General features: G+C 38.3%; 44 protein-coding genes (1 of these 44 running past the window's edge). 27 read left to right on the plus strand and 17 right to left on the minus strand.

What is annotated here, in order from left to right; all coding sequences use genetic code 11:
- The first annotated feature begins 100 nt into the window (after positions 1-100).
- The 4 genes from ACTB00_RS10545 to ACTB00_RS10560 all read left to right on the plus strand — a co-directional run bounded on the left by ACTB00_RS10545 (position 101) and on the right by ACTB00_RS10560 (position 8,786).
- Entirely contained in the window at positions 101-3,397 is a 3,297-nt protein-coding gene (locus ACTB00_RS10545) for a SusC/RagA family TonB-linked outer membrane protein (RefSeq protein WP_463299885.1), read from the plus strand.
- Positions 3,398-3,416: 19 nt separating this feature from the next.
- Positions 3,417-4,967 (plus strand): RagB/SusD family nutrient uptake outer membrane protein, encoded by a 1,551-nt coding sequence (locus ACTB00_RS10550; protein ID WP_463299886.1) that lies wholly within the window; start codon positions 3,417-3,419, stop codon positions 4,965-4,967.
- A 143-nt stretch (positions 4,968-5,110) separates the two neighbouring features.
- Positions 5,111-6,625 carry a trehalase family glycosidase gene (locus tag ACTB00_RS10555; RefSeq protein ID WP_463299887.1) on the plus strand — a complete coding sequence of 505 codons (1,515 nt, stop codon included), beginning with the start codon at positions 5,111-5,113 and terminating at the stop codon, positions 6,623-6,625.
- A 25-nt stretch (positions 6,626-6,650) separates the two neighbouring features.
- Complete coding sequence (locus tag ACTB00_RS10560; RefSeq protein WP_463299888.1) at positions 6,651-8,786, plus strand: glycoside hydrolase family 97 protein; 2,136 nt, start codon at positions 6,651-6,653, stop codon at positions 8,784-8,786.
- A gap of 68 nt (positions 8,787-8,854) precedes the next feature.
- On the opposite strand, the gene ACTB00_RS10565 is transcribed toward ACTB00_RS10560, so the two are convergent.
- Positions 8,855-9,244 (minus strand): hypothetical protein, encoded by a 390-nt coding sequence (locus ACTB00_RS10565; protein ID WP_463299889.1) that lies wholly within the window; start codon positions 9,242-9,244, stop codon positions 8,855-8,857.
- Between the two features lie 567 nt (positions 9,245-9,811).
- Here ACTB00_RS10565 and ACTB00_RS10570 point away from each other — a divergent pair.
- On the plus strand, positions 9,812-10,726 hold the full coding sequence (locus ACTB00_RS10570) for a sensor histidine kinase (RefSeq protein WP_463299890.1): 915 nt from the start codon (positions 9,812-9,814) through the stop codon (positions 10,724-10,726).
- 143 nt (positions 10,727-10,869) lie between these two features.
- Positions 10,870-11,598, plus strand: coding sequence for a LytR/AlgR family response regulator transcription factor (locus tag ACTB00_RS10575; RefSeq protein ID WP_463299891.1), 729 nt, complete (start codon positions 10,870-10,872; stop codon positions 11,596-11,598).
- Between the two features lie 106 nt (positions 11,599-11,704).
- Here ACTB00_RS10575 and ACTB00_RS10580 read toward each other — a convergent pair whose 3' ends face one another.
- Both ACTB00_RS10580 and ACTB00_RS10585 read right to left on the minus strand, forming a co-directional pair.
- Positions 11,705-12,958, minus strand: a complete 1,254-nt coding sequence (locus ACTB00_RS10580; protein ID WP_463299892.1) for a hypothetical protein — start codon at positions 12,956-12,958, stop codon at positions 11,705-11,707.
- Positions 12,959-12,965: 7 nt separating this feature from the next.
- Positions 12,966-14,291 carry a DUF4270 family protein gene (locus ACTB00_RS10585; RefSeq protein WP_463299893.1) on the minus strand — a complete coding sequence of 442 codons (1,326 nt, stop codon included), beginning with the start codon at positions 14,289-14,291 and terminating at the stop codon, positions 12,966-12,968.
- Between the two features lie 353 nt (positions 14,292-14,644).
- Here ACTB00_RS10585 and ACTB00_RS10590 point away from each other — a divergent pair, with 353 nt between their 5' ends.
- The 3 genes from ACTB00_RS10590 (at position 14,645) to ACTB00_RS10600 (ending at position 17,020) form a co-directional block, all read left to right on the plus strand.
- Complete coding sequence (locus ACTB00_RS10590) at positions 14,645-15,688, plus strand: Kelch repeat-containing protein (protein ID WP_463299894.1); 1,044 nt, start codon at positions 14,645-14,647, stop codon at positions 15,686-15,688.
- A complete protein-coding gene (locus ACTB00_RS10595; protein ID WP_463299895.1) occupies positions 15,681-16,004 on the plus strand; it encodes a DUF4907 domain-containing protein in 324 nt (107 codons plus the stop codon). The genes ACTB00_RS10590 and ACTB00_RS10595 overlap by 8 nt, the downstream gene beginning before the upstream one ends.
- A 62-nt stretch (positions 16,005-16,066) precedes the next feature.
- Entirely contained in the window at positions 16,067-17,020 is a 954-nt protein-coding gene (locus ACTB00_RS10600) for a D-2-hydroxyacid dehydrogenase (RefSeq protein WP_463299896.1), read from the plus strand.
- A 23-nt stretch (positions 17,021-17,043) separates the two neighbouring features.
- On the opposite strand, the gene ACTB00_RS10605 is transcribed toward ACTB00_RS10600, so the two are convergent.
- Positions 17,044-17,232, minus strand: coding sequence for a hypothetical protein (locus ACTB00_RS10605; RefSeq protein ID WP_463299897.1), 189 nt, complete (start codon positions 17,230-17,232; stop codon positions 17,044-17,046).
- 249 nt (positions 17,233-17,481) lie between these two features.
- On the opposite strand from ACTB00_RS10605, the gene ACTB00_RS10610 reads away from it, so the two are divergent.
- The 3 genes from ACTB00_RS10610 to ACTB00_RS10620 all read left to right on the plus strand — a co-directional run bounded on the left by ACTB00_RS10610 (position 17,482) and on the right by ACTB00_RS10620 (position 19,365).
- Entirely contained in the window at positions 17,482-18,066 is a 585-nt protein-coding gene (locus ACTB00_RS10610; RefSeq protein ID WP_463299898.1) for a thioredoxin family protein, read from the plus strand.
- Between the two features lie 132 nt (positions 18,067-18,198).
- Positions 18,199-18,792, plus strand: a complete 594-nt coding sequence (locus ACTB00_RS10615) for a porin family protein (protein ID WP_463299899.1) — start codon at positions 18,199-18,201, stop codon at positions 18,790-18,792.
- A gap of 9 nt (positions 18,793-18,801) precedes the next feature.
- Entirely contained in the window at positions 18,802-19,365 is a 564-nt protein-coding gene (locus tag ACTB00_RS10620; protein ID WP_463299900.1) for a hypothetical protein, read from the plus strand.
- Here ACTB00_RS10620 and ACTB00_RS10625 read toward each other — a convergent pair.
- On the minus strand, positions 19,355-20,152 hold the full coding sequence (locus ACTB00_RS10625; RefSeq protein ID WP_463299901.1) for a PI-PLC domain-containing protein: 798 nt from the start codon (positions 20,150-20,152) through the stop codon (positions 19,355-19,357). The two genes, ACTB00_RS10620 and ACTB00_RS10625, sit on opposite strands and share 11 nt — an antisense overlap.
- A gap of 316 nt (positions 20,153-20,468) precedes the next feature.
- Between ACTB00_RS10625 and ACTB00_RS10630 the strand changes: the two genes are divergently transcribed.
- Both ACTB00_RS10630 and ACTB00_RS10635 read left to right on the plus strand, forming a co-directional pair.
- Entirely contained in the window at positions 20,469-21,626 is a 1,158-nt protein-coding gene (locus ACTB00_RS10630) for a pyridoxal phosphate-dependent aminotransferase (protein WP_463299902.1), read from the plus strand.
- Between the two features lie 220 nt (positions 21,627-21,846).
- The gene (locus ACTB00_RS10635; RefSeq protein WP_463299903.1) at positions 21,847-22,317 is read left to right on the plus strand and encodes a hypothetical protein; all 471 of its coding nucleotides are present in this window, start codon (positions 21,847-21,849) and stop codon (positions 22,315-22,317) included.
- A 62-nt stretch (positions 22,318-22,379) separates the two neighbouring features.
- Here the strand turns inward: ACTB00_RS10635 and ACTB00_RS10640 are convergent, their stop codons facing one another.
- Positions 22,380-22,562: a hypothetical protein gene (locus tag ACTB00_RS10640; protein ID WP_463299904.1), complete on the minus strand. Its 183-nt coding sequence runs from the start codon at positions 22,560-22,562 to the stop codon at positions 22,380-22,382.
- A gap of 276 nt (positions 22,563-22,838) precedes the next feature.
- On the opposite strand from ACTB00_RS10640, the gene secA reads away from it, so the two are divergent.
- Positions 22,839-26,162: a preprotein translocase subunit SecA gene (gene secA, locus ACTB00_RS10645; RefSeq protein ID WP_463299905.1), complete on the plus strand. Its 3,324-nt coding sequence runs from the start codon at positions 22,839-22,841 to the stop codon at positions 26,160-26,162.
- 13 nt (positions 26,163-26,175) lie between these two features.
- Positions 26,176-26,985, plus strand: a complete 810-nt coding sequence (gene lgt / locus ACTB00_RS10650) for a prolipoprotein diacylglyceryl transferase (protein WP_463299906.1) — start codon at positions 26,176-26,178, stop codon at positions 26,983-26,985.
- On the opposite strand, the gene ACTB00_RS10655 is transcribed toward lgt, so the two are convergent.
- The 3 genes from ACTB00_RS10655 to ACTB00_RS10665 all read right to left on the minus strand — a co-directional run bounded on the left by ACTB00_RS10655 (position 26,986) and on the right by ACTB00_RS10665 (position 31,286).
- Positions 26,986-28,032 carry a DUF6340 family protein gene (locus tag ACTB00_RS10655; RefSeq protein WP_463299907.1) on the minus strand — a complete coding sequence of 349 codons (1,047 nt, stop codon included), beginning with the start codon at positions 28,030-28,032 and terminating at the stop codon, positions 26,986-26,988.
- A gap of 15 nt (positions 28,033-28,047) precedes the next feature.
- The gene (locus ACTB00_RS10660; protein ID WP_463299908.1) at positions 28,048-30,120 is read right to left on the minus strand and encodes a hypothetical protein; all 2,073 of its coding nucleotides are present in this window, start codon (positions 30,118-30,120) and stop codon (positions 28,048-28,050) included.
- A gap of 179 nt (positions 30,121-30,299) precedes the next feature.
- Positions 30,300-31,286, minus strand: coding sequence for a helix-turn-helix domain-containing protein (locus ACTB00_RS10665; RefSeq protein ID WP_463299909.1), 987 nt, complete (start codon positions 31,284-31,286; stop codon positions 30,300-30,302).
- Positions 31,287-31,500: 214 nt separating this feature from the next.
- Here ACTB00_RS10665 and ACTB00_RS10670 point away from each other — a divergent pair, with 214 nt between their 5' ends.
- Both ACTB00_RS10670 and ACTB00_RS10675 read left to right on the plus strand, forming a co-directional pair.
- Positions 31,501-32,211 (plus strand): hypothetical protein, encoded by a 711-nt coding sequence (locus ACTB00_RS10670; RefSeq protein WP_463299910.1) that lies wholly within the window; start codon positions 31,501-31,503, stop codon positions 32,209-32,211.
- Positions 32,212-32,360: 149 nt separating this feature from the next.
- A complete protein-coding gene (locus tag ACTB00_RS10675; RefSeq protein ID WP_463299911.1) occupies positions 32,361-35,249 on the plus strand; it encodes a TolB family protein in 2,889 nt (962 codons plus the stop codon).
- Here the strand turns inward: ACTB00_RS10675 and ACTB00_RS10680 are convergent.
- Positions 35,241-36,101: a metallophosphoesterase gene (locus ACTB00_RS10680; protein WP_463299912.1), complete on the minus strand. Its 861-nt coding sequence runs from the start codon at positions 36,099-36,101 to the stop codon at positions 35,241-35,243. The genes ACTB00_RS10675 and ACTB00_RS10680 overlap by 9 nt on opposite strands.
- Before the next feature lie 1,133 nt (positions 36,102-37,234).
- Between ACTB00_RS10680 and ACTB00_RS10685 the strand changes: the two genes are divergently transcribed.
- The 8 genes from ACTB00_RS10685 to ACTB00_RS10720 all read left to right on the plus strand — a co-directional run bounded on the left by ACTB00_RS10685 (position 37,235) and on the right by ACTB00_RS10720 (position 45,440).
- Positions 37,235-37,690 (plus strand): helix-turn-helix domain-containing protein, encoded by a 456-nt coding sequence (locus ACTB00_RS10685; protein ID WP_463299913.1) that lies wholly within the window; start codon positions 37,235-37,237, stop codon positions 37,688-37,690.
- A gap of 133 nt (positions 37,691-37,823) precedes the next feature.
- Positions 37,824-38,597, plus strand: a complete 774-nt coding sequence (locus ACTB00_RS10690; protein ID WP_463299914.1) for a dihydroorotate dehydrogenase electron transfer subunit — start codon at positions 37,824-37,826, stop codon at positions 38,595-38,597.
- On the plus strand, positions 38,591-39,502 hold the full coding sequence (locus ACTB00_RS10695) for a dihydroorotate dehydrogenase (RefSeq protein ID WP_463299915.1): 912 nt from the start codon (positions 38,591-38,593) through the stop codon (positions 39,500-39,502). Before ACTB00_RS10690 ends, ACTB00_RS10695 begins: the two co-directional genes overlap by 7 nt.
- A 26-nt stretch (positions 39,503-39,528) precedes the next feature.
- Positions 39,529-40,833: a serine hydrolase domain-containing protein gene (locus ACTB00_RS10700; RefSeq protein WP_463299916.1), complete on the plus strand. Its 1,305-nt coding sequence runs from the start codon at positions 39,529-39,531 to the stop codon at positions 40,831-40,833.
- 103 nt (positions 40,834-40,936) lie between these two features.
- Positions 40,937-41,389, plus strand: coding sequence for a hypothetical protein (locus ACTB00_RS10705; RefSeq protein WP_463299917.1), 453 nt, complete (start codon positions 40,937-40,939; stop codon positions 41,387-41,389).
- Between the two features lie 179 nt (positions 41,390-41,568).
- Positions 41,569-42,867 (plus strand): dihydrolipoamide acetyltransferase family protein, encoded by a 1,299-nt coding sequence (locus ACTB00_RS10710; RefSeq protein WP_463299918.1) that lies wholly within the window; start codon positions 41,569-41,571, stop codon positions 42,865-42,867.
- 7 nt (positions 42,868-42,874) lie between these two features.
- Positions 42,875-44,920 (plus strand): alpha-ketoacid dehydrogenase subunit alpha/beta, encoded by a 2,046-nt coding sequence (locus tag ACTB00_RS10715; RefSeq protein ID WP_463299919.1) that lies wholly within the window; start codon positions 42,875-42,877, stop codon positions 44,918-44,920.
- A 10-nt stretch (positions 44,921-44,930) separates the two neighbouring features.
- Positions 44,931-45,440, plus strand: coding sequence for a flavodoxin (locus ACTB00_RS10720; protein WP_463299920.1), 510 nt, complete (start codon positions 44,931-44,933; stop codon positions 45,438-45,440).
- Positions 45,441-46,076: 636 nt separating this feature from the next.
- Here ACTB00_RS10720 and ACTB00_RS10725 read toward each other — a convergent pair.
- Both ACTB00_RS10725 and gyrA read right to left on the minus strand, forming a co-directional pair.
- The gene (locus ACTB00_RS10725; RefSeq protein ID WP_463299921.1) at positions 46,077-47,279 is read right to left on the minus strand and encodes a tetratricopeptide repeat protein; all 1,203 of its coding nucleotides are present in this window, start codon (positions 47,277-47,279) and stop codon (positions 46,077-46,079) included.
- Between the two features lie 91 nt (positions 47,280-47,370).
- Complete coding sequence (gyrA, locus tag ACTB00_RS10730; protein ID WP_463299922.1) at positions 47,371-49,884, minus strand: DNA gyrase subunit A; 2,514 nt, start codon at positions 49,882-49,884, stop codon at positions 47,371-47,373.
- Between the two features lie 282 nt (positions 49,885-50,166).
- Here gyrA and ACTB00_RS10735 point away from each other — a divergent pair, with 282 nt between their 5' ends.
- Positions 50,167-52,692 (plus strand): ATP-dependent Clp protease ATP-binding subunit, encoded by a 2,526-nt coding sequence (locus ACTB00_RS10735; protein ID WP_463299923.1) that lies wholly within the window; start codon positions 50,167-50,169, stop codon positions 52,690-52,692.
- Between the two features lie 58 nt (positions 52,693-52,750).
- Here ACTB00_RS10735 and ACTB00_RS10740 read toward each other — a convergent pair whose 3' ends face one another.
- The 5 genes from ACTB00_RS10740 to ACTB00_RS10760 all read right to left on the minus strand — a co-directional run.
- The gene (locus ACTB00_RS10740; RefSeq protein ID WP_463299924.1) at positions 52,751-53,806 is read right to left on the minus strand and encodes a mechanosensitive ion channel family protein; all 1,056 of its coding nucleotides are present in this window, start codon (positions 53,804-53,806) and stop codon (positions 52,751-52,753) included.
- Between the two features lie 69 nt (positions 53,807-53,875).
- Positions 53,876-55,780, minus strand: a complete 1,905-nt coding sequence (locus tag ACTB00_RS10745) for a SpoIIE family protein phosphatase (protein WP_463299925.1) — start codon at positions 55,778-55,780, stop codon at positions 53,876-53,878.
- Positions 55,781-55,843: 63 nt separating this feature from the next.
- Complete coding sequence (locus ACTB00_RS10750) at positions 55,844-56,701, minus strand: PfkB family carbohydrate kinase (protein WP_463299926.1); 858 nt, start codon at positions 56,699-56,701, stop codon at positions 55,844-55,846.
- Positions 56,702-56,769: 68 nt separating this feature from the next.
- The gene (gene fabG, locus ACTB00_RS10755) at positions 56,770-57,516 is read right to left on the minus strand and encodes a 3-oxoacyl-[acyl-carrier-protein] reductase (protein WP_321286338.1); all 747 of its coding nucleotides are present in this window, start codon (positions 57,514-57,516) and stop codon (positions 56,770-56,772) included.
- A gap of 134 nt (positions 57,517-57,650) precedes the next feature.
- On the minus strand, positions 57,651-57,671 hold the 3' end of the coding sequence (locus ACTB00_RS10760; protein ID WP_463299927.1) for a glycosyltransferase family 4 protein. 1,119 nt of this gene lie beyond the right edge of the window; only the last 21 of its 1,140 coding nucleotides appear in the window; its start codon lies beyond the right edge, outside the window — the gene reads right to left on this strand; its stop codon occupies positions 57,651-57,653.

The raw sequence follows: 57,671 nt of genomic DNA on the forward strand, positions 1-57,671 counted from the left end.
AAAAAATAAAAACCCGGGTAGATGTTCCCGCATCACCCCGGGCAATAATAAAACGAATAGCTAACGCTACTCATAGTATTAATTTAAGCACCGTAAATTTATGAAAAAATTAATGAATTGTCTTGCCATTCCCAGAAATGGCCTGATTAAAACATGGCGAATTATGCGACTAACATTTTTAATTGTACTACTCGGCTTACTTCAAGTTTCTGGTAAAAGCTACTCGCAGCAAACTAAGCTTAGTATGAATTTCGAAAACATGACTTTAGAAGATGCTTTTCGCAAAATTGAAGATCAAACGAACTACATCTTTTTTTACAATGCCGATCAAATTGACTTAGACCAACTTGTTAATTTGAATGTTGAAAATGAAGACATTGAAGATTTATTAGAAGAACTGCTGAAGGAGGATGAAATATCCTATAAAGTAACCGACCGGCGAATCGTACTTTATCAACAAAGCGTAGTCGGACAGCAATCGCATCCCGTAAAAGGGAAAGTGGTTGACGATACCGGATTCCCCTTACCAGGAGTAAGTGTTGTTGTAAAGGAGACAACAAACGGAACAATTACCAATTTTGATGGAGAATATCAGTTGGATGCAGTTCCTGCCGATGCTGTTTTGTCTTTTTCTTTTATTGGCATGAAAACTCAGGAAGTTTTGGTTGGAGATCAGAAAGTGATTAACGTAACGCTGGCTGAGGAAACCATCGGGCTGGAAGAAGTTGTGGCGATCGGTTATGGTATTCAAAAGAAAAGTGACCTCACCGGTGCCAGTAGTCGTTTAACGTCTGACGACATGGATAAAAGTGTGGCCACTTCTCCCGTTGAAATGATGCAGGGACGCGTTTCTGGGGTGAACATTACTCAAAACAGCGGTGAGCCCGGAACTGGAATGTCGGTTCGTATTCGTGGTTCCAATTCCATTCGTTCCGGACAGGAGCCCTTATATGTAGTTGATGGTGTTCCTTTGGATAACACGGATATTACACCTGAAGGAGGAAGCGCTGCCGGTTATGGCGGTGGGTCAAACAAAAACCCCTTGAGCTTCCTGAACCCTGAGGATATTGAAACAATCGATATTTTGAAAGACGCTTCTTCAACTGCGATTTATGGTTCGCGTGGAGCCAATGGAGTCGTGTTAATTACGACCAAAAAAGGGAAAAAAGGGGAAGGAACACTTTCATACGATGGTTATGTTGGAGTCTCTCAAATTCGTGAAAAACTCGATTTGCTTTCGGCCAGTGAATTTCGCTCGTATACTAAATCTGATGGATCAAAATTATTGGACTTGGGTGCGAGTACTGATTGGCAGGATGAGATTTACCAAGCCGGTATTACTCAAAGTCACAATTTATCCTTCGGTGGTGGAAGCGATAAGTTTACTTACCAGACATCATTAGGTTATCTGAATCAAGAGGGAATCATCAAATCAACGGCGATGGAGAAAATTAATGGAAGCATTAAAGTTACCCATAAAGCTTTTGATGATCGTTTGAACCTGACAGGAGTGCTTATTGCATCACATGTTGAAGATACCCGTGCACCAATTACTGAAGCCGAAGGTTCAGGTTTCGAAGGTGACCTGATTCTGTCTGCCTTACAACTAAATCCTACTTTCCCGGTTAAGAATGAAGATGGCACCTATTATCAGCATTCAACCGAAAAAAGAAATCCGGTAGCGATGTTAAACTTAGTCGATGATATTACTCAAACCGACCGAATATTAGCAAATATCTCTGCCGATTTTAAAATCACGGACAACCTTACCTATAAAATCAATGTTGGGCTCGACAGAACAGTGGCTGAGAGACGTGTTAATCAAAATCAGGATCTCAGCTATTTGTCGAACAAAGGAGAGGCAGATATTAATGGTGTTTCAGCAACTAACCGTCTGATTGAAAACTACATTACCTACCTAAGAGATATTGGCGAAGACCATTCCTTTAATTTTCTTCTAGGACATGCTTATCAGGGATTTAAAGGGACAACGACTGAGATGAATGTTAAAGGATTTGAAGTTGACGATCTTAAATACACCGACAATTTAGGTTATGGTAATTTCTCACAAGCAGAAGTTGGATCTTCAGCCTATGAGCGCGAATTACAATCCTTCTTTGGTCGTATTAACTATTCTTATAAAGGCAAATACTTGCTGACCTTTACCGGACGTGCCGATGGATCTTCAAAATTTGGAGAAAACAATAAGTATGGTTTCTTTCCATCGGCTGCTTTTGCATGGCGAGTAATTGAAGAGGATTTCATGGCAAGTGCCGGTGCTATCAGTAATCTTAAATTCCGTGTTGGTTGGGGGTTGACAGGTAATCAAGAAATTCCGGATAAGATTTCATTGCTATCAGTGGGAACAGAAGCTAACGCAAACTGGTTTGTAGACGGATCATTTTTACCAGGTATAACTTTTACGCGTACGCCAAATCCAGATATTCAGTGGGAAACAACCCAGCAAACAAACATCGGAATCGACTATGGATTTTTTAATAACAGGCTTAGCGGAGCCATCGACTTCTTTAATAAAAAGACGGTGGACGTTCTGCTGGAAGTTCCGGCAAAAGCGCCGGCACCAACACAAACTCAGTGGTTGAATGTCCCCGATATGAAAATTATTAATAACGGTGTTGAACTTGCTTTAAATGGTGTTTTGGTTAGCAAAAAGGATTTAAGCTGGGATATGGGGATCAACTTCGCTTATATTAAAAATGAAGTGCAGGATCTTCCTGTGAAATTCATAGAAACAGGTAGTGCTGCAGGTCAGGGGCTTACAGGTACCCGAGTTCAGGTAATTACCAACGGAGAGCCTGTTGGTACGTTCTACGGAATGGTTTTCGAAGGATTTGACAGTGATGGTTATAGCACTTATAAAACGGACGCTGAAGGATCTAAAGTAAAAGAATATTTAGGATCAGCGCTGCCTGATTTTACCTATAGTTTAAGTAGCAAGTTGACATACAAGAATTTTGACGTAAGTATGTTCTGGTATGGATCAGAAGGCAATGAGATATATAATAACACGGCCAACGCTATTTATACCAAAGGACCATTTACCAAAGGAAACAATGTAACGCAGGCTGTAGCTGAATCAAATGAAAATCCAGGTAATTCAAATGCATTTTCATCTCGTTTTATCGAAGATGCATCATTCCTCAGACTTTCAAACCTGACTCTAGGTTATACGCTAAAAACGACAACAATTGAATGGTTAGACAGAGCTCGAGTATATGTAACCGGTAATAATTTATTACTATTTACCAAATATACCGGATACGACCCAGAAGTGAATTCAGATGCTAATGTGGACGGAATTCCATCTCTTGGAATTGACTATACTTCATATCCAAAACCAACAACAGTTACATTTGGTGTTAACCTGCAATTTTAATCCTAAAAAAATAGAAAAAATGAAACGATATAAATTCATCATATTTAGTACCATCCTGGCACTTTTCAGTACCGTAGCTTGTACTGATCTGGAAGAGAATGTACTTGACGAGCAACTGGGAGGCAATCTTGTCAACAATCCGTCAAATGCGCAAGCACTGATCAATCCACCATATGCAAGTTTGAGAAGAACCATTGAGTGGAGTAACTACTGGGGACTGCAAGAAATAACCACTGACGAGGTGATTATTCCAACGCGTGGAACCGACTGGTATGATAACGGTGCTTGGCAACAACTTCATTTGCATACCTGGAACTCAGATCACATGCGTTTCCAAAATGTCTGGAATCATTTAACTCAAGGAGTTTCGCGTGCCAATACAGCCATAAACTATATTAGTCAATTTCCTCAAAGTACAACAAACGATTTATACATTACTGAGGCTCGTTTTCTTCGTGCTTACTACATGTACTTAATCAACGACCTTTTTGGACAAGTTCCTTATAGAGCTGCTGACGAAACTGACTATTCTGCATCTCCTGAAGTGCTTAGCCGTAAAGAGGCTGCTGATTATATTATTGATGAGCTGAAAGCAATTCTACCAAACCTTAAAACAAAATCAGAAGTTGGATCAACCCGGGCAACCGTTGGTGCTGCACAAGCACTTCTGGCTAAAGTATATTTGAATTACGAAGTGTACACCGGAGAAGCAAAATGGAACGACGCCATTAGCTATTGCGACCAATTAATTAGTTCTTCAGATTATGCAGTGACTGATGACTATTGGTCCATGTTTCAATTTGATGTAGCTGAGCACCCAGAATTTATTTTGAGAGTGCCAATGAGTGATGCTGTTGACTATGGCGGCGATGTTCAATGGACTAATTTTGCGTTGCATTACAGTCAGGCATTCGGTAATTTCAATAGTATCTGGAATGGACCATCAACCACTTCAACTTTTTTCAGTACATGGGATACAGAAAACGATGCCCGGTATCAGGATGATGGAATTAAGAGCGTTACAGGCTTTAATCAAGGGTTCTTGGTTGGTCAACAATTTGCTATCGACGGATCAGAATTATTCTTGCGAGATAATACAACTCCATTGGTATTTGTACCTGAAATCGATATCCAAAGTGCACCTGAAAATGCAGGTATTCGGGTCATGAAGTTTGCTCCTGATCCAAATACAGTTGACCAATTTCGTTCGCCAAACGATGTGCCAATTATGCGAATCTCAGATATCTACCTGATTCGTGCTGAAGCCAAATTCAGAAGTGACGACGAAGACGGCGCATTGGCAGACATCAATTATATACGAGCTAAAAGAAACATGGATGGTAAAACATTGCCATTGTTAACTTCACTGACTCTGGATGACATTTTGGACGAAAGAGGTTACGAATTGTATTGGGAAGGGCTGCGTCGTCAGGACTTAATCCGCTTTGGTAAATTTACCGATGCTTATCAGGAAAAAGAAGCTTCTGAAGCTTTTAGAACAATATTCCCTGTTCCAACATCAGCTGCTGATGTAAACGAAAACCTGGACGCGACTCTTGGAAATCAATAAATGAAATAATTAGAAACAGGCTGCTGAGCAATCGAATAGCACAGCAGCCTGTTTTCGATTTTTCATATGGAACTCGTAATCGCTCTTCTTGGGGGTATTCGCTTTTACATACTCGTTTCATGTCTTTACCTGAATCAAATACAATGAAATTAAATTCGAAATATTGGAGATATTCTTTTGTCGTGATCCTGTTTGCAACTCAGGTTGCTGTTGCACAAATCAACCCGGCCGAAAAATACCCGGACTTGTTTGAAGCTGTTCAGCTTGAAGAAATCTTTCAGGATCAAAAACGATTTGTGGATTGTCCCGGGAAAGTTGCCCCCGATTCTGTAAAACGGGCCTATGCTGAATTAAAAGATCAATCACACTTTAATTTAAAGGATTTTGTCGGTCATTATTTTGATACGCTTCAGCATGACACCACAGCCATGTTGAAGCACATTCACTACCTGTGGAACGACCTGACAAAGCAACCTAAAAGCCACAAACAGTATTCGTCGTTGATCACCTTGCCGCATGCGTACATTGTTCCGGGTGGGCGCTTTAAGGAAATTTACTACTGGGATAGTTATTTTACCATGTTGGGTTTACAAGAGGATAATCAGGTCGAAATGATTCAAAATATGGTGGATAATTTCGAATACTTGATTCTGAACTATGGACATGTTCCGAATGGAAACAGAACCTATTATTTGAGTCGTTCGCAACCGCCGTTTTTTGCGTTGATGGTTCAGCTGCTAGCCGAAACATTAAGTGATGAAACTATTCTGGTGCACTACCTACCGGCTTTAGAGAAAGAATACACCTATTGGATGACAGGTAAAAAAGTAGTGAAAGTTGAAGGCGGACAATTGAATCGGTACTGGGATGAATTGAACACCCCGCGACCGGAATCCTATAAACACGATGTGGTGTTGTTTGAAGAAGCGGGTAGGGATTCATCCATGTATCGCGATATCCGTTCTGCCGCCGAATCGGGTTGGGATTTTTCGACCCGCTGGTTTGAAGATGGAAAACACATGAAAACTATCGTAACAACCAGTTTCTTGCCGATCGATCTGAATTGTTTATTATACAAGTTAGAAATGACAATTTCGCAGGCTTATGAGTTAAATATGGAACTACGAAAGGCGAACGATTACGCAGAGCGTGCGGAAAACAGAAAAAATCTCATCTTGAAATATTGTTGGGACGAACAGGCCAATTTCTTTGTTGATTACAATATTGAAACAACATCATTTTCGAAACAGCATACGTTGGCAGGTATGTTTCCCCTTTATTTCAATCTAGCTACAAAAAAGCAGGCTGAGCTGGTAAAAGACAAAATTGAAGCTAATTTCCTGAAACCTGGTGGTGTTGTTACAACTCTGGTTGAAGGAGCTGGTCAGCAATGGGACTACCCAAATGCCTGGGCGCCCTTACAGTGGGTGGTTTACCGCGGATTGCAAAAATATGGCTATAACGACTTAGCGAAACAGATTGCAAAACGTTGGATAAACCTAAACATCAAAGTTTATTTCGAAACCGGAAAAATGATGGAAAAATACGATGTGGTAAATATCAATCGCCCCGGTGGTGGTGGCGAATATGAAACTCAAGATGGCTTCGGCTGGACCAACGGAGTCTTTCTGAAGCTTTGGAGTGAAACAAAAAAGTAACAACTAATTTTTTTAATCCGAAATAATGAAAAAACTAATAATCCCAATTTTATTAATACTGATTTCATGGAGCCTGAAAGCAGAGAAACTGGAATCTCCAAATGGAAATTTCGTTTTGACGTTTGCAGTTGATCAAGGAATACCAACTTATGCTTTAGACTATAAAGAAAAGCCGGTAATCAAGAAAAGTAAACTAGGACTTGAATTGAAAGATACAGAATCGCTACTCTCGAACTTCGAAGTTGCGAGTGTTGACCGATCAACGTTTGACGAAACATGGAAACCAGTCTGGGGGGAGGTGAGTGAGATTAGAAATCATTATAATGAAATGGCAGTCAACTTAAACCAGACCACATCTGATCGTAAGCTTATTATCCGGTTTCGTTTATTCGATGATGGGCTTGGCTTTCGTTATGAGTTCCCGGAGCAGGATAGCCTGATTTATTTTGTTATAAAAGAAGAGCGTACACAATTTGCGATGGCTGGTGATCATACAGCCTTCTGGATTCCTGGCGATTTTGATACGCAGGAGTACAATTACACGGAGTCAAAACTGTCGGAAATCAGAGGTTTCATGACTGATGCTGTAACAGACAATGTCTCACAGCAAACCTTTTCACCAACTGGCGTGCAAACCGCTTTGATGATGAAAACCGACGGTGGTTTATACATCAATTTACACGAAGCAGCCTTAGTCGAATATTCATGCATGCACCTCAATCTGGATGATGAAAATATGATTTTTGAGTCATTTTTAACACCGGATGCTGTTGGAAATAAAGGATACATGCAGGCACCTTGCCATTCGCCCTGGCGTACCGTTATTGCCAGCGATAAGGCCGCTGATATTCTAATGTCTCACATCACGCTCAACCTAAATGAACCATGTGTTTATGATGATACTTCGTGGATCACGCCCGTGAAATATATTGGCGTTTGGTGGGAAATGATTACCGGGAAAAGTACCTGGGCATACACTGACTTACCAAGTGTCAAATTAGGCGAAACGGACTATTCAAAAACGGTTCCCAATGGAACACACGCTGCAAACAACGAGCACGTAATGGAGTACATCGATTTTGCTGCAAAACATGGCTTCGATGCCGTTTTGGTTGAAGGATGGAATGAAGGATGGGAGGACTGGTTCGGAAAGTCGAAAGATTATGTATTCGACTTTGTAACACCATACCCCGATTTTGATGTAAAAAAACTACAAAGCTATGCTCAAAGCAAAGGTGTTCGATTGATGATGCATCATGAAACTTCCGGATCTATTCGGAATTATGAACGCCATATGGATCAGGCATACCAGTTTATGGTTGATAATGGGTACAATGCTGTAAAAAGTGGCTATGTTGGTGACATGATTCCGCGCGGCGAAACACATTACGGACAATGGTTGGTTAATCATTATTTGTATGCGATTAAAAAAGCCGGGGAGTATGAAATCATGGTTAATGCTCATGAAGCAGTTCGTCCAACGGGCTTGTGCCGCACTTATCCGAACCTGATTGGTAATGAATCAGCCCGTGGCACCGAATATGAAGCGTTTGGTGGCAATGATCCGGATCACACAACCATATTGCCATTTACCCGCCTGATTGGTGGCCCAATGGATTATACTCCAGGTATATTTGAAACGGACATCAGCCAGTTAAACCCCGATAACACATCGAAAGTTAATACGACTATCGCACGTCAACTGGCGCTGTATGTAACCATGTATAGTCCGTTGCAAATGGCTGCCGATTTGCCCGAAAATTATCAAAAGCACCTGGACGCTTTTCAATTTATAAAAGATGTCCCGGTTGATTGGGACAACACACAGGTGTTGGAGGCAGAACCCGGCGATTACATCACTTATGCACGGAAAGAAAAAGAAACGGATAACTGGTTTGTTGGACGAACAAATGATGAAGAAGCCCGGGAATCAAACATCTCATTTGAATTTCTTCCTGAAAAGAAAAAATACATAGCAACCGTTTATTCTGACCAAAAGGATAGTCACTATCGCGATAATCCGAAAGCTTACCAAATTAAGAAATACTTAGTTGATAGCAAGAGTAAATTATCTCAGTATTGCGCACCGGGTGGGGGATATGCAATCAGTTTAATTGAAGTTGATGATACGATGTCAACTAAGAAGATGAAAAAATTGTAACGAAATTATGTAGCTAAAATAGAATTTGATTTCAAAGGCATTGACCGGTTAACTGGTCGATGCTTTTTTTATGCTTCAGCCAGCAGTTGAATGGCTTCCTGTTTTAGTACCGATGGTAATTGAATTTTACGTCGCTCAATGCTTAATAGCCATTTTCTCACTTCTTCGCCATCTAATGTGTAAAGTACTTCACGAAACTCATCAATTTGTTCATCCTCATATTCATTCGGATTGACTCCTTTATATCGATCCAATTCTTCGTCCTCAAAATAGACAATCTCATCAGGGTTATTGAGCATTTCTTCAAAGTCGCATATTTCGTGGGCGCCACAGCAGTCGAGAGAAATAGTCGTTTTTTCCTCAGGTTCTGATGTCTGTTTTCCAAAACGGTTCGATAACCAGGTGCCTAGCGCTAAAAGCAAAAACAATCCCACTAAAATTCCTACTAAAACAAGCATACTTTTATTTGTTAACTGATGTCACAATAACAATTCGAAGAATAAGCTGTTCGAATAATTTTTAAATATTGCGCGCAAAGTTAGCAGGAAATTTGAATGGAATGAATTAGCCACGGATATTGCTGTCCACTTAACGTAAGTTGAAAATTGTTCTTCGTCGTTCTTTTTGTAATATATGATAGGCTAAATGTTCTAATTTTTGCTTATTCCCTGTTATTAAAAACATACTTATATCCTGACTATCTCCCCAAATTCTAACAACTTAGCCCGCTAATACCATAATCGAAGAAGCTGAATTGCTAAGGGTTGTCTAATTAAAACAAACATCCTTAAAAAAACTTAAAACAGTTTTTTAACAGGTAGAAAAGAGCAATTTTTGCCAGGAAAATAATCACGACCATCAACATGTTACGACTTCTGAAAAATAATTATTTTAGAATATTACTTCACCTATTTTTATGTGTCGTGTTTGTGCTCGTATTTCCATGGTTACTCTTCTATTTAAATGATTTTTTCGATGTTAAGCATATGATATTGACCGCAGTAATACTGGTGTCGATCTTTTACTTGAATTACTATTTATTAATTCCCCGATTTTTATCGAACAGAAAATTTAAGGAATATGCTGGCACTGTTATAGTCGTGTTAACAATTGTTTATTGTTTATCTACTTTAAACCAACCTAAGCCCCCTGAATTTAAAAAGGAATCCATACCTCCTCTCATCCAAGAGAATTCAATAGCGTTTGACGGTGTGAAACCGGCGCGTAAACATAGATTCTTTGACTTTGGCATACTTATTTTAAGTACAATTTCAATTGCTGTGAGTACCAGCATATATGGAACAAAAGAGTGGTTTGTAAATGAAAATCAGCTAAAAGAAATTGAAAACCAGAAATTAAGCGCTGAGCTTTCATTTCTAAAGGCTCAAATAAATCCGCACTTTTTCTTTAATACACTCAACGGAATTTATGCGTTGGCAAGGAAAAAGTCGGATCAAACACCGGAAATCATTTTTAAATTATCGGAATTGATGCGCTACATTATTTATGAGGCAGACACAGTTAAGGTGCTACTAAGCAGAGAGGTCGCTCATATCGAAAACTACATCGAACTACAAAGAATAAGGCTAAATGAAATGTTCAATGTGTCGTTTAATGTTAAGGGAAATACTGGGTTAAAACAAATTGAACCTCTATTATTTTCAGTGTTTCTTGAAAACGCATTTAAGCATGGAATTGATTATACCCAGCCTGGAGAGATACTGATTAACTTGGAGATTAGAGATGATGAATTGATTTTTTTTATTCAGAACCCCATTGCTAAAAGAGTGCCAAAATCAACTAATGGAAATAATGGAGTTGTCCTAAAAAATATCAAAAAAAGACTGAATCTCGTTTATCCACGTCGACATGAGTTAACAATTACTACAAAGGACAATAAATATACTGTAGAACTTAACCTTTCGCTATCTGAAGCATAGTTCTTTTCGGAATATGGATATACATCTAAGGTCACGGACCTATTTGATATTTTCGGTTTCGCTTCTATCACAAACTGTTAAAGACTTGAAACATCACACTAAATTATTCGCACTACTTATTACACTTTTAAAATCAATAAAAAATGAAATGTTTAATTATAGATGATGAGCCCTTGGCGCAGCAGATTGTTGAAGATTATATTAAGATGATACCGTTTCTGAAACTGGAGAAAAAATGCAACTCAGTTTTTGAAGCACTGGATATTATTCAGAGGACGTCGATTGACTTAATATTTCTTGATATACATCTGCCAACTGTTTCGGGAATTGAATTTATAAACAGCCTTGAAAACAGGCCCATGTTCATTTTTACAACGGCCCATTCGGAGCACGCTTTGGAAGCATTTGATTTAAATGCATTAGATTATCTATTAAAGCCAATTTCGTTTACACGGTTTCTAAAAGCTGCTAATAAAGCTTATTCTATTTACTCCACAAATAGTCCTCAAAAAGAAGATGATCATGTTACGTTACAAGAAAACGATCAAGAGTATATCTTGGTAAAAGCTGATTATAAATCAGTAAAAATTAAATTGAGCCAAATTCTATACATCGAGGGGTTAAAAGACTACGTTAAGATTTACATGCAAAATGAAGATAAACCCGTTATCACGCTGAATTCATTAAAACGGATGAGCGAAAATTTACCTACTGGAAAATTTTTACGTGTCCATAAATCATTTATAGTGAATACTAACAAAATAAAATCAGTCACAAAAAACAGAATTATTATTCACGATCGCTGGATTCCGGTAGGAGAGAGTTACAAGAGTGACTTTCAAAATTCGGTCATTAATAAGTTTGCATTGTAGCTTAACGAACTGCTCTCGTTTTAATGAAAAGCAAGATAAAAGCCCGGAAGAAATCTTCCGGGCTTACTTGTATTGCGCTGAAAATCGCGCGACAACTTGCTTGCTACTAGTTGTATTTTCTTCGAACGAACCAATTGTCTTTTAATGAGAAACCGACTTTTAACCGAACGAATCTTTCCTTGATCAGGTTTTTATTACTAGTACCGTATTGCCCAAGCTCAACACTGAAATCAATCGTTGATTTTTGCTTTTGAATTGGCAATCCTAGTCCAAAAGAAAAGACTTTTTCATCTAGCTGAATATCTCTTAATTTGAGATACGACTTATTGTATTGAAAACCGGCTCTATAGCTAATTCTTTTAAAATAGTCAGCTAAAACATTGGTGGTTGGTTTGTACTCGAATCCACCGTTCATATAGTACGTATCTTCTAGGTCAGCACCAACAATATCATACGATTCGTTTGACCACAGCTGAAGCCCGGCATCCACAGATAATTGGAATTTCTCATCTTTTTGCCAAGTCACCCCAAGACCATATTCTTCCGGAATTGGGAACATCTCTTCTGATTCATCCTCTGAGTCGATTACTATGTCATTCTCGTCATATGAAGTGTTTTCTCGGTGGGTAACCAGTTCCTGTTTCGGACAATAGATCAGTCCAAAATTCAATGAATTATTTTTATTCAGTAAAAGTTGGTACTGCAGCCCGAACTGAAAATAGAAATTGTGAAAATAATTTGTTGTCTCATTATAAACCGAAGTAATCCCCAGATTGGTTAAATCATGATACTGTGTTTGTTTCTTATTTCCAAATATAAAGGAAGACTCAATTCCCAGCGACAAATTTTTTAACGGACTAACTGCTGTCGAAAAATAGACTCGACTTAGATCTCCCGATCCGGTAATATCCAAAGGATATGCTAATTGAACACCTTCGACTAAACCCGTTGTATTTATTTCGTAGCCGATAGAACTGTATGGATTAAGACCAAATCCAGTAGCTAGCCAGGGAGTAATTTTCAATCCCATAGCCAAATAGCTTAAATTCCCATTGAAAGTGTTGGCTTTATGGCGACTATTGTCATAATTGGAGTACTCACCATTAATACCTATTTCAAGAATAAACGATAGGCTGTCGATGCCCGTGTAAGAAGCTGGATTTAGCGTATTCAAAAAATTATCCGATTGCATACCTATTCCAGCGTTACCCATCGCAGAGGTATGAGCATTCGTTTGCGATTTTAATTCACCTAAGCCATACATTGAGTAAGGTGAATTGGTATTGTTCTGACTGGCTCCGTTAAAGCTAATACATGCGAAACAGCCAATTAATAGGGTTTGAGTGATATATTTTTGCATCGGTTGATTATTCAAAAGTTAAAAAATAGAGATTTAAGGTTGGATTATTTCGGCTACTACTTTCTCCTTCTAAAATTAATTGGTCAGCCTTTGAAAGTAGATCGGAATAGGGAACCGTAACTAATAAGCCATTATTTGTATCGTAATAAGCTCCTGCTAATGCAGAAGAGATAAACGTGCTGATATCGACAGTGTAGTAGGAATTCTCATTGTACAGTTCATCTTCGTATAAATATGCTTGAAGTGAGTATTCAGTGCTGCTCGAAGTGTATGTTAGCTGATCTCCAATTTGATTTACCCGATCTGTTTCATAAAAGTCCAGTGCTTCCGGCATATCGCCTGAATAGGATTCGGGGGCAGGTCTTAGAATTAATTCTGCTTTGAGCAATACTCTGTCTTTGAGTGCAAAAATGTCGTTCAAGCTTGGAAAATCTACTCGCACAATGATACCGGCACCACCTTGAATATAACTCACATCGCCGGTCGCTTTCGAATTCATTTCTTCGCGTTGACTTGAGAGGTCTGCAAAAGCAGTTCCTTCGCGATCAGCTTTTACTCCGTTGAACTGGCTATTCTCATCTGCCAGGGTAAACTGAATCTTAGTTTTAATTGTCTCTAAACCAACCGTATGAAAGTACATATTGATTAGAACTGAGTCTGAACTAAAGCCAATAACTGATTGTGGTGCATTTTCTCCGGGTTTAAGAACAAAACCCTTCAGGTATTCTTTAAAGTTACCATTATTAATAAACTCTTCAGCGTCGTCTTCCCTTGCCAGAGCGACAAGTTCTTCGCCAAACTCATTATCTAGCCTAAATTCAATGTAGTCATTTTCGGACTGATAAATAAAATCATGCTGCCCGTAAGGAATGGTTTCGCAGGGAAAGCTCGTGGTGTTGAACAAGTATTGTTCTGCGTAATCATTTTCCTGAAATTTAATCTGCTGCGTTAGACGGAACACAGCAATAGATTGCATTTGTGCTGTGTCTCCCTTTGTGTAATCGGCATAGTTAAGCTGTATTGTAATGGAGTCAAAAATGGCTTCGTCATCAAGAGCTAACAGAGATGATTGCCGATCGAAGTTGAAATACCCGTTAACTTCAAATTGGCCTGTGGTTTCACTTTCAAGTTGACCAACCAATAAAATATCAGTTCCGGATGTTGGAATCGAATCAAGTTTTATCGTTGACAATTCCACACTAAAGCTGTCGACAACGCTAATCTCTGATTTGGATTCAACCAAGTCAAGTCCCAGGTTAAAAGACTCAGTGTCTTGTTCGCAAGCAGTTAGAAGCGTAGTTAAAATAAATAGGACGGCAGTTGCTCTTTTCATATTGTAACGATGGATTTACTTTGAACGAAGTTGGAACTTCTTTTGGACAACGGTTTGTTTGATACAAAGCAATAGTTTCGTCTATACTCTAGAAATAATAATAGACTTAGATCGCTAATTGATCTTCGTTCTGGCGTATTATTCAGACGAATCGCCAATTGATCTTTTTCTTCCGTTAAGTGGTGTTAAAAAGCTTGAAAATTATTAACATTTAGATCTTTTATATCGACTTACTAGATGTTGGTCATCTAATAAACCCGATTGGTAGTTACATACCCAATCTTAGTCTATCATTTTTTTTTCACTCATTCAATCCGCATAAATTTGGCATCAAAACAGAATAAAATCGAGCCATGATTAAAAAGAGAATAACAGAAATGATTTGCTTAAAGTCCGTAGTAAAGATTGGAATAGCAATGTCGATTGTAATAAGTCTATCTTCGTGCAAAGATGATGACGATGAAGATTTAGTAGGGAACTGGGTTAAACTGGGAGAATATAGTGGTGACGGCAGATCAGATGCCGTTGGGGTGGCATTAGGCGATAAAGCTTATGTAGGATTAGGATACGATGGAGAAGATCGTCGAATTGATTTTTGGGAATACGATCCTATAAATGATTACTGGTCTCAGAAAACCGATTTTCCGGGAGCTGCCCGAAATGGAGCTGTGGGTTTTAGTGCTTCAGAGAAAGTCTTTTTCGGAACTGGATATGACGGAACCAATAAGCTGAAAGATTTTTACGCGTTTGATCCTTCAACTAATGAATGGACTCAGATTGATGATTTCCCAGGATCAGCACGATATGGAGCCTTAGCAATGAGTATTGGTGACAAAGGATTCGTTGGAACTGGATACGATGGCAGTTACAATAAAGATTTTTACGAATATGATCCATCAACCAGTCAATGGACCGAAGTTGTTAGCATTCCCTACAAGAGACGTGATGCTATGACCTTTGTTATTAACGGAGAAGGATATGTAGTTGGAGGAATAAATAACGGAACCTATAATAGTGATTTCTCAAAATATGATCCTGTAACTAATAGTTGGACAACTCTTCGCAAGATTTCTGATGCGACGGATGAAGACTTTGATGATGAGTATGACATTACCAGAATAAATGCAGCAGCATTTGTAGTGAACGAGAAAGGCTATATTGCGACAGGAGGCAGAAGTACAACAGGGGGAGATGTTTGGGAATACAATCCGGCAACCGACCTTTGGATCGAAAAAACAGAAATATATGAAGATGGAGAAGGTGGTGCCGAACGCACTGAAGCTATAGGTTTTACTATTGATGGTATCGGATATGTGTTGTTAGGAAGAAATAGTAGTTATTACTTTGACGACGTATTACGTTTTGAACCTTATGCCGAAATGAATGAATATGACTAAAGATTGCTTCTATCCATTGAAATACGTTGTGATAATCCTGCTTAGTGCAGGATTATTGCTTTATAGCTGCAAATCCAAAACAACAATACATCTGGAGATTATGCCTGTAAAAAATGGATGGGGCTATGTCTTGAAAAAGGACACCCATGTTTTTATTAAGCAGGAAATAATACCTACAGCAATGGGGCATCAGTTTTTTAAAACTGAAGAAGAAGCAAGAAAAGTTGGCGAATTGGTATTGCAAAAATTTGAAGCAGGCAAATCCCCGTCGATAAAAAAGGCTGAGCTAGATAGCTTGAATATCCACTATCGATAGCGCGATTGCTTTAATACGTCGCTGATTTTGATTAATTTCATTCGAATTTTAAATTGACTCCAATGAAAATAGTTGTGCTGGACGGATATGCGTTAAACCCTGGAGATTTGAGCTGGAAAGCATTTGAAGAATTTGGTGAGTTTACAGTTTATGATCGCACCCCGGCGAAACGAATTGTTGAACGAATCGGAAAGGCTGAACTTGTTTTGACAAATAAAGCAGTTTTAAATAAAGCAGTGATTAATTCGTGCCCTTCGTTAAAATACATCGGTATTTTAGCAACAGGCTACAACATTGTTGATTTGGAAGCTGCCAGCAATGCCAACATTACCGTGACCAACATTCCGGCTTATAGCACCGATTCCGTAGCACAGTTGGTTTTTTCTCATCTCCTGAACATCGTTAATCGGGTTCAACTTCATGCCGATGCAGTAAAGAATGGCGATTGGGTTAATTCGCCGGACTTTTCATTTTGCTTAAGTCCTCAAATCGAGCTAGCAGGAAAAACGCTTGGTATTGTTGGTTTCGGCAGGATCGGCCAAAAAGTAGCCGAAATTGGGCATGCCTTTGGAATGACCGTTTTATTCCAGAACCGTTCTCCGAAAAAAAATGTCCCTTCGTATTATCGGCAATGCGAGCTTGATGAATTACTCGAAAAATCAGATGTAGTGAGCTTAAATTGCCCCCTTACCGAAAGCAACCGGGGGTTTATGAATAAAAACCGATTTGCTCAAATGAAGGCCGGTGCAATCTTAATCAATACCGGCAGAGGCGCGTTAATTCAGGAGCAAGATCTTGCAAGCGCACTAAATGAAGGATGTTTGGCTGCTGCCGGTCTGGATGTGCTTTCGACAGAGCCCCCAACTGCTGATAATCCGCTGCTTCGTGCAAAAAACACTTTTATCACCCCTCATGTGGCTTGGGCAACAAAAGAAGCCCGGCAACGCTTGATGAACCTTGCACTAGAAAACCTGAAAGCTTTCCTGAATAGGAAAAAGCTCAACGTAATAAACTAATTATTTAAAGGGTATGTATCTGGTTATTCGTATAAATCTTCCTCAGAGTTTGTACTATTAAAATCAACTTCATCATCAAATTCATCATAAATAGTCAGGCGGCGTTTTGAGCCTCGATCTTTCTTTACACTTTTTGGTGACTTGCCCCTAAATTCAGTATCCTCAAAGTCAGTGTGATTTTGAATCTTCCTGGAGCTCTTTTTCGATTTCATTTTAATTTTACAGATCTAATAATTAATAACTGATTCACAAAAATACCGTTCGGTATTCACGGTTGAAAAATAGAAATTTTTTTCTCTTATTTCCAAATATGGGATGTATTTTTTTACGTTTAATCAAGTTTGATAATACTTCTATCACAACCATTTATAAATGTGTTCGTATTGTAACGAAAAAAGATCCAACAAGTTTAGTCAGCCATTTGTTACACTGGTAATTATTAATGCTAAAAACCAGTATTTATGAGTTTTACACTTAAGATAGGCGCCGAAGCCATCGATTTTAATTTACCCGCAACTGACGGGGAAAAATATTCACTGGCAAACTTTGAGTCAGCTAAGTATTTGGTCGTTTTTTTTACCTGTAACCATTGTCCGTATGTAATAGGAAGTGATGAACTAACCCGAGATGCTGCCGAGAAGTACAAAGATCAAGGTGTGCAATTTGTTGGAATTAATTCGAACAGTGCAAGCACGTATCAGGAAGACGATTTTGAGCACATGGTTCTGCGAATGAAAAAGCATCAGTTTCCGTGGCTATATTTGCACGACGAAAGTCAGGAGGTTGCCGAAAAATATGGAGCTTTAAGAACCCCGCATTTTTATGTGTTTGATGAAAATAGACGTTTAGTGTACACCGGAAGGGGAGTAGACTCGCCAAAAGATGCGTCGAAAGTCAAGGTGAATGACTTGGATAGAACACTAAACGAATTAACCTCTGGAAAGCAAATTTCCACTCCTGTTACCAATCCAATTGGGTGCAATGTGAAATGGAACGGGAAAGATAAACACTGGATGCCACCCGAGGCCTGCGATCTGATAATCTGATTTTTTTTTATTGCTTAATTAATCACGACTTAATAAAAAGTCATATTTTAGCTCAATTGAATATAACGATTACTTTTGGCAATTATTGAAAGTTTTAATCGTTTATATAACTCAAAACAAAATTTATTAGCCATGAAAAAAATTGCAATTGTTCTATTATTCACGTCATTCTTAATCCCTGCGATGGCTCAGTCTCCCATTAACCTAGGACTAAAGGGAGGTTACAGTAATTCTAAATTGGTTACTGATATGAACGCCATAAACGAAGGGAATGTTGATAATTACCACGTAGGTGCCTTTGCTCGGGTAACTTTAGGTCGAATCTATATTCAGCCCGAAATCTATTACAGTTCGAAAGGAGGAACATTGGAAGATATGACTGGAAGTGTGTCTCAGGCTGTTAATTCCTTTGATTTAAAAACAGTTGATGTTCCCGTACTTTTAGGTATAAATGTTGTTGATAAAGGACCTCTTAAAGTAAGAGCCAATGCGGGGCCTTTATTTTCATATTTTACAGATAAGAAATTGAGCAGTAATATACTCAGTGAAGATGAAATTAAAGATCATTTTTTTGGGTGGCAATATGGAGTTGGCGCCGATTTTATGTTTTTGACTCTTGATGTACGCATGGAAAACAGCTCTGGCGATTTATATTCGGGCCCATACATCGACAGTGATGTTCGTAGTAAGAGCTTTGTAGTGAGCCTGGGAATTAAATTGTTGTAACATTTCTGATTGGAAAGATTAATTGACATTTTGAATACGAATAAGCTGATGATGTTCAAAAAACTAGCTTGTATAGGTTTTTTCCTTTTGGTAGTAAGTGCCACTTTTGCGCAATCTGACTCAACAAAATTGAGCCCGGTTAACTTGGAGTATGAGTTTATCTACATGGAGTTATTTAACTTTTCACCAAATTCAACTTTTGGTGAATTGCAGTTTAATCAACCTCCTGCTATTCCAAACGAAATGAACTGGCAACCTTCTGTTTTTACCAATTTAAATACTTATGGAGGTTTCAAATCGATTAGTCTTTCCAATCAAATTCCTTCTTATAACCCGTTTTTAAATGCGTTGTCGGTAACCAGTTACGCCGACTACAAACTAAGTGACAAGCTTGTTTTCGGAGGGAATAGTTTCGCGGGCAATTCAATCTTCAATCCATTGCCGGCCAACCCTTCAGTTCAGGATATGAGCATCAGGGGAGCTTCTATGTTTTTGCAATACAAGATTTCGGATAAATTCAAAGTAAGCGGTAGTTTCAGCATCAGCAATCAGGAACACCCCCTTATTCCTTAGTGTTTTTAGTTAAATATTGCACTAACTCTTCTACATGATTTGTGCCAATAAAGTCGACCTCAGCTTTTTGTAACATGTCCCAGACACCGTCACTTGTCGGACATTTCGACACATATACTTTTCTGCCCAATTGGTGGATTTCAGCAACCTTTTTCTTTACACTCAGGTACTCTTCAAAGGCAATATTCCCAATACCATTCCAGGTGGTTAAATCCGAAAAAGGTAATTCAATCAATGGCATCACTTCAACAGGAAGGTCTGAACTTAAATTACTCCCGGAGCCGGCCACGCCGGTTAAAATCAATTGTTCCTGATTTGAAAGCTCAGCAATCGGAGCTTTAATCAAAATTTGTAGTTTCCCCGGATGCCACTTTCCATCGGCTTTAAATACAAGCATATCCTGCATGGTGCGCAGCTGCTGTCGTAACAGGCGAATTACGGTGTGTGGCTCATAACCGATGTCTAATATCAGGTAGCTAATGTCAGTGTGCCGTGGAATGATATTGCCATTATTCTTTTTAAACTGATTGAATAGCGGTAGTAAGTATGCATCTCGCAAAGTGGGCTTTACATGATTGGCACTGTCAGGCATGGTTGGCGTAACGTATAATTCACCATAAATTGGCATTACGTCAGCTTCGAATTGATGAACCCCTAAACTTAATATTTCCCATACTTCCGAACTGTTTTCAGCATTCTGGGTACACAACACCTCGGTTTTGAGCTGGCCAAAACCAGTTGAAAACAACAAACACACGAACAGAAAGAGTAAACTGTATTTTATCATAACGCCTTTTATTATCGTATGGACTAAATTAGGATATTTTTCAGTTTTAATGCACAAAACAGTGTGCTAAATAAGAATTAACTAGACGTTCTGAGTTTTTATCGAAGCTCGGTAAACTATTGAAATTTGTTGTTACTTGAATTCACTTATCGAATTGAAAGAGGGGAACCTGCATATCTGGCTGAGTAACCACCAATTGTTTCGTGGCAACTCAATGACCTCCAAAAGAACGTAGCCAAACTTCCGGTTATTAATTATTGAGCTTGCAATATTCGATATCTTCAGTAATTTCGAGAGCTGAAAACCAAGAAGTAAAATGACTGCGTCGCGAGTAAACGAAATAACGCCATTTATTGTGATGGAGGTGCTTGAAAAAGCAGTTGAACTGGAAAGGGCAGGAGCTAACGTTATCCACATGGAAGTTGGAGAGCCGGACTTTAATATGCCTGCTTGTGCCATTGAGGCTACCAAGCAAGCGTTTCTTGAGAGCCGCACTCATTACACGCACAGCTTGGGCGATCCGGAGTTAAGAGACGAAATCTCGCGACACTATTTTAATGAATACGGGGTTCGTGTTGATCCCAATCAAATTATCGTAACATCAGGAAGTTCTCCGGCTATTTTATTGGCTCTTTCGGTTTTATGCGAACAGGATGATGAAATAATTTTATCCGACCCGGGTTATGCTTGCTATCCAAACTTCATCCATTACATCGGTGCTAAAGCGGTTCACGTTCCTGTAAATTCTGCTGATGGTTTTCAATTTCATGCCTCGGCTATCCAGAATAAGATAACTCAACGAACGAAAGGAATATTAATAAATAGCCCGATGAATCCAACGGGAAATTTGTTGAACCCGGAAGTGTTGAAATCTTTAGCCGAACTAAATACCACGATTATCTCTGACGAAATTTATCATGGCTTAGTTTATCAAGGACGTGCACATTCTATTCTGGAATATACCGACAACGCATTTGTATTAAACGGGTTTTCGAAACTTTATGCCATGACTGGTCTTCGTCTTGGCTTTTTAATTGCTCCCAGACAATACATCCGTCCGATGCAGAAGTTGCAGCAAAATCTTTTTATTTGCGCCAGTTCAGTAGCTCAAAGAGCAGGAATTGCTGTGTTGAAAGACGCCGGTAGTGAGGTCGAAAACATGAAACGGATTTACAATGAGCGTCGGATTTATATGATTAGCCGATTACGAGAACTGGGATTCAAGATCCCGGTTGAGCCCATTGGCGCTTTTTATGTTTTTGTTGATGCATCGCATCTTTCGGCAAACTCGTACGAACTTGCTTTTGATATTTTAAATAAAGCTCATGTTGGTGTAACTCCGGGGATAGACTTTGGGGCAGGTGGAGAAGGATTTCTCCGATTTTCCTACGCCAATTCTTTAGAGAATATTATTGAAGGACTTAATCGACTTGAAAAGTATATTCAAGATCGAACAGCATCCATTTCCGAATAAATATCCATTTCCGCTTAATTTTCTTAAAAGTTTTTGTTGACGATTTCACGTCGTTTATCTGTCTAATATCGTTGTTCGTCGAAAGTAGGCCGAATTTAGGATCTGCAAGTGTAATATCTGGAATTCTTCGTCGTCTATTAATTAAACAAGCAGAAAACAAAATGGAGTTTAAACTCCTGTAACGAAACAATTTTTACAGTAAACGATTAAATCCAAAGTCATGAAAAACAAAATTTTTACAGCAATTACAATCTTCGTATTTAGCTTCGCAGCTTTAGCGGTTGAAGCAAGTGAAATTGACCGAACTTTTAGTGATTACGAAATTTCAAAAGTAACTACCAAAGCGCTTAGTTCCGGTGCCGATGACGCATGGGTATTGTCATACGACAAGAATGAATCACCCATCGTTATCACATTACATAAAACCAAACGATGCAATTACTATGTGGTAAGAGCCGAGCATTTTGAAGTTGCATATTTATGCAATAAAAAAGGTTTTGGAGCATCATGGGTGAAGTCATCTTATAGCAATTATCCCGAGGAGTTGACACGGAAAGTAATTAACGACTCAGAGCTCGAACGCCAACGAATTTTAACTTCCAATCAGCCAACAAATGAAGAGGCTCTGGAGCTGATTGCGTCCTATTTGCCAGATTTAGTAAATCCAAGTTATAAGCACCTGTTGAATTAATAATTTTATTGATTGAACAGTATCAATCCGAAAAGCTGCTTTCCCCCAGGAGCAGCTTTTTTTTAAATACATCCACAAACAAATCCGTCGGCCAAACCATCTCTTAATTCACTAACTTTGGCTTTTTCGCGATCACTTCCTTTACATTGCTCACAAACCGGAAGGTTTAATTCCTCATTTCTCGCCAACAGCTTCGGTTCCATCTCTTTCTCACAAACAAAACATCTATTGCTAAAGTCACTCATTATTTCGGTTTTTTAGATGAAATATGATCTGAAAACGAACATGAAAATCATCTGCGATTCTTCACAAACAAGCATGATCAAACTTTATTCTGTTTCTTTTCTGTTTTGTGCTTTACTGACAGCATAATTATCTTATCATGTAATATTGGCGTAATTAGCTCCGATTCCCTTTATGGCATGATTATTATTGAAAAAAAACAAAGCACAAATATATAAACTTACATAGATTAACTACTTTTGTGTGCGTTTGTAGATATTAATAAGAATTTATAGATAATGACATTTGTAAATAAGATTTTAGGAAAATTTCTAGGCAATAAATCAGATCGGGACATCCGGGAGATTAATCCAATAGTTGAACAGATAAAAAAAGAATACGAAAGAATATCCAAGCTTTCAATTGACGAATTAAGGGGTGAGACAGTTCGAATAAAACAAATCATCCAGGATCGGATTCAACCGGATCTCGACGAAATTGCGTCACTAAAGGAAAAGGTTGAAGAAGTTGATATTCAGGAGAGCGAAAAAATATACCAGGAGATTGATAAAATTGAAGAACAAATCAATGAAAAGATTGAAGTTGTTCTGAATGAGGTTTTACCGGCGGCTTTTGCGGTAGTGAAAGAAACGGCCAGACAATTTAAAGACAATGAACAGCTTGTTGTAAACGCGTCAGATTTTGATCGCGAATTAGCTGCCGGAAGAGATAGCATTACTATAGATGGTGAAAAAGCCATCTGGAAGAATCGCTGGATAGCCGGAGGAACTGAAGTTGTCTGGGACATGGTTCACTACGATGTTCAGCTAATTGGAGGAGTCGTGCTTCATCAAGGTAAAATTGCTGAGATGGCTACGGGTGAAGGAAAAACATTAGTTGCGACCTTACCGGTGTTTTTGAATGCGTTAGCCGGAAGAGGTGTTCATATTGTTACGGTTAACGACTATTTGGCAAAACGTGACTCGGAATGGATGGGTCCAATTTTTGAGTTTCATGGCTTAAGTGTAGATTGTATTGACAAGCACCGTCCAAACTCTGATGAAAGACGTAAGGCCTATAATTCCGATATTACCTATGGAACAAACAATGAATTTGGTTTCGATTATCTGCGTGATAATATGGCCATCAATCCAAAAGACTTGGTCCAACGGAAACATCATTATTCTATCGTCGATGAGGTTGACTCTGTTTTAATTGATGATGCACGGACACCATTAATTATTTCAGGTCCTGTTCCCAAAGGAGATATTCAAAAATTTGATGAACTGAAGCCAAAGGTTGAAAAACTGGTCGCTGCTCAAAGAAATTTTGTGATGCAATGCTTTACTGATGCGAAGCGCCTGTTATCAAAAGAGAATCCGACAAAAGATGAAAAGGAAGAAGGAGCATTATTATTGCTCCGTGCCCATAAAGGATTGCCAAAAACCAAGGCCGTTATCAAATTCTTGAGTGAAGAAGGAATTAAAGCAGCTATGCAGAAAACGGAGAATTACTACATGCAGGACAATAACAAAAATATGCATGTTGTTACTGATCCACTTTACTTCATTATTGAAGAGAAACAAAACTCAGTTGAGCTTACTGATAAAGGAATTGACTTAATTTCGAGTGATGTTGATGACCCTGAATTTTTCATTTTACCTGATATGGGTGGAATGATTGCAGAAATCGAAAATGATGAATCACGGAGTCGCGAAAAAAAGCTGGAGGAAAAGGACGAACTATTACAAAACTATGCAGTAAAATCGGAACGTGTTCATACCATCAACCAGTTATTGAAAGCTTACGCCATGTTCGAGAAAGATGTGGAGTATGTGGTGATGGATAACAAAGTTAAAATTGTTGATGAGCAAACAGGTCGTATCATGGAAGGCCGTCGTTATTCTGACGGGCTGCACCAGGCAATTGAAGCCAAAGAGCATGTAAAAGTTGAAGCTGCAACACAAACATTTGCAACGATCACACTCCAGAACTACTTCCGGATGTATCATAAATTAAGTGGTATGACCGGTACTGCGGAGACGGAAGCAGGAGAATTATGGGATATTTATGAATTGGAGGTTGTTGTTATTCCTACAAATCGGCCAATTGTTCGTGATGACAGGGAAGATTTGGTATACAAAACGAAGCGAGAAAAATACAATGCTGTTATTCTTGATATTGTGGAACTCAATAAAGCCGGCCGGCCGGTATTGGTTGGTACCACCTCTGTTGAAATTTCAGAATTATTAAGCCGGATGTTAAAAATCCGTGGAATAAAGCACAATGTACTGAATGCAAAATTACACGCACGGGAAGCCGACATTGTTGCCGATGCCGGTATAGCCGGAATGGTAACTATTGCTACAAACATGGCCGGTCGTGGTACCGATATTAAACTGAGTAAAGAGGTAAAAGAAAGAGGTGGTTTAGCGATTATTGGTACCGAACGACATGACTCACGACGGGTTGACCGTCAGTTACGTGGTCGTTCCGGTCGTCAGGGAGATCCCGGTAGCTCACAGTTCTTTGTATCGTTGGAAGACGACTTGATGCGTCTGTTTAATTCAGATCGGATTACCGGGATTATGGATCGTCTGGGATTGGAAGAAGGCGAAGTTATTCAACACTCAATGATTACAAAATCGATTGAGCGTGCCCAACGTAAAGTTGAAGAAAACAACTTTGGTATTCGTAAACGTCTGCTGGAATATGATGATGTGATGAACTCACAACGTGAGGTAATCTACAAAAAACGTCATCATGCACTGTTTGGCGAGCGATTAGACGTTGATCTGCTCAATATGATGTACGATTCGATAGAAAACCTGGTGAATGAGTTTTACGGAAGTGATCAATTTGAAGATTTCAATCTGGAATTAGTGCGATTAATGTCTATTGAGTCGCCGATAGCAGCTGACGAATTCATTAGTTTGAAGCCTGACGAAATTGTTGAGAAAATATACCAGGTGATGATTGATACCTTTACTCGTAAAGTTGAATCAATTTCGAAGCAAGCCTATCCGGTCATCAAAGATGTGTTTGAGAAAAAATCACAGGTTTATCAAAATATCGTTGTTCCAATTTCTGATGGGAAACGTATTTTCCAAATCATTACCAATCTGGAGAAAGCCTATAATAATCAGGGAAAAGAGTTGGTTAAATCTTACCAAAAACAAGTTGTTTTATCAACTATTGATGAGTCTTGGAAAGAGCAATTGCGTGAGATGGATGATTTGAAACAGTCCGTTCAAAATGCGACCTACGAGCAAAAAGATCCATTATTGATTTATAAGTTTGAGTCATTCAACTTATTTAAAATAATGGTTCAAAAAGTCAATAAAGATATTGTCTCAACCTTGATGAAAGGGCATATTCCAATTTCTGATCCGAATCAGGTACGTGAAGCGGACGTCGATAAGCGTACTGATATGAGTAAATACTCAACCCAAAAGTCGGATATAACAGAATCAAGATCTGGAAGTCGAGGCGATGCTCAAGCCCGCAAAGAACAACAAAAAGTACAACCCGTGCGTGTTGAGAAAAAGGTCGGACGTAATGAGCCATGTCCTTGTGGAAGTGGAAAGAAATATAAAAGCTGTCACGGCAAAAACGCGGAATAAAAAATCAAAATAGATGGAATTTCTAGCCTTTATTCATTGGAATGTTGAACCTGAAATTTTTAGTTTAGGCCCATTATCTGTTCGTTGGTATGGTTTATTATTTGCCATTGGATTTTTGGGCGGTTACTATCAGGGTGAACGCATGTTTAAGTTTGAAAATATTAAGCTGGAATGGCTGGAAAGTCTTTTTATTTACCTGATTGTTGCTACCATAATTGGTGCACGATTAGGACATGTTTTTTTTTACGGATGGGATTATTATTCACAACATCCCAGCGAAATATTGAAGGTGTGGCACGGCGGGTTGGCGAGTCATGGAGGCGCATTGGGGATTATTGTAGCTCTTATTCTGTGGAGTAGAAATGTGTCCAAACGTCCTGTTATCTGGATTATGGATCGGGTCGTGGTTCCAACCGCTTTAGTTGCAGCACTTATTCGTACAGGAAACTTGATGAATTCTGAAATTTATGGAATTCAAACCAGCCTGCCTTGGGGAATCATATTTGAGAGAAACGGAGAAACAGTGCCTAAGCATCCAACCCAAATCTACGAAGCACTTTCTTATCTGCTTACTTTTGGCGTCATGTTATATACCTACTGGAAAACTGATTTGCGAAATCGACAAGGATTTATTGTAGGTGTATTTTTTGTGATGATATTCCTCGCAAGGTTTTTAATCGAGTTTATCAAAGAAGATCAGGAAGCTTTTGAATCAGGAATGGCCCTGAATATGGGACAGTGGTTGAGTATTCCATTTATACTTGGAGGAATTTATCTAATTGTACGTGCTTTAAAACGTCCACCCATTATCTATAAGAATTGATTACGAGTCAGATGAGAACTTCTTAAATTCTTCGATAGCTTTTATTCGCCTTTTCAGTGTATAAAGGTAGTTTTCCGTTTGCTTGCGATATTGTGTTTTGTACGACTTCGTTGCCCACTGAGCAGCTTCTTCAATATTACCTAGCATTTCAGAGGCAATAGCTAAATTATATTCCAACTTACTTTTAGTTGTTTTATTATCTGTATGCGCTGCAAGTTCTTTCCAGTGACTGTAGGCTGCAGTCCAGTCATTTTTGCGGATAGAGGAATCAATAATAGCCTGATTAGCCTCTTTTAGGTCAAAATAACCTCTAGACTGGGTTTGCCATTGTGGCGAAAGCAATTTATCAAATTCAAGTGCGATTTGTATCCCTGTTTCAATTAAAGCTTGTTTGACAGGTACCAATTTGGAGGTAAATAATGTCTTTTGTGAATAATCATTTGCATACCAGTAAACAGTATCATCGACCATGATCTGCTTAATAATTTCCTGTTTTTTCGGATCGTAAATCTTTATAATTGCATCATACTTTGAGTCAATGGTTGCTTCATAAATACCATCGTAGCGCATATAATCCGTCATTATTTTATTCATATATCTTTCAATGACAAGCAACGCATCAGTATTATAAGTATCACAAATTTCAGTTACATAATCCCAGTCTAATGGTTTCGGAATACGATAATAACTGATGTCACGCGGAATATTTCTATTTTCAGGAACGACAACATCATATCTTCCTGATTCGAATAGTAACTCGGCAAGTACTTTTAAAGTCGTGTCGGCAGCAACACTATCCAGAACCGCAGCATCAACATCAAACCCTTGTTTGTAGAAATAGACCTGAAGGCTGTCTGTTGGGAAGTTTTTAAATTCGTTTGAAATCCCCCTGTTCATTAAAGTTAAACTAACAATGTCATTCGGAAGGATATATTTTGAAGGCTTTGCAACTTCAATATAAACTGTTTTATACGTGCTGGCGCAAGATGCCAGCAATAAAACCAAAACCGATAAACCTAATATTTTATAGAAGTAGTTGAATTTCATGTTAGTGGTTCACAATTAGTAAATACCCCAATATTTTCTCAAAAACCATTCCAAAACTAGCAAAAACAAGATGACAAAAAATAGCCATTTCATTGAAAGGAACTCCTGATAAACCTGCGTCTCTATTTTTTGTGTACGCAATTGATTTGAACTCTCTAATGACGAAATTAGTTCACCGATCTGTTCGGGAAGATAAAACTCACCACCAGTCTTTTCTGCTATTTGATTTAAAGACCGGAAGTTAGCTTTGGTATCAGTTAATTCAATTTGAATCTTTTTCACATAAAAGCTCCCTTCTTCAACATATTCGGTTTCGCCAAGTTTTATACTGGCATTAAAAGAGTAGCTTCCAGAGGGCAATCGTCCAACATTCAGTCTGTATTCGTCATCTACTTTATCAAACACAGCCTGATAAGTTCGTCCTGCATCATCTGATATTTCAATTTCTAAATCTGGAAAATTCACCAGCTCAAAGCTTGCATTGAAAAGCTCTGCCTGCATGGTTATCACTTCATCCTCAGCATATTCATTTTTATAAAACAAGTTGAAGTTATCTTCATTAACTCTTAATATGAGGTAATTAACAGCTTTTAAGATGAACTCATCAAATAAATTGTGTGAACGATCTTTTAGGTAGCTATGAATCCGCCACCGCCACAAACCTTCTCCTAAAATGAAACCTCGCTTTTGTCCTTCAACTTTGCCAAAAGCAATTAAAGGACGCTCCAGATTAACCGTTTGGACAAGCTGATCAGCAAAAGTTTCAAAAGAGTCTTCGATTGTCGTTTCGCCAAAGGGCCCCAGCAATGGTGGAAGATCTTTTAAATCCGTCATTTGATTTGGATTAAACCGAAACAGACTAAACTGATCGTTTACTTCAGGTGTAATTTGCTCGAAACTGTTAGTAGGCTTTATTTGCAGGCCAGTTTGCAGGTTATTAAATCTGGCAATGGAACTTTCTCTCCCAAAGATGAATAGAAAAGGACGCTTGCTTTGTTTTAGCTTCTCCAGCATGGTAACCGATTGCTGACTGGCATCAGGTAACTGATGAACAATTACCAGATTATAATCCGTAAAATCAAAATCATCTGATAAGCTGGTAAGGGTTTCAAATTCGTAGCTATTTTTTGCTTTTAGTGCCTCGGTAATGGCTCCCAGATCGGGGTGTGGTCCGTGAGCCAGCAAGAGTATTTTCTGCTTTTCAGAAATGACATTGACTGAGAAATCGTAAGTATTGTTAGCTAAGTTTTCCTCGCCACCAACTTCATCAATGCGAACCGCGTATTTGGCAATACCCTCCTTGATGGGCTTCAGGCTAATATTTTCAGTGAAGAAATAATCATCAGACTGGATGCGAATAGCCCGTGAATAAACCGTCTTATTCTTATTTTTAACAGTGAGGTTGACAATTTTACCAGCGGCCTTTTTGAAACTCAGATCAATTTCAATAGGGAAATTTGTCTCTAAATAGGCCGTTGGATTGGTTGTTACTTTTCGGATGGCAGCATCGGTATGAATGGCAGTGTCGCCAAAACCAATTGTATAAATTGGATAGCGGATCGAATTAGCGGCATAAACAGGATCAGTGCCGGCATTAAAAATGCCATCTCCCAAAATGAGTACAGCGCCAATATTCGACGTTAAATAGTTTTGATTAATCTCATTCAGAAAATTACTGTAATCAGACCTTTTTCCATCAAATCGCAGAGAATCAGTATTTGCCTTATTTGTCTGACTGTCAAATAAAAAAACAGTGGGAGAGAGGCCTTTCAACTCGCTATTTAATTGAGTGACTACATCTTTTATATTATTGCTGTATTGCTTAACCGACTCGGAGTTATCAACTCCGATTATCAACTCAGGCTGCAACTTCTCGTGCTTTATTCGCTGGATAGCTAGTTCGAGAAATAAAGCAACGATTAGAAAAACGGAGACGAATCGCAACGCACTAAGCAAATAAATCTGAAAACTTGTTAATGGGCTGTCTTTCTTCGTCTTTCTGTATAGTATAAAACTGGTTAAGCCTGCAATAACAATGCAGAAGAGAAATAGACCGAATGTGTACGTTGAGTTGAAATAAAATTCCACTACATTAATTTTTTAGGTCTTCAAATTTAGTATTCTTAAGTGTAAACTCGGAGATATTCGCGACTGATTGGAACAATTTTATTTTTTTCTATGAAAGTTAACAACGCGGAGTCAACCTTTTTATAAGCCCATGTGTTTTGATTATCAGATGATTTATTCTCATAGCTCCAAGGTTGAAATCAGGGTTTGCTTTTTGCAGGCTCTGGTTTTATTTTTTCCCCAACGAGATTTGACAACTGAATTCGATTTTTAACTCCGGTCTTTAAGTAAATTCTTGATGCATGATCTTTCACTGTCTGGATAGTAATAAACAAACAGTCAGCAATTTCCTGGTTGGTTTTCCCCTGACAAATTTCCTTAATGATTTCAGCCTCACGTTTTGATATTTCAAACTCATGGCAAAACAATGCAAATTCATTATCAGCTATCGGTTTTCCTGAGGATCTTTTAAAGTACAAATAGCTAGAAATAATAGCTGGGTGGCTGTAATAAAAAACGATGAACAGGATGACAATAATCCAATGCGAAGAGACCATGAATAAAGCAATCTTCGCTAATAAAATTGGAATAAATATGACTGCTAGAATTACTTCTTTTTTCACTTCCATCCGTTTTTCACCTCCAACTAGTATCAAAATACAGCCTACTCCAACAACCAATAAATGTGTTATTGCAAAACCTTTAACAATCAATGATAGTTTGATTGCTTCATCTTGAATGAGCTGATTCTTGAAATAATTAGCAAGAAAGAAAAATAGTAGAATGCAAATTGAAAAATAGACGATACTCACGTAAGGTTTCAATTTAAACCCAACTAATTCAACACTAAACTGGATGAATAAATACCAGGCTACGATCAAAAGTGGAAATCCTAAGAATGGGAAAATACCAACAATATTTATTAAGGTGTCTTTGGAGGTAATAACGTGATTTAATAAAAACTCAACTATCAAATTACTCCAGATGCTGTAAAAGCCAAAAGCTGCCAAAAAAATAGTGTAATAAAATAGGGAAGAGGCAAATGGTTTCACTTCCAGCCTTTTCAGTCGGTACGATGTCATTAATCCCAGAGCGGTCAACCCAACTGAAACGATAAAACAAAATATAAAAATCCCGATTCTCATATTGTTAGCCAAAATAGTGAAAAGGCTCCATTCATCACTCATACCAAAGTAGGATTATTAAATACAAAAGCGTTTTTCATGTTTCTCTTTCATTTGCAACGCATGAAACTCACCTATACTGACTCTCCTGTGCGAGAGACTTTTAGTGCTGGTTTCAGCTGCTACTTTAGTCGTAAAAGAGCAAAACACGACTTTAGTAGGAAGGATATTAATACTGAACGCAGTAGTTTTGAAATAAATATTAAAACCTTCAACAATGGAACTAATCAATTACGTGAGTTTAAGACCAACTTTAGGTGGTAGTTTTAGCAACGGATGGCAAGTAATGAAAAAGTATTTCTTGTATTTGCTTCTGGTTGTCATTGTTGTTGGCATGGTGACAGGTCCTTCTGTCGGATTTAAAATAAATTATAATTCAGGAGATTATGGTTTTATTCACAGTTTTCCTTTCAATGGCGACAACATATTGCTATCGATAGGTGCTTTTTTCCTGATTCTTTTTGGCATTGCGTATTACTTTTTGGTGGTGCCGGTTTTTGAATACAGTGCCAAACTGATTTATATTGATGCGGTTCGTGATAAAGACATAGAATTTCAAAAATTGATTGCCGGATTTCATAACTATTTGAACGTTATTCTGGCCAACTTGTTAAAAAGTGCCTTAGTGGCTATGGGCTTTATATTTTTTATTATTCCGGGAATTATTCTTATTTGCCGGTTGTCATTTGTTTCTTATTTGGTAATGGATAAAGAACTGGACGCGATACAGGCCATTGAGCAAAGTTGGAAACTAACCCGTGGAATTGGCTGGACAATCTTTGGAATGGGAATCTTTTCTTTTTTTATCATCATTTGCGGATTAGCTCTTCTTATTGTTGGAATCTTCCCGGCTATTATTTGGGTAAACTCTTCATTTGCATCCCTTTATCAGGCAGCAATAAATACGCACGAAAGTTATTTGGAATGAAACACAATCATTAATTCAGAAGATATTAAAAATGCCGAAAATTTTATCCGGCATTTTTTGTTTATATTCAATTCGAAAAATAAATGACTTTCATTCTCGTTTGTCTAACATGCCTAGTTCTTCGAATCAGTTAGAGTATTGAAATCCGCATGAAACACTTTTTTATAATTATTGTCATCACACTTCTGATAGTTCCTGTTACGGGCTATTCGCAATATTTCTCAACTGGGCAGGAGCCGGCAAAAATAAAATGGAGACAAATTAATACTGAGCATTTCCAGCTCATTTATCCTGAAGAATACGAACAAAAAGCTCAACAGTTGGCTTACGTTTTTGAAAAAACTTATGACTATGGCTATCAAACCTTAGGTCATTCACCTCGGAAGATTTCTGTAATGCTGCATACACACACCGTGCAATCAAATGGATTGGTTGCCTGGGCTCCAAAACGGATGGAATTATTCACAACTCCACACCAGAAAATTTACGCACAGGATTGGCTGGAAGAACTCGCCATTCACGAATTCCGGCATGTGGTGCAGATGGATAAAATTCAGGATGAACTACCAGCTTTGTTGCCGATTTTGTTTGGAGAACAAGCTGCGGCAGCAGTGGTTGGAGCTTATTTGCCATTTTGGTTTATTGAAGGCGATGCGGTGGTAGCCGAGACAGCTCTCAGCAACTCGGGGAGGGGGAGACTTGCTTCCTTTTTAATGGAGAACAAAGCTCAGGTTGTTGAGAATGGATTATACTCATACAACAAAGCTTCGCTTGGATCATTCAAAGATTTTGTGCCAAACCGCTATAAATTTGGTTATTGGATGGTTGGAGGAACCCGTAAAAAATATGGTTCCAACGTTTGGTCAAAAGTGCTCAGCGAAATTGCCCAAAAGCCATTGTCTATCAGTCCGGTCAATCGTATTTTGAAGCAAGAAACCGGTTTCAATCAGCGAGGTTTGTATCAGGATTTATTTCTGGATTATCAAGAAAAGTGGAATGAAGAAATCAATTCCCTGACACAGACAACATCGACGTTCATTACGAAGGCATCAAAATTTTACTCCAACTACACGCAGGCTTTTCCGGCAAACGACTCAACAATTATTGCACTGAAACGAGATCGATCTGACTTGACTCGAATTGTAGAAATAAGCTCTGATAAGGAAAAAACAATCTTTACTCCCGGAAGCATTTTTCAAGAGTCTTTTTCCGGTCGTGAAAACATGCTGATATGGTCAGAAAGACGTCCCAATGTGAGGTGGACACATGCAGACCGATCAGTGATTGTTATTTATAATCAAACAACAGAAGTAAAGAAAGTTTTTTCTATTGAAAATAAGCTATTTAGCCCGACGTTATCACCTGATTTGACCCGTTTTGCAGCTGTGGAAGTCGACAAGACAAATCATTATTTTTTGTCAATATTTAATTTGAAAACAGGAGAGAGGCTCAAGCAATTTCAGCTACCTCAAAATCAGTTTATTTTCACTCCTTGCTGGGATGATCGAGGACAGATGCTCTACTTTGTTTCGTTGTCTTCAAAAGGTAAGTCTTTAACAAGCATCTCAATTGACAATGGACAATTTGAAACATTACTGAACGGTGGCTTTCATGAAATTAGAAGCCCGTACTACTACGATGGCAAAGTTTATTTTACAGGTTCGTTTACCGGTATTGATAATATTTACAGTTTTAATTTAAGATCGAACGAAACGAAGCAGCTGAGCTCCGTCCGGTTTGGAGCAGATTATCCGGCCATCATTGGGAGTCAATTACTGTTCAGCAACTATTCGTCAGGTGGTTACCAATTGGCAGTTCTATCTTCAAATAGTTTTCTAAATAAACCTTTTGATGAAATTCAGCTGAAAAAATACGAGTTGGCAAATACACTGGCCGAACAAGAAAAGCAAGTGATTGATTTCTCAGGAAAAGAAGAAGCTAGCTATAACACAAAACCATATCGAAAAGCGGCTCACCTTTTTAATTTTCATAGCTGGGCTCCGGCATATGTTGATGTGAATGACTATGATATTGAGCCGGGCATCTCTCTTTTTTCGCAAAACAAACTAGGAACTGCTGAAACTCGTTTGGGTTACGAATATAACCTGCAAGAAGAAACAGGAAAATATATTGCAGGATTTACCTATTCAGGATTTTTCCCGGTCTTAGATGCCGAATTCAATTATGGGAAGCGAAAATCTCAATATTTTCAGATCAAAAATACAGTCGATCAAGCGGGTAATGTGGTGGATAGCGATACAACCATACAGCAATTTTCATGGAATCAACTTCGTTTTGATGGGGGTATTTCCTTTCCATTACACTTTAGCCAGGGGCAATTTTCGCAATACATTCGTCCGCAAGTGGAGTATTCTTATCAACGTATTTCGCACACGAACACAACACCTCCGGAATTTCCCAGCGGCTTTTACCATTCGATAGCGTACCAATTGTATTTGCAAAATTCGACAGGCCTTGCTGAGCTTGATTTGGCACCCCGGTTTGCTCAAACATTGGAACTTACTCTTCGTAATGGACTAAAAAGCAAAAGTGAAATTGGTACTTTATCAGCGATTCAGTCCAACTTATTCTTCCCGGGCATCTGCCGAAATCATGGAATCAAGCTTTATAACGGTTTTCAAACCAATGAACAAGGTTCTTCTTTTGCTAATCACGTTCGTTTTCCGCGCGGATATAGTAGTTTTCAGAATACAAAAATGTATTCAATGGGAATCGACTATATCATGCCATTGCTTTACCCGGATTTGAGTGTTGGGAAATTTATTTATTTAAAGCGTCTGCGGACATCGCTATTTTACGATTTTGCCAATGTGAGAGGAAATAGCTATTCTGCTGAAGGCGAATATATTGGATCTTTTTCGCGAGATATGAATTCTGTAGGAATTGACTTATTGGGTGACGGACATCTGTTGCGTATCGTTACTCCGGTAACAGTTGGTATCCGCAATGCATACCATCCGAAAGAGCAAAGCTTCTATTTTCAATTTCTATTTTCTGTCAACTTTGATTCACTTTGACCGAAGAGTGAATACGGTTATTTCCGGCACCATTTCAATCCGGCCAAGTAAACCAACACATCCTAAACCGCGGTTTACATAGAGGTACTGATCGCCATGTTTGTAAAGGCCTCCCCAATATTTCTGAATAAAGTACATAGGGCTAAACTCAATGCCGGCAAACTGAATTCCCGATTGTGCCGCGTGAGTATGTCCGCTCAACGATAAAGGCACGTCCGTTTTTGTAATAACCCGATCAGCCCAGTGTGCAGGATCATGAGTCATCAGAATTTTAAAGGATTGCTTTTCTGTATTTTTCATCGCCATACCTAAATCAGCATATTGAGGAAAAGGAGGGTGGCCCCAGTTTTCGACACCAATAATTTCTACCGATTCATTGTTGATATCTATTTCTACAGATTCATTCAAAAGCAGCTCAAAGCCGGCATCTTCAATCATTCCTTCTAAGGTTTGATGATTGAATTGCTTTTGCTCTTTACTTTCCCAGTTAGAATAATCTCCATAATCGTGGTTGCCCAAAATGGCATATTTACCATAGCTTGCTTTCATGGCGGTAAATTCATCTTCAAAGCCTAGCATTTCCTGGTAGTAATTATTAACCATGTCGCCGGTAAATAAAATCAAATCAGGATGAAAGCTGTTAATCTCGTCAGCCGCCCGCCGAATAAAACTGTCATCTTCAAAGCCTCCAAGGTGAATGTCCGATATCTGAACAATTGTTGTTTTATCCAGTGCATCAGGAAGCGAGTCGAGATATATTTCCTGCTTAATCACTCTTAACGTTTTTCGCCCAAATGTAATCCCATAGCCAATGTTAATCATGAGTCCAAGGCTAATAATAAGCGAGCTCATTAATAAAATGCGACTGAAATATCTTGCTTTAAACAAGCGAAAAACAAGAGAAATAAGGTAGCTAACAGCCAATAAAAACTTGGGAGTAAGGATTAGAAAAGACACTGAGATGACGAAATAGAAAAAATCATAATTATCCGTTTCTCGTATTTTCGAAGGATTCAAAAAGCCGAAAGCTAAAATTCCAATCAGAACTGCACTTAAAAGCCAATAAATATACGCAAAAGGTTTCCTTGACTTTTGGGACGATGATAATGTGCGTAGAGCCAGGAAAGCAGAAAATTCAATGGCAATAATTATTGCAAAAAATATAAATACACCCGATGCTGGAATTCCTCTCATGGTAAATGAAAAATATAATTGAATAGAACGAATTTAAAAAGCTATTTTTAATAACAGGGTACATGCTGAGCTTTTTCACAAAAAAAATTAATGAAAAACATCAGACCATGATAAATGTAAAGTTTAAACCTTAATTTTTGCCAGTTTATAACAAAACTCAAACGATTTACATTTACAATAGTATTGTAACTTGCTTAACACTAATACGAAGCACTCAGTGTGGTGTCGTTTAAAGTCTCTGATAATCTAATATTTTCTACTTATCGGTCGATTACACATAAATCAATACAGGATTTTTATCTTTTATAGATTTTGCATCTTTTCATTTGTAAATCCAATATAGTTCACAAATAAAAACACGTAAATAATACAAATGTGTGCCAGATTGCATGAAGGCAATTTAGAAATACCCGACACAAGTAACATTTATAACCACAAAAGGGTACTTCCGTAAACTCCAAAAACCAAAGACCGACTAACTAGTCGACAACCTATACATCAAGACTTAATCCACTGTATATCATACTAAAATAAACCATTACTTAAAGTGCATTAAGCTCAGGAGTCCAACAAGGAGCGACATACACCACTCATAGCCATATTTATTCTTTTTAAGTTGCTATTATTCAATAATATACAGGAATCAAATATAGTAATAAATAAATACTATTTACATTAATGATCACTTGGGGGACGTGTGTTGTTTACAAAAGTATCACAGAGGTTGTTACGTTTTGTTTCTTGATTTGATTCTGATTTGTTACTTTTGTAGAAAAGTAAAATTCTAATAAATGAATACCCGGATAAAACGATTTATGGATCATAAGGGCATTACATCATCAGAGCTTGCTGATTCAATTGGTGTACAAAGATCAAACGTTACCCATGTGCTACACGGACGAAATAAACCAAGCTTTCAGTTTATATCTAAAATGCTGGAGAAATATCCGGAAATCAATGCCAAATGGCTCATAATGGGTGATGGTGACATGCTTGAGCGGGGCGCGACACAAAGTTCTCCGCAATTGTTTCCACAAAATAGTCCGATACCCGACGTTGGGTCACCACCGATAAAAGAGGAAATTTCTTCTTCCTCAATTAAAAAGCCCATTGAGCCAATACTTTCAGAAAGCGAACAAAAGCAGGCTGCAACTCCTGATTTTGTTAAGAAAACAGAAAAAACAATTGAGCGTATTGTGGTTTTCTATACCGATCAAACTTTTAGAGAGTACGGTCCTACGAAATAAATTTTTCTGGTTATATTTGCGAGCAAATTTGTATCGTATGAAATGCGTTATTGACAATTGATGCCCTTATTTTCGATAGCTCAATAACAAAATTACATGTGTTACCCTTTAGTAACGTTCAAAGAATATACGAATGAAAAAGACAGTAGAGGAGCTACTTCTGATTAAAAACACCCAATTAAATCATGATAATTTCAGACTGGATTTAAAGTCATCTGCAAAATTGCCTCAAATATTTCCAGGGCAGTTTGTTAATGTAGAGATAAAGAAATCAACTGAAATATTTCTAAGACGCCCATTTTCAGTACTTGATGTCGACTACGAAAATAACACTTTCTCTTTATTGGTAAAAATATTGGGAAGAGGATCAAACGTACTAACGACCTATCAGGCTGGAGATAAGATTAGCGTTATCTATCCGCTTGGCAGCAGCTTTTCAATACCTGAAAAAGACAACAAAGTGTTGCTTATAGGTGGAGGTAGTGGTGTTGCCCCCATGTTGTTTTTGGCTAAAATATGCGGTTTAGATCCCCAAAATGTTCATGTATTACTTGGTGCAAGAAGTAAACAAGATCATGTAGATATTACTGCATATAAACACGTTGGAAATTTTTACCACACAACCGAAGATGGTAGCCTGGGAGAAAAAGGATTTGTAACCCATCATCCTGTTTTTAAAAGTGAATTGACTGCTTTTGACAGAATTTACACTTGTGGACCCGATTTAATGATGAAAGCTGTAGCAAAGGAAGCTGCTAAAAATCAAGTGTCTTGCGAGGTTTCCCTTGAAAATATGATGGCTTGCGGTTTCGGCGTGTGCTTGTGTTGCGTTGAAAAAACAATTGAAGGTAATCAATGTGTATGTACCGATGGACCAGTATTTAATATTAATAAACTAACATGGTAGACTTAAGTATTCGAATTAAAGATCTTGTATTTAAAAATCCGGTTTTAACAGCATCGGGAACGTGTGGTTTTGGTGAAGAAATTGCAGACTTTGTAGACCTATCGAAACTTGGCGGCGTTGTTATGAAAGGAACTACCCTAAAGCCAAGACAAGGAAATGACTATCCCCGAATGGCTGAAACACCCTCAGGGATGTTAAATGCTGTAGGACTTCAAAATAAAGGTGTAGACAACTTTGAAAAAAATATTTATCCCAACATCAAAGATATTGACAGCCAGTTTATAGTCAATGTAAATGGTTCTACCATCGAAGAATATGTGGAACTAACCGAACGGATTAATGCGTTGGACAAAATTCCGGCTATAGAGTTAAATATTAGCTGCCCGAACGTAAAGGAAGGCGGAATGGCTTTTGGGGTGAGTTGCCCATCTGCCGAAGCTGTTGTTCGAGCGGTTCGAAAAGTATACGATAAACCGCTAATCGTGAAACTTTCTCCAAACGTTACCGATATAACTGAAATAGCACGTGCGGTTGAAGGGCAGGGAGCTGATGCAGTATCTTTAGTAAATACGTTTTTAGGAATGGCTGTTGATGCAAATAGCCGCAAGCCTGTTTTGTCGACCATTACCGGTGGACTTTCGGGGCCTGCAATTAAACCGTTAGCACTACGAATGGTTTGGCAAGTGTATAATTCAGTAAAAATTCCTATCATTGGCATGGGCGGAATAATGAACGCGACCGATGCAATTGAATTTATGATAGCTGGTGCTTCGGCCGTGCAAGTGGGCACAGCTATTTTTATCGACCCAACTATTCCTGTTCAGATTGTAGATGGAATTAATAACTATTTAGAATTAAATAAAATACAGAATGCCAGCGACTTAGTTGGATGCTTACAAATGTAAGCACGCCTAATTTAGATTTGTAATATATGCGATATTTGAGATACTCTATATTTATTATCATTTTTTTATTGTCCTTTGGTTCGACACGAATTAGCAGGAAAAAGCAAGTTCCGGCCTATTATGAACTTGAATTGAAAGGATTAAATTTTCGCATACAAAACGACCTCTCAGATTTTAAACAGTCAAGGTACATCAAAAAGCAGGTCGAAAGGTTCATTCAGCGTTGGGAACTCAATGGTGTTTCAATAGCGATCATTAAAGACGAAAAACTTATTTATGCTCAAGGATTTGGGGATGCTGATAAAGCAGGAAATAAAGTACAACCTGGTAGTTTGTTTCGCGTTGCAAGCGTTTCAAAACTGATTACTGCAGTAGCGATCATGAAACTGGTTGAAGATGGCAGACTAGATCTTTCTGATAAGGTGTTTGGACCCGGCGCCGTCATTGATAACCAGTATTTCAGAGATGTCCGCGATTCAAAACTTTACAGTATTACTGTACGAAACCTGTTAGCTCACTCGGGTGGCTGGTCTCAGCGCTATGGAGATCCGGCTTTTCATTCGCTGAGTATTGCAGATAAAGTAGGCGACACACCACCTGCAACAATGGAAACCTATTCGAAATACATCGCCAGCCGACGTCTCTCATTTCCACCTGGAACACAAGTTTCGTATTCGAACATGGGTTATATGTTTTTAGGCGAAGTTATTTCAGCTGTTAGTGGTAAAAGCTATGAAGATTTTGTTCGCGAAGAAGTTTTAATTCCCAATGGCATATTGGACATGCATATTGGGCACAGCGATAAAACATATAAATATCCCAATGAAGTTGACTATTTTGAGCAACGGGGAAGTTTGCAAATATTTGATTTTGCCGGACAAGGTTTAAAAGTTCCAAAATCGGATGGCGGTAATCCAATCGAATTATTGGGAGCTGCAGGAGGTTGGATTTGCTCTTCGGTGGAGCTTGCCCGTTTACTGGTCTTAATCGATGGACATCCAGAAGTTAAAGATGTATTAAAAGATGGCTCAATTCTGGAAATGACTGACAACACCTATGCTAAAGGTCCTTTGGGATGGAGAGCAACAAATGATTATGGCACCTGGGCGCGTACTGGAAGCATGGCAGGTTCGGTGGCCATGTTAAAAAGACAAAAAAATGGGCTTAACTGGATCTTTCTTTCAAATACAAGTAGTTGGAAAGGATCTAAATTTCCGTATGAAATTAATCGCTTTATGCAGCGTTTAACGGGGCGGATTAAGGAATGGCCGCAGCAAGATCTCTTTAATTATTACCCAATTGATATTCTTCCTTTAGCAATTAATAATTGACCATTTGATTTAATGTTCTTTAGCATTATTCAATCCATAATTCTAGATCTATCTCATTTTTTTCTAAATTTAGCAGGAAATCGATTTGAGGAGGAAAGAATTTATGAAGTTATTGTTTTGCGCCGCTTGCTTATTTATCACCCTATCCACCTGGGCACAGGAAGTTTTTCAATTTCAAGGAGCATCATGCCAAATACCGGAAATTAAAGAGTGTGCGCATGATAAATTATTAGGAGAAACCATTTCTGTAAAATTGGAGCAATTCAATCAAATCTATACAAAAAAAGTAAATTGTGGACCTCCCAGTTATATCTCCTCGGTAGAAATAAAAAAGCCAGACTTATATTACTCAGTGCAGAAACTCACTCACCACTACCGCAAGTGTATGAGAAAAGACATTCTTTCATTAGAAAAAGTCGAAAAAGAAATGATTGAAATAATAAATAAATCGATCGCTATTTTCAATCAAAAAACTGACTCCGTGGAACAAGAATTAAGACAGGCTAACAATTCGAAAGAGATTATTCGTGTTTTCGATAGAATTGTTATCCAATAATAACTTTCTCTGTTAATTTTCATCGGATTATTTTTTTATCATAAAACATGGCTCAATGGCTTATCCAGCCTATTGATTAAGATTATTTCGTATCCGCTTTGCGTCTTGAACTTTTCAATTCCTAGCTTGTTGAATAAATTGAATTTTCGAGAATAATCAAATGTTAAATAAATAAAAGTATGTCAGAGTTCAAGATCCTAATTCCAAAACTGGGTGAAAGTGTTCAGGAGGCTACGATTACGAAATGGTTCGTCAAAGAAGGAGATACAATTGAAGAAGATGATCCGATTTTTGAAGTGGCAACAGATAAGGTAGATTCTGAAATCCCATCATCGGTTGATGGAGTAGTATCCAAAATTCTCTTTAAGGAAGACGATGTAGTTCCTGTAGGAGAAGTAGTGGCTATTATTAAAATAGATGAGGAAGATGATGAATCAGAGAATGTAAAAGAAACCTCTGAAGTAAAGAATAAAGAAGTAGAGTCAGAAGAGCCTGCTGAAAAAACTGAAGACGTTTCGGCAGTCAAAGCTTCTGATATTAAATCAAGTTCAAATCGCTTTTACTCTCCATTAGTGAAAAGTATCGCTGAAAAAGAAAATGTTACGCTGGAAGAGCTTGAAAGTATTGAAGGTTCTGGTCAGAATGGAAGAGTTCAAAAGAATGACTTGCTGAAATTTATAGAAGATAAAAAAGCTGTAAAATCAGCTCCGGCCGAGAGTAAACCCGCTTCAAAACCTTCGGCACCAAAAGTTAGTCCTTCAATTGGAGCTAGTGATCAGATTATTGAAATGGACCGGGTACGCAAATTAATTGCGGATCACATGGTTCGGTCAAAACAAACTTCACCTCATGTTACTTCTGTTGTGGAAGCTGATGTGACAAATCTGGTTCTGTGGAGAAATAAAGTTAAAAATGAGTTTCAGGAAAAGTATGGTGAAAAAATCACATTCATGCCGGTCTTTACCGAGGCTGTTGCCAAGGCTTTGGTTGAATTCCCCGTTGTAAACTCATCGGTTGATGGTGATAAGATTTACCTACACAAATCGGCCAACGTCGCTATTGCTGTGGCCAAACCTGATGGTAACCTGGTTGTACCAGTGATTAAAGAAGCCGAGCAAAAGAACTTGGTTGGTATCACCAAAAAGCTGAATCAATTAGCTGAAGGTGCACGATCTAATAAATTAAGACCGGAAGACTACCAAGGTGGAACCTTTACAATTACTAATTTCGGTTCATTCAGAAATGTAATTGGCACCCCAATTATCAATCAACCCCAAGTAGCAATTCTGGCTACCGGAACGATAGAAAAGAAACCTGCCGTTATGGAAACTCCGACAGGAGACGCGATTGTCGTAAGACATAAAATGTTCCTTTCTCTTTCGTATGACCATCGAATTATTGATGGAGCGATGGGAGGTGCATTTGTAAGACGGATCGCCGATCTTCTAGAAGAATTTGACATAAACAGACAAATATAAATTACACATGAGCAGTATTTATCCCAAGATTTACACAATAAAGAATGTAGATAAGGAAACTCTTGAGAAGTGGTATACCAAATGGGTAGTGGGCCGCAGACTTGATGAAAGAGCTCCCAACTACCTCAAACAAGCCATCGGCTGGTCTTATCATGCTCCTTATGCCGGACATGACGGAATACAGTTTGCTATTGGTCAACATTTTGACAAAAAAACCGACCATCTTTTCCCATATTACCGAGACATGATGACTTGTTTCTCTGCCGGTTTAACCGAAGAAGAAATCTTATTGAACGGAATTTCAAAGGCTACTGATGTGGCTGGCGGTGGACGGCATATGTCCAACCACTTCGCTAAGCCGGAATGGAATATTCACAATGTCTCTTCATGTACCGGAAATCACGATCTGCATGCAGTAGGAGTTGCCAGGGCTATAAAGTATTATGGACAAAAAGGAGTTGCTATTACCTCGCATGGTGAGTCTTCGGTTAGCGAAGGCTATGTTTACGAAGCAATAAATGGGGCTTCGCGCGAGAAGCTTCCCGTAATATTTGTTTTGCAGGACAATGGCTACGGAATTTCAGTTCCCAAGCACATGCAAACAGCTAACCGTAAAGCAGCAAATAATTTTATCGGATTCAAAAATTTGAGAATCATTCATTGCAATGGTAAAGATGTTTTTGACTCCATGAATGCGATGGCTGAAGCTAAAAAGCATGTTCTTGAAGTTGGAGAGCCTGTTATTTTGCAAGCCAATTGTGTTCGTATTGAGTCGCACTCGAATTCAGATCGGCATGAGCTGTATCGCAGTGAAAATGAGCGCAATTATGTTCGTGTTTACGATCCATTGGCTAAATTTCGCCGGATGTTGCTAAAATATAACCGGTTCACCGAAGAAGAACTTCAGACTATTGAGGAAAACGCCAAAGGCATTGTCAAAGCTGCTCATAAAAAAGCGATGAAAGCTCCAGATCCGGATCCAGCAAGTATTTTTGATTTTGTGATGCCGGAGCCTTATCAAGCAGAGAAATATCCTGACGGAGTTCATAGTCACGATGGCGATAAAGTTAAACTTGTTGAAGCGATCAATAAAACGCTGAAGGAAGAATTTCGTGCAAATCCGGACACGTTTATCTGGGGACAGGATGTGGCCAATAAAGAAAAAGGTGGTGCCTTCAATGTAACAAAAGGAATGCAGCAGGAATTTGGTGAGCAACGAGTATTTAGTGCTCCAATTGCCGAAGATTTTATTGTTGGAACTGCAAATGGAATGAGCCGTTTTAACGATAAAATCAGAATCGTTATTGAAGGAGCTGAATTTGCTGATTATTTTTGGCCGGCAATGGAACAGTATGTTGAATCCAGCCATGAGTATTGGCGTTCAAACGGGCAATTTGTTCCGAATATGACTATTCGATTAGCTTCTGGTGGTTACATTGGCGGTGGTTTGTATCACTCTCAAAATATTGAAGGTGCCTTGGCAACAATGCCTGGGGTTCGGATAGTTTACCCAACGTTTGCAGATGATGCTGCAGGATTATTGCGAACCGCAATCAGATCGAAAGGAATAACCGTATTTATGGAGCCTAAAGCACTATACAATGCACCACAGGCTGCTACTCCAATTCCTGATGACTTTGAAGTCCCGTTTGGAAAAGCCCGTATTCGAAGAGAAGGAAGTGATATTACCCTGGTAACCTATGGGAATACATTAATTTACAGTTTGCAAGCTGCTGAAAAACTTGAAGAAGAAGGAATTGACGTCGAAGTAATCGATTTAAGATCGATTGTTCCACTTGATAAAGAGACAATTCTTAACTCTGTGAAAAAAACGAATAAAGTAATGGTTGTTCATGAAGATAAAGTTTTTGCTGGTTTTGGTTCAGAGGTTACTTCTATGATTATGGAGGAAGCTTTCGAACACCTCGATGCACCAGTGAAGAGGGTCGGTTCACCTTATACTCCGGTAGGATTTAACAGGATTCTTGAAAAAGCCATTCTGCCTGATACGGATAAAATTGTGGCTACAGCTAAAGAGTTAATTGCATACTAAAAGGAAGATCATGAGCAAAACAGGTATATTTTACAGCTTTCATACAAATAAGACCTCTAAAGTAGCCGAAAAGATTATACAAGCTTTAGGAAATAAAAATCTTGAAGTCGTGAATGCTGAGGAGGTAACTGAAGAAAATTTCCTTCAGTTTGACAAGTATATTATAGGTGTTGCAACCTGGTGGGACGGAGAATTACCCAACTATTGGGATGAGCTTGTTCCAGCCATTGAGGATATGGATTTATCGGGCAAGACGTTTGCTATATTTGGCTTAGGAGATCAAAAGTTTTACCCGGAAAATTTTAATGATGGTGTGGGTATTTTTGCCGAATTGGTTGAATCCAGAGGCGCTAAGGTTGTCGGTCAGACTTCACGCGAAGGATATAATTACGAAAAATCAAGAGCTGAAAGAGGTGATAACGAGTGGAGTGGCCTTTGTCTTGATCAGGAAAATCAAGCACGATTATCAAAAGGAAGAATCGACAAATGGGTTGAAACTCTAAAGAAGTCAGGGTTTTAACGATCAATCAAAAAAAAGTAAGAAAAGAGCGTGGGGATTCCTTTAATTCCATGCTCTTTTTTATTCAAAACGAACTACGCAAAGCCTTATTGCAAGAATCAGATAAAGCTGTTATAATCTCATGAAGTTACATATGTACCCACTGATCACACTTACTAACAGCACACTAGCCGTCATCATTGTGACTAGTTACATTTGTGTATTTTAGTTTGTACGTTAATTCCTTTGTCTTAATTCTCCGAATTCTTTGAAGAAGTGCGGTGTGTTTCATGAACAGGTTGATGTAAGCTTTTTTTGTTTTTTCACACTGAACTCCTTGAGAATTTAATATTTGACGTATCCTTATAGATGGACAGAAATACGAGAAATTAATTAAATACAGGAAGTGGTTTATTTAGATCTATTGAGGCTGTTCAATTGATGATGTTTAGCGAGTCTATATCAGATACGCGAATTCCTCTGTTTATTAGACCTTCTGGATGGTATTAAGTTTGTTTGTTTACTCTTCGTTAGAAGTTATTGAAATGCATTGATCAATGCTTAAAACAGCTCCATATATTTGTCTTATAGTTGATATTATGTTATTTTCATATATTGAAAAAAAGGAGAGAAAATTTCCCTCCTTAAAATATGTTCTTATTGCTTCAGTTCTTCAAGCTTAGCATTTACTTCATCAAACTTATCCATCATCTTCAAACGATAATACAAAGTCTTTAACGTTTCTAATGAACTCATTTGAGTTTGTGGTGCATCTTTAGAATATTCCGCGGCTTTTTCCATTGGTGGAATTGCTTTTTTGAAGTGGACATCAGCTTTGCTTTTCTCTTCTTCATATTTCTCTGGTTCATTAGTTGGAACCGAATTTGCGACTTCTATTTGCTTAACTCCCTCGTTATAATAAATCGCACCCAGATTATAATAAGCATCTGCAAAATCGTCTTTCAATTCAATCGCACTTTTATATGCTTCGATCGCTTTTTCGATATCTCCAATTTTGTCGTAAAGCGAACCTTTTGCAAAATGAAATGAAGCGTTTTCAGGATCTTGTTCAATTGCCAATTCCAAGTACTTCATCGCATCATCTACCTTATCTGAATTCAGATAAATATTAATCATACCCACCAGAATTGAACTGGTTTCCGGATATTTCTCAAATCCCCGTTGGTAGGTTTCTAATGCTGCTGCAGTGTCTTGTTGCATAACGTAGCAAGAAGCAATCAACTCAAAAGTCCGTGCACCATTGTAATCGTGTTTAGCAGCCTCTTCATAATATTTGATGGCTTCATCATATTTTTCAGCATTATAAGCGGCTAAACCAGCATTGAAAATAATCACTGTATCTACGGCTTGCGGATTTTCTTCGTCTTTCATTAATGGCATACCTTCAATCTCAAGAATCTGCTTAAATGATTGCAAAGCTAGCTCGTAGTTATTATCGTTAAAAGCCTGTACGGCTTGATTTGTAAAATCCGAAATCAACAGCGTAAGTTTAATTTTCACTGCGTTATCATTACGATCTTTATCGTCTAACTCTAATGCCTTTTTATACGACTTTAAAGCTTCTGATAATGGGTTCTCTGATAACTTCTTGTAATTCTCGTTGTCAGAGCTAAATATAGCCTGAAAAATCTCTCCTCTAACTTCCCATGTTCTGGGCCAGTCAATGGTTTTATCAGATTTATCATTACTCGGGTTGATTGTTTCCTCAATCGTTGTATAGGCTTCGTCAAGCTTACCAGCGTCTTTATAGCTTTGAGCGCTTGACACCTTACCTTTCTGTGCAAAAACAGCCGAAACTGAAATTATAAGTGCAATTAGAATAAATGTTCTCTTCATCATCTTTTAGTAATTATTAATTTTAGATTTTTCTACAAATTTAATTTTTTTATAAACCAGTACAAATCTATGACTAATAAAGCATTATGATTCATCATGATTCATCTTCTGGTCCTGTTGGTTCGTCACCAGTTATTATTTCATCTGAAAGTTCTTCATCACTCGTATTTTCGAATGTTACCCGAGCTATCGATGCGATCTTGTCCTCGCCTTTCAGGTTGATTAGTCTTACTCCTTGAGCAGCTCTGCCCATAACGCGTAAAGCTGAAATTGGAAGTCTTATCGTCAAGCCTTTTTGTGTAATAATCATCAAGTCATTTTCATCAAGAACGCTTTTAATTGCAATTAGACTTCCGGTTTTTTCAGTGATGTTAATTGTTTTAACACCTTTACCTCCCCTATTGGTAATTCGGTAATCCTCGATGCTTGATCGTTTTCCATATCCTTTTTCAGAAACAACAAGAACGTCTTCGGACTCATTCTCCACACAGATCATGCCAACAACTTCATCGTTCTCATTTCCAAGGGTTATGCCTCGTACTCCTGATGCTGTCCTACCAATTGATCTAACAATATCTTCATGAAAACGAATAGCTTTACCCGATTTTACGGCGATCATAATGTCATGGCTTCCGTTAGTCAGGCGTGCCTCTAGCAGTTGATCTCCTTCCCGAATGGTAATTGCGTTCACCCCATTTTGGCGAGGTCGAGAATAAGCTTCTAATGAGGTCTTTTTGATAATACCCTTCTTGGTACAAAGGATGATATAATTGTTGTTGATGTATTCTTCGTCATCCAATCGCTTCACTTTATTAAAGGCGAGTACTTGGTCATCTGGTTCAATGTTTAACAAGTTTTGAATCGCACGTCCCTTTGAGGTTCTTGTGCCTTCTGGAATTTGATAGACTTTCAACCAAAAACATTTCCCTTTTTCGGTAAATAAAAGCAGGGTGTTATGCATTGTCGCAATAAACATGTGCTCAAGGAAATCTTCATCACGGGTTGAACCACCTTTTGAACCAACGCCTCCCCTGCCTTGAATTTTAAAATCAGTTAGCGGTGTACGTTTAATATAGCCCAAATGAGAAATCGTGATTACCATTTCTTCATCAGCATAGAAGTCTTCAGGATTGAATTCTTCAGCATTCGGAATAATCTCCGTTTTACGTTCGTCTCCGTATTTCTCTTTAATTTCGAGCAATTCGTCTTTAATAATGCTCATTCGCAATTCTTCGTTCGCCAGAATTTCGCGGCAATACTCTATAAATTGCATGATTTCTTCGTACTCAGAACGCAACTTGTCTTGCTCCAGCCCTGTTAATTGGCGCAATCGCATTTCAACAATAGCTCTGGCTTGTACTTCAGACAGTTCAAATTTCTCAATAAGACGCTCTCTGGCTTCATCCGGAGTTTTTGAACTTCGAATCAATGCGATTACTTCGTCGATGTTATCGCTGGCAATAATCAAACCTTCCAGAATATGAGCTCTTTTCTCAGCCTGCTCCAGTTCGTACTGAGTTCTTCTAACGACAACATCGTGTCGATGTTCTACAAAATAATGGATCAGATCTTTCAGGTTCAGCATTCTTGGCCGTCCTTTAACCAATGCAATATTATTTACGCTGAAACTGGTTTGAAGCTGAGTGTATTTATATAGCTTATTTAAAACAACATTCGATATTTCATCTTTCTTAATGTCGATGACTATCCGCATACCGTCACGGTCAGATTCATCATTGACATTCGAAATTCCTTCAATTTTCTTTTCATTGACTAATTCAGCAGTTTTCATAATCATTTCTGCTTTATTAACCAAATAAGGAATCTCGGTAATTACAATTTTTTCACGACCATTGGGTTGAACTTCCACATGCGCTTTACCTCTTAAAACAATTCGCCCACGACCTGTTTCAAAAGCTTCTTCAACCCCTTTGTATCCGTAAATAATTCCACCGGTAGGAAAATCCGGAGCTTTAATGATTGGAATAAGCTCTTTAATATCAATTTCCGGATTGTCAACGTATGCCACGATGGCATCAATTGTATCTGAAAGGTTGTGTGGTGGCATATTTGTTGCCATTCCGACAGCAATTCCCGATCCTCCATTGACTAAAAGTCCAGGAATTCTGGTTGGTAAAACCGTAGGTTCGTTTAATGATTCATCAAAATTTGGTTGTAGATCAACCGTATTTTTGTCCAAATCCTGTAATGTTTCTTCGGCAATTTTAGTCAATCTTGCTTCAGTATAACGCATTGCAGCCGGGCTGTCCCCGTCCACTGAGCCAAAGTTTCCCTGTCCGTCTACCAATGGGTATCTCAATGACCAGTGTTGTGCCATACGTACCATCGTAAAATAAACAGAAGAGTCGCCATGAGGGTGATACTTACCAAGCACCTCTCCTACAATTCTTGCAGATTTTTTATACGGACGGTTTGAAAGTATTCCTAACTCGCTCATTCCAAACAAGACACGACGATGTACCGGTTTTAATCCATCCCTCACATCAGGCAATGCTCTTGAAACAATGACTGACATCGAATAATCGATGTAAGCAGACTTCATCTGCTCTTCAATATTTATTTTTATAATTTTTTCGCCTTCAGCCATTTAATCCTCCTTTTAAAGAAATTTTATGTTGAAATTTTTTTGACATACAAAAATATAAAAATACTAGTAATACCAGCTATTCAAAGCGGTTAATAATTGCCTGCATTCAATAAGATTTTAACATTATCATGTTTAAAAATCCGTGCCAATTAATCTATGAGTAGATAAATATTGATTAATTTTAGCATTAAATACAATGCTAGAGCTTCGGGGGGGCAACCAACATTTCGGAATAGTATTTGTTAAAAGAGAAATAAGTTAATAATTCAAAAGTACATTAATATGGATTCTCAATTCTCACCAAGAATAAAAGATGTTCTTACCTATAGTCGTGAAGAAGCTATCCGGTTAGGAAATGAGCAGATTGGGCTTGAGCATATTTTTCTGGGGATTTTGAGAGAAGGAGAAGGGATTGCAATTGATATTCTTACGAATTTAGGAGTTAATTTGTCAGAAATAAAGGAAGCGATAGAAACAACGCTTCGAACCGAAAATACAATTGATTCACAAGCATCCGTTCAACTCTTAAAATCAGCAGAGAAAGCACTTAAGCTAGTGTATCTGGAAGCAAGGGCTTTCAATAGTACTACGATAAATACCGGCCATTTACTTTTAGCTTTATTGAAAGATAAAGACAGCCAGATTTCATCATTATTGGGTGATTTTCACGTAAATTATTATATCTTGAAATCGAGATTAGAAGATTATAAACAACCAGAAGGAAAATCAGACTTTGGCGACGAAGATGATGTAGACGATCCTTTTTCAAAGCAACCTCCACAAGGGGGAAGTTCTTCTTCAAAGAAAGGAGCAGGTGCAAAATCAGAAACACCGGTATTGGATAATTTCGGAATAGATGTTACAAAAGCTGCCGAAGAAAATAACCTTGACCCTATCGTCGGTCGTGAAAAAGAAATTGAACGCTTAGCTCAAATACTTTCGCGTCGTAAAAAGAATAATCCGATTTTAATTGGAGAACCAGGTGTTGGTAAATCAGCAATCGCTGAGGGTTTAGCTCTTCGGATCATTCAAAAGAAAGTCTCAAGAGTATTGTTTGATAAACGAGTGGTCAGTCTTGATATCGCATCAATTGTAGCCGGAACAAAATACCGAGGACAATTTGAGGAACGCATGAAAGCCATTTTAAATGAGCTGGCAAAAGTGAACAATGTTATCTTATTCATTGATGAAATACATACCATTGTTGGAGCAGGAGGAGCAACAGGATCGCTTGATGCGGCCAACATGCTGAAACCGGCTTTAGCTCGTGGCGACATTCAATGTATTGGAGCAACCACATTGGATGAGTACCGTCAGCAAATTGAAAAAGATGGAGCCTTGGAACGTCGTTTTCAAAAGGTAATGATAGATCCGACTTCGGTGGATGAAACAATTGAGATTCTGAATAACATTAAAGAGCGTTATGAGGATCACCACAATGTTTATTATTCACCCAAAGCCATCGAAGCTTGCGTTAAGTTAACAGCACGCTATATTACCGATCGGTTTTTGCCGGACAAAGCCATTGATGCTTTGGACGAAGCCGGCTCACGAGTGCATATTTCAAACATTAATGTTCCTGACCGGATTGTTAAGCTGGAAGAAAAAATTGAAAATACCCGCGAAGAAAAGATTAAGGCTGTAAAAAGCCAGAATTTTGAGGTTGCAGCAAACTATCGCGACAAAGAAAAAAATCTACTCCAACTGCTTGATGAAGAAAAAGAAGCTTGGGAAAAAGAGCTAATTAGCCATCGAGAAGTTGTAGAAGAAGAAAAAGTTGCTGAAGTGGTTGCCATGATGTCAGGGGTTCCAGTACAACGTATTGCTCAAGCTGAGGGAATCCGCCTGATGAATATGGGTGATAAATTGAAAGGCAGTGTTGTTGGACAAGACGATGCGATTGCTAAAATTGTTAAGGCGATTCAACGAAACCGTGCCGGACTGAAAGATCCGAATAAGCCAATTGGATCCTTTGTTTTTCTTGGACCAACCGGAGTTGGTAAAACTCAGTTGGCAAAAGTAATCGCCCGATATTTATTTGATAGTATTGATTCTCTTATCAGGGTTGACATGAGTGAGTATATGGAGAAATTCTCTGTGTCTCGTTTAGTGGGCGCTCCTCCCGGATATATTGGGTACGAAGAAGGCGGTCAGTTAACTGAGAAAGTTCGTCGTAAGCCATATTCAGTTATACTATTGGATGAGATTGAAAAAGCTCACCCCGATGTCTTTCACTTATTATTGCAAGTGCTTGATGAAGGTCGGTTGACTGATAGCTTGGGGCGTAATATCGACTTTAAGAATACGATCATCATTATGACTTCAAATATTGGCTCGCGCCAGCTGAAAGATTTTGGTCGCGGGGTAGGCTTTTCTACTCCAAAGTCTGCAGAAGACGAAAACGATCATGCAAAATACATTGTTCAAAAGGCGTTGAAGCGAGCATTTGCTCCTGAGTTTTTGAACCGGATTGATGATGTGATCATGTTTAATACGCTTTCAAAAGAAGATATCTTTAAAATTATTGATATTGAGTTGAAAGACCTTTATGCTCGGGTAGAGTCGTTAAATTATAAGTTGAAAATTTCGAGAGCCGCAAAAGATTTTATTGCCGAAAAAGGCTATGATACGCAATATGGTGCAAGACCCTTAAAAAGAGCTATTCAGAAATATCTGGAAGATGAAATGGCCGAGGTTATTATTAAAGCTTCGATAACCGAAGGTGACACCATTTCGATTGGCTTTGATAAGAAATTGGAAAAAATAAAAGTCAAAATTTTAACGACTAAAGATACAACGACTAAATAAAAGCAAAAAAGCCGGTTAATCATTAACCGGCTTTTTTTTGATGTAAATTTTGATTCGTTTACTTGTCTGTTTTTGTTGATTCCTTTTCATCCATATTAATCCGTGCTTTAGGAAGAAATTCTGGAAATTCTTCTTGAACAAATTTAATCAGCTGTTCTCGCACATGCACTCGAAGATCCCAAGCAGTTGGCGAATCATAGGCACTAACCAAAGCTCTTAGTTGAATCGTTCTTTCCGTTAAGTCAGTTACCTGAAGTACATTAACTTTTTTATCCCAAAGGTCATTATTTTCAAGGATTTCAGTTAATTTTTTTCTCATTGCATCAACCGGAAATCCATAATCAACATGAATAAAAACGGTTCCCATAATTTCTGCAGTTGTTCTTGTCCAATTTTGAAACGGCTTTTCAATAAAATAGGTGATTGGCAGGATTAATCTGCGCTTATCCCAAATACGAACCACAACATAAGTCAGCGTAATTTCTTCAATCCACCCCCACTCTCCTTCCACAACCACCGCATCTTCAATTCGAATAGGCTGAGTAATTGCAATTTGAAATCCGGCTAATATAAGTGCAATACTTCGTTGTGCAGCAAATCCAATGATAATACCGGCAATACCGGCACTCGCCAGTAGGCTAACTCCAATCTTTTGAATCTGCGGAAACATCATCAAAATTACTCCGAGCGAGATGATCAATGTAATTGTTATCAGCATTCGTTCAAGTACTGTCAATTGGGTATATACCTTACGAGCTTTCAGATTATTTTTTGATGTGATGTCATATTTACCCAGAAAATAGACTTTCACTCCTTTAATGGCATTAATTATGAGCCATGCAATTACGATTGTATATAGAATACCACTAAAAATCCGAATGTCTGGAGAGAATTTCTCACCCAATAGCCCGGTAATTGGTGCAAGCAGCGATCCGAAGAGTAAAATAATGAGAGCGGTAAAAGGGAAACTTATTAGTCTTAATACCTTTAGTCCTATTGTATGATCGGTTCCTTTGCGAATTACCTTTTTCACATAGGCAATAATTCCAAAAGCGATGATAAATCCGACAATAATCCCAACCGTGATGGTTCCAATCTTTAAATATAAATCCATTAATAGAAGTTTGTCTTACAGTTCATTTTCATCTAAAATAACAACGGGATCTTAAGTGCGTTCAAGAAACTATGTGTATTTACCATTAAATCTAATCGCCATCACACTTATGTCGTCGGCTTGTTTCGCATTACTCTTGAAGCCCTTCAAATCCTCCATTAGATTGTCAACCAGCAGCTTTGATGGATAATCGATTGCACCTTGCAAATAAGATAGCAACCGCTGCTGCCCATAGAATTCATCCAACGGATTTTTACAATCTGTAACTCCATCTGTATATAACACAAGGGTTTCTCCTTTCGACAAAACGATGGAATCCGATTCATAACTTTTGTTTGAATATACACCAATAGGCAACCCGTGGGTATGCTCAAGCTGTTTGATTCCTTTACTTTTTCCTAACAAAAATGGATAGTTGTGTGCCGCATTACAATAGTCTAAAATACCAGTTTCAATATCTAAAATGCCGAGAAAGAGAGTTAAAAAATGCTGATTCGAGTTTTCTTTGCTCAGCTCCTGATTGACAGAGTCGACGATGCCGGCGGCCGACAATTCGGTGGACTTGCTTTTAATCATGGTATTGGCCACTGCCATAAATAATGCTGCTGGTATTCCTTTTCCCGACACATCGCCCATCGTAAAAAGCAGGTGCTTTTCATCAATAAAGAAGAAATCGTACAAATCACCTCCAATACTTTCAACAGGTTTTAAAATCGCATATAATTCAATTTCCTTGTGTTTACTTAACACGCTAAAATCCTGAGGAATAATTGTACGCTGTATTTCTTTTGCCGACTTCAGATCTTTCTCATATTTGCGCTTATCTTTTCGAACCTGTAATTGCTCTCTCATATAAGTCCCATACTGATCCTGAAGTGCTTGCAAACTCTCATTCAACAATTCTATCTCATTTTTTCTCCCCCGTCGTCGCAGCGAATGATCACCAAAGCTGAAGCGTTGGATCGATTTTACAGCCTGCGACAAAGGTGAAAACATGCGTTTAAAAAGGAAGATAATGATTAATAATATGAGCATGATTCCAACCACAGAAACCAGCACGATTTCTTCAAAAATTCCATCCAACTCATTAAATAATTCATTGGTTGGAATTACAATGATTACTTTCCAATTGGTGGCAACTACGGGGGCAAAATAAAACCAGCTTTTTTCGTAATTAAGCATTTCGGGATAGGCAAAACCTGACCCCGTTTGATTACTCTCTAGGTCTTCAATATATTCTTGCCGGTTGTCGGTAAATATTCTCGAGTCAATCTCAAAAATATTCTTTTTCATAACCCAATCTTCGTTTGGATGAGTCAAGAAATCGCCTTCTTTCGCTATAATAAATGCGAAACCATTTTTCTTGATTGGAATGTTTGAAATAACGTTGCTTAAAAATTTCAGGTTAATATCTCCGGCAACAATTCCGATAGTATCATTTTGCTGATTGTAAACCGGCAAATAATATGAAATAAGCAAATTGGATGAGTCTTCAGGACAGTAATATGGCTGACACCAAAATCCTTGTGGAGCTCTGGCCAATTGACTTAAAATATCAGGTGTTTGAAATACCGGGCAATTACGATCATTTTTGTCAACTTTAATCAAGTTTTGCGGGCTGTATCGAAACGATGAATACGTGGTGGTATCTCCATTTTGAAAAAGCATAACACGCAAGCCATTAACGACCTGATTGTTTTTAAGCACTTCGTGCAAAAAAAACTGCAAATCGCCATGAGACTGGTAATAAGAAACCTGAGTCGCAACATTTTTGGCTATTTCCTGAGTATTAACTACATTAATCGAAATTTGATTGATAATTAAACTCGATTGATGAATCGCCCCTTCCTCAATTTTTTGCATCAGAATTTCCTTACTGTGTTTATAGTTTAAAAACACAATTAAGGAAACTACTGCAATCACCGTAGATAAAACATAGATTCCTAATTGAAAACCAATACTTCGTTTAGTCATGAATCGCGCACTTCGTTATAGTTATACAAGTTATGAAAAAGCAAAATGAAAGGAAAGACCTTACTACGGTTTAATTAGCCAATCGCGTGTTCCCCTGTACGAACAGGTATTTGAAGCAAACAAAGCTGATTTTGCAAGTGCTTTTTCAAAGTTTTGCTGGCTCAGTAGATAATAGCAGAATGCACCGTGCAGAAAATCTCCTGCTCCCAATGTATCCAACACTTCGACTTTAGGGACATCGATGCTACTCGTTTGAACCGAAGACTGATATAAGATCGGTTCTTGGCCCTGGGAAATGGCTTTATATGAAATTTTGTATTGATCAAGAAAAGCAAAAACATCCTCGGGCGTTTCCGTTTTTGGCGGACGAAAATCACTTGAACAGATGGCGTAATCGACAAAAGGTAATAATTCAGGCAGATGAGACTTCCAGCTCCCTCCATCAAAAACAACCGGAATGTTCCTTTTCTTTGCTTCTTTAACAAGATCAACTGCTATTTCCGGATAGAATCCATCGACCATGACCACTTCCGGATTCATTTCATCCAAAAGCTTTTTTGAATCCAACTTCGCGTTCAGCTTCTCAGGATGATGCGTAAAAATTGTGCGATCGCCATCAGAAGAGGTAATTACTGTTGCTAAAACCGGTTGTATTTGCTGATCCTTTTGTACATCAAGGCAATTTATCTGGCATCTTTCAAAGTCATCTCTAAAGACCGATTTGAATGAATTATTGCCGATGGCCGTTACCAAATTTGCCCCCCCATTCAATGCAGCAAATGCAACAGCAGCATTGGTCGCTGGCCCTCCAACAAAAAACTCAGGCGGTGCAGACTTTATTTTCACATTGCTGTTTGGAAAAACATCAACATAGTACTGAATGTCTAAAGTGGCTAAGCCAAGGAAAAGTGCTCGTTTCATGAAAATGTAAAAAAAAGAAAAGCCGACACATTAACAGGTGTCGGCTTGAAAATATTTTTCCTGAATGATCAGGTATTCATTGCACCACAAACATTGATCACTTGTCCGCTTACATAACTCGACAAATCAGATGCAAGGAAGAGTGCCGTTTTCGCAACTTCTTCAGGAGTACCTCCTCTTTTCATCGGAATATTTGCTTCCCATGCTTTTCTGGCATCTTCCGGGATTTTGGCTGTCATTTCGGTAATGATAAATCCGGGAGCGATAGCATTGCTGCGAATGCCTCGTGAACCAAGCTCTTTGGCAATCGATTTTGTAAAACCAATGATACCTGCTTTAGATGCTGAGTAGTTTGATTGTCCTGCATTTCCACTAACTCCAACAACAGAACTCAAGTTGACAATTGAGCCCGAACGTTGCTTCAACATTATTTTTTGAGCCGCTTTTGTAAAGTTGAATACTGATTTTAAGTTGACTGTAATTACAGCATCCCACTGTTCTTCAGTCATACGCATCAGCAAAGTATCTTTCGTAATTCCGGCATTGTTCACCAAAGCATCAATTTGTCCAAATTCTTTAACGACTTCAGAAACAACACGGTCGGTGTCAGCAAAGTCGGCAGCGTTTGAAGCATAACCTTTGGCTTTTACACCTACTGCATTTAATTCAGCTTCAGTGGCTTTCATGTTTTCGTCTTCAAACAAATCAGTAAACGCAATGTTACAACCTTCTTCGGCAAATTTTAACGCAATGGCTTTACCAATACCTCTTGAGGCACCAGTAATCAGAGCCGTTTTACCTTCTAATAATTTCATCTTTGTGTATTTTAATTTTGCTGAACAAATATAGTGGTTTGATCTATGCCAGCGATAGATTGGTGATATTTTTTTTTATAAATAGCTTGAATACATTCAGTTCTGAACTCGGTTCTTGTCGACCAGAAAGAAATTTACATCAGCAGACTTTTATA

This window comes from Sunxiuqinia sp. (assembly GCF_055140945.1).

Bases quoted from the DNA above. Each gene is read 5' to 3' on its own strand.
- secA (WP_463299905.1), top strand. From the start codon at position 22,839: ATGACATTTGTAAATAAGATTTTAGGAAAATTTCTAGGCAATAAATCA.
- ACTB00_RS10580 (WP_463299892.1), bottom strand. From the start codon at position 12,958: ATGCAAAAATATATCACTCAAACCCTATTAATTGGCTGTTTCGCATGT.
- ACTB00_RS10565 (WP_463299889.1), bottom strand. From the start codon at position 9,244: ATGCTTGTTTTAGTAGGAATTTTAGTGGGATTGTTTTTGCTTTTAGCG.
- ACTB00_RS10675 (WP_463299911.1), top strand. From the start codon at position 32,361: ATGAAACACTTTTTTATAATTATTGTCATCACACTTCTGATAGTTCCT.
- ACTB00_RS10575 (WP_463299891.1), top strand. From the start codon at position 10,870: ATGAAATGTTTAATTATAGATGATGAGCCCTTGGCGCAGCAGATTGTT.
- ACTB00_RS10665 (WP_463299909.1), bottom strand. From the start codon at position 31,286: ATGAGTGATGAATGGAGCCTTTTCACTATTTTGGCTAACAATATGAGA.
- ACTB00_RS10635 (WP_463299903.1), top strand. From the start codon at position 21,847: ATGAAAAACAAAATTTTTACAGCAATTACAATCTTCGTATTTAGCTTC.
- ACTB00_RS10700 (WP_463299916.1), top strand. From the start codon at position 39,529: ATGCGATATTTGAGATACTCTATATTTATTATCATTTTTTTATTGTCC.
- ACTB00_RS10625 (WP_463299901.1), bottom strand. From the start codon at position 20,152: ATGATAAAATACAGTTTACTCTTTCTGTTCGTGTGTTTGTTGTTTTCA.
- ACTB00_RS10560 (WP_463299888.1), top strand. From the start codon at position 6,651: ATGAAAAAACTAATAATCCCAATTTTATTAATACTGATTTCATGGAGC.
- ACTB00_RS10555 (WP_463299887.1), top strand. From the start codon at position 5,111: ATGAAATTAAATTCGAAATATTGGAGATATTCTTTTGTCGTGATCCTG.
- ACTB00_RS10690 (WP_463299914.1), top strand. From the start codon at position 37,824: ATGAAAAAGACAGTAGAGGAGCTACTTCTGATTAAAAACACCCAATTA.
- ACTB00_RS10600 (WP_463299896.1), top strand. From the start codon at position 16,067: ATGAAAATAGTTGTGCTGGACGGATATGCGTTAAACCCTGGAGATTTG.
- ACTB00_RS10710 (WP_463299918.1), top strand. From the start codon at position 41,569: ATGTCAGAGTTCAAGATCCTAATTCCAAAACTGGGTGAAAGTGTTCAG.
- ACTB00_RS10695 (WP_463299915.1), top strand. From the start codon at position 38,591: ATGGTAGACTTAAGTATTCGAATTAAAGATCTTGTATTTAAAAATCCG.
- fabG (WP_321286338.1), bottom strand. From the start codon at position 57,516: ATGAAATTATTAGAAGGTAAAACGGCTCTGATTACTGGTGCCTCAAGA.
- ACTB00_RS10680 (WP_463299912.1), bottom strand. From the start codon at position 36,101: ATGAGCTCGCTTATTATTAGCCTTGGACTCATGATTAACATTGGCTAT.
- ACTB00_RS10545 (WP_463299885.1), top strand. From the start codon at position 101: ATGAAAAAATTAATGAATTGTCTTGCCATTCCCAGAAATGGCCTGATT.
- ACTB00_RS10725 (WP_463299921.1), bottom strand. From the start codon at position 47,279: ATGATGAAGAGAACATTTATTCTAATTGCACTTATAATTTCAGTTTCG.
- ACTB00_RS10745 (WP_463299925.1), bottom strand. From the start codon at position 55,780: ATGACTAAACGAAGTATTGGTTTTCAATTAGGAATCTATGTTTTATCT.
- ACTB00_RS10685 (WP_463299913.1), top strand. From the start codon at position 37,235: ATGAATACCCGGATAAAACGATTTATGGATCATAAGGGCATTACATCA.
- ACTB00_RS10615 (WP_463299899.1), top strand. From the start codon at position 18,199: ATGAAAAAAATTGCAATTGTTCTATTATTCACGTCATTCTTAATCCCT.
- ACTB00_RS10610 (WP_463299898.1), top strand. From the start codon at position 17,482: ATGAGTTTTACACTTAAGATAGGCGCCGAAGCCATCGATTTTAATTTA.
- ACTB00_RS10590 (WP_463299894.1), top strand. From the start codon at position 14,645: ATGATTAAAAAGAGAATAACAGAAATGATTTGCTTAAAGTCCGTAGTA.
- ACTB00_RS10735 (WP_463299923.1), top strand. From the start codon at position 50,167: ATGGATTCTCAATTCTCACCAAGAATAAAAGATGTTCTTACCTATAGT.
- ACTB00_RS10670 (WP_463299910.1), top strand. From the start codon at position 31,501: ATGGAACTAATCAATTACGTGAGTTTAAGACCAACTTTAGGTGGTAGT.
- ACTB00_RS10740 (WP_463299924.1), bottom strand. From the start codon at position 53,806: ATGGATTTATATTTAAAGATTGGAACCATCACGGTTGGGATTATTGTC.
- lgt (WP_463299906.1), top strand. From the start codon at position 26,176: ATGGAATTTCTAGCCTTTATTCATTGGAATGTTGAACCTGAAATTTTT.
- ACTB00_RS10705 (WP_463299917.1), top strand. From the start codon at position 40,937: ATGAAGTTATTGTTTTGCGCCGCTTGCTTATTTATCACCCTATCCACC.
- ACTB00_RS10550 (WP_463299886.1), top strand. From the start codon at position 3,417: ATGAAACGATATAAATTCATCATATTTAGTACCATCCTGGCACTTTTC.
- ACTB00_RS10605 (WP_463299897.1), bottom strand. From the start codon at position 17,232: ATGAAATCGAAAAAGAGCTCCAGGAAGATTCAAAATCACACTGACTTT.
- ACTB00_RS10595 (WP_463299895.1), top strand. From the start codon at position 15,681: ATGACTAAAGATTGCTTCTATCCATTGAAATACGTTGTGATAATCCTG.
- ACTB00_RS10640 (WP_463299904.1), bottom strand. From the start codon at position 22,562: ATGAGTGACTTTAGCAATAGATGTTTTGTTTGTGAGAAAGAGATGGAA.
- ACTB00_RS10720 (WP_463299920.1), top strand. From the start codon at position 44,931: ATGAGCAAAACAGGTATATTTTACAGCTTTCATACAAATAAGACCTCT.
- ACTB00_RS10715 (WP_463299919.1), top strand. From the start codon at position 42,875: ATGAGCAGTATTTATCCCAAGATTTACACAATAAAGAATGTAGATAAG.
- gyrA (WP_463299922.1), bottom strand. From the start codon at position 49,884: ATGGCTGAAGGCGAAAAAATTATAAAAATAAATATTGAAGAGCAGATG.
- ACTB00_RS10585 (WP_463299893.1), bottom strand. From the start codon at position 14,291: ATGAAAAGAGCAACTGCCGTCCTATTTATTTTAACTACGCTTCTAACT.
- ACTB00_RS10630 (WP_463299902.1), top strand. From the start codon at position 20,469: ATGACTGCGTCGCGAGTAAACGAAATAACGCCATTTATTGTGATGGAG.
- ACTB00_RS10655 (WP_463299907.1), bottom strand. From the start codon at position 28,032: ATGAAATTCAACTACTTCTATAAAATATTAGGTTTATCGGTTTTGGTT.
- ACTB00_RS10750 (WP_463299926.1), bottom strand. From the start codon at position 56,701: ATGAAACGAGCACTTTTCCTTGGCTTAGCCACTTTAGACATTCAGTAC.